A 47,264-nucleotide genomic window follows, 5' to 3' on the forward strand; every position below is an offset into this window, starting at 1 on the left:
ATGAATGTGGGAGGTGTTCGGATAAAGTCGATAATCAAGGAGTGCATTTAAAGTGAGAAAAGCCGTCAGAACACTTGCGCGGATGAGCGATGTCCCGTATCATAGACAGCCGTTGACGCCTCAGTTGCGTCACCACATGGCCGCCAGCGTAGCTCAGTTGGTAGAGCACCGCTCTCGTAAAGCGGGGGTCACCGGTTCGAGCCCGGTCGCTGGCTCCATTGCACAAGATAGCCGCCTTCGGGCGGCTTTTTTGTTTTCGATTTTGAGTGCGTGTGTGCCAATCCAAGCATCGCCACGTCAACAGCGGCCCACTCGGTGGACTTCGGGTTTAATGCTTAGGGGCGGGGATTTACCAAAGTGAAATCTTAATGAAAAGAAACCCAGCTGCAACAATTGCCATGATGAGGGCTCGAATTGGCCATATAGATCTAAAATGGTCACAATATACAAATGTCGAGAGACATTGGGGATATAGATGAAAAGAACTAAGGGTTTTCTTTTGTTGGTATTGATGCTGCTCGGACTGTTCTGCCTGAGTGGCCCTTCTTGGGCCAAGGCTGCCTGTCCTGAAGGTGAGCCTCAGCAGTCTTATACGGGCAACCTGCTGATAACTGCTAAGGAGGGCGATGCCGACTCCCAGTCTGGGGTAAATCCCCTTGCCACTTTTGAGGGGGACGGCGGAACGGTCAAGCTTGACCATATTGGTAGCGGGATTTTGAGGTGGCAAGTTCTTCCGGACAAAATTGCGAACGATCCCTTCTCTTTTGCTGGAACGATATATCTATACAAGGTTGTGAGCGGAAAACAAAAATACGTCGATTGCTATCCGACAAACGGGTCTGGAATTGCATTCACCGGCATTTCAGAGCAGATTGATACACATGTACGAAAGGGAACCTATGTGGTGCGTTGGGTTGGAGCTGCTGCAGGTCCGATATGGATTGCGGTCTTGCGCCCCGATGTCCAAATAGGTTTCTCTCTCTAGACGGGAAGTTGCTCATGGACGCCATATATGACGGGGATGACTGGGTCGATCATTATACTTGGCGCCTGGTCGGCTCGAACGACAATGGGGATGTGGTGTTTGATGGACTATGTCCAAAGCATCTCCATCCTTTTGTCTCGTCGTTAATTGAGAGTTCCGCTCGTGTTGCCCCCTACAGCTCGGCATCGCTTCATGATACGGACGTTTTGAAGACCATAAGGGAATCAATTGACGATGGCACGATGAGCGGCCCGCTGTTTTCTCGGCTTGTGGGGCTAGATGAGATTGGCTCGAAACGACTGCTTGCGGGCGAAAAAGTGGAACTCACTTATCGGTCGATGATTTCAATCCTGCGGCTAGCCGATGTTCTTCGCAAATAAATGAGGCTTCCCTATTCAAAAACAGAAAACCCCGCCAAACGTGATTTCCCTAGGGAAAACCCGTTTGGCGGGGTCCTAGCGTGATTTCCCTAGGGGAATCACGCCATCAGACGAACAACTCAGCCGAGCAGCTCGCTACTCCTCCCAGTAGGCGTCGGCAAGCAGCTTAAAGCAGATCTTCTTGATCGGTTGTGCGCCATCGCCCGGGAACTCGAGCGTGGGCATGTGAGGCTCGCCGGCAACGAACAGCGCAAACTTGTCGTCGGCAAGATCGCCGGCGATCGAAGCGTCGGAATCGACCAGATCGTAGTCGTCCTTCTCGTCAAACTCCTGAACCAGCGTCAGGCTGCCCGTGGCGACCTTAAAGGCCTCGCGACCCTCGACGTCGATCTGCAGGTCGTGATAGCGCTGATGCGTCTCATAGTGAGCCTCGGCCTCGGGACGCGTCGTGGGAGCCATGACGTTCGCATAGACCTTGTCGCCCAGAATCGGATGGCTGCCGACCTCGAGCTCTGCCGGGTCGTTCTCCTCGAGCCAGTCGATCAGCACGTCGAGGCCCTTGAGAATTCCGCGGTACTCCTCGATATCGCCCAATGCACCGTAAATCATCTAAATCCCCTCTCGGATCGCTTCTTTGGCGGCTACTCGGCAAACGCGTTACCGACGCTGTTGCCACCCACATACGCCTCGACCAGGGTAAGGTCGGGATTGAACACGACAAACTCGGCGTCGCGCCCCAGCATAATGCTACCGCACTTGTCGTCGGCATGAGCTAGCAAGCAATGCCGGGGCCGACGCCCAGGCTTTTACAGCTCGGTCACGACAACGCCGTTGTAGACCTCGTCCCAACGGTCCATGACCAGATGGCCGGTCATGGGATCCATGGCATTGAGCTTGCCGCAGGTGTTGGCGGTACGCAGCACCGTCTCGTCGTCCGCGCCAGCAGCAATGGCATGCGCGAAGCCAGCGATAGTGGAGTCACCAGAGCCCGTAGCGTTAACGGCAGGGATATCGGGCGTCTTTGCGCGGAACGCACGGCCATTGTGGAAGCCAACGGAGCCGGCAGCGCCCATGGACACGACGACCCAGGGGATATCGGAGAAGCGGGCATCAGAGGCGAGCGCGGCGCGGAGCTCGTCCACATCGTCGGTGGTAAAGCTCGTACCCAAAAGGCCGTTGATCTCGGTCAGGTTAGGCTTGACCAGCTCGGGCTTAATTTCGGACTTAAGGGCGGCCTCGAGCGAAGCGCCCGAGGTATCGAGCAACGCCTTGGCACCGGCGTTCTCGGCAATGCCCGTGATCTTGGCATAGTAGTCTGCCTCGACACCGCGGGGCAGCGAACCCGAGATGGTGACGACGTCGGCCTTGCTCGCAAGCTCGGTAAACTTGGCGGTAAAGGCATCGAGCTCCTCGGGGGCAATTGTCGGGCCGCTCTCGAGCAGCTCGGTCTGGTTGCCGGCATGAAGGATATTGAGGCAGATGCGGGTCTCGCCCTTGATGGGCACAAAGTCGTTGTTAATACCGTTGGCGTCCATGAGCTCAGCCATGTAAGCGCCCATGTGGCCGCCGAGCAGACCGGTTGCCACGACGTCGTCGCCCAGCTGACCCAGCACACGGGCCACGTTGAGGCCCTTGCCGCCGGCGGTCTTTTCGGGCGTCACACGGTTGACGTCGTCGATAACGAGCTCATCGAGCTGATAGCGCGTATCGACAGACGGGTTCATCGTAACGGTGAGGATCATTTTTAGCTCCTTATCTCGCAGGCTCCTAGTGCCTCGCGATACGAGTCGACAAAACGGAATTACAGAATTTCAATCGTGAACGAGCGAACGACGGTCTCCTTAGGCTTGGCGATAAGGCAGCCGCGCTTGTGCTCAAGCACGTCATCCTCATCGGAACAGGTCGAGAGGCCACCCCAGGGCTCAACTGCCACAAAATCGCCCTCGGGCTTACTCCACACAATGAGATACGGGAAACCCTCAAAGCTCAGGCGGACGCCCTTGTCCTCGCCCTTTTTGGAAAGCGTGACCTGACGGCTCTCGAGCACGTCAAAGATGGTCTCCGCAAAATCGAAGAGCTCGTGCGATAGGGGCAGCGTCTTTCCCACCATGGGGTTCTTTGAACGGTTAGCTACATCAATCAATCCGGTCGAGGGTACGGCGGTGCAAAGCTCCGCAGCCTCATCTTTCTCAAAGCGCAGCTCGTAGTCCGTATAGGCCTCGCCGTCGTCGAGCGGGCACCTAAAGCCGGGGTGTCCACCGATAAAGAACGGCATGTCCTCGGTGCCCTCGTTGGTCACCTCATAGGAAACGCGCACGGCAGCGCGCTCGAGCGTATAGCGGGCGACGAGCTTAAACGGGTAGGGATAATCGCTCAGCAGCGCGGCGTTATCCTCCGAAGCCAGGCACATCGCCAGCTCGTTCTCGCTCTGGCTCAGCAGCTTCCACTCCTGTTTGCGCGCAAACCCGTGGCGAGCGAGCTTTACATGATGCCCGGCAAACGTCATGGCGCTACCATCGCGCAGGCCTCCGCAAATCGGAAAGCAGACCGGCGCCTGGCCGGACCACACTGCAGGATCACCCTGCCACAAGTACTCTCGACCTCCGGCCTCAATCGAGGTAAACGAGCCGCCAGCCGTGGAAACCTTAATAGAAATCGAATCGTTGGAAAGAGCGTATTCCATTACCCATCCTTTCGGACAACTGCATTTTGCTCGCAATAACCCGTCTCGGCCCTGACCAAAGGACAAACCCGCACGTTCATCGATGCGTCCGGTATCCCAGCCATGCAACGGGGTACCATACAGACATTGATGCAATTACAGCTGAAAGGCCTTCTTATGCGAACCATCATCCTCTACGCCTCGCGCCATCACGGCAATACGAAAAAGCTCGTGGACGCCATCGTCGAGGCACACCCCGAGATCGATACCCTCGACGTCGAGGCGCTCGGCAAAAACGAGTATCCCAACCTGCACGAATATCATCTGATCGGTGTCGCCACGGGCATCTATTACTCCGAGATCGACAAGGACATGGCACGCGTGCTCACAAACGTGCTGCAGCCGCAGGACAAAGTGTTTGGCCTTATGACCTACGGTGGCAAAAACAAGTGGTACGGCAAGGATATCGATGGCATCTGCCGCATGAGGCAGGCCATCTTTATGGGTGTCTACGGCTGCCCCGGCTTTGATACGTGGGGACCGTTCAAGCTCGCCGGCGGTGTCCAAAAGGGACACCCGACCGCTGAGGAAATTAAGGGCGCCGTCGACTTCTTCGACAAGATCGAAGACGAGTATGGCGACATCATCGTCGAGGAGTACGCCAAGCGCGAGAAGCGCCTAGCCTACGAGAAGGAGCATCCTGCGGGAGGTCTTGTGGCCGGCGTTAAGCGCACGGCAAAGAAGATTGCTAACAAGCTGTAACTGTGAAGGTGCTTTTGAGCGTTTAACCCATACGGCGGGTCCGAGCAGATTCGGGCCCGCCGTCTTTTTCTATCGTTACTCGGTAAAGGCGTTGCCGACGCTCTGGCCGCCGACATACGTCTCGACGAGGGTGAGCTCATGGTCGAACACGACAAAGTCGGCGTCGCGACCCGGCATGATGCTGCCGCACTTATCCTCGATGTGTGCAGAGCGAGCCGGCACCTCGGTTGCCATGCGAATGGCGATATCGGCGCTGGCGATGCCCCAGTCGACGATGTTCTTGACGCCCTGGGCAAGCGTGAGCACCGAGCCGGCAATGCTCTTGCCGTCAGCGAGCCAGCACAGGTTGTCCTTCATGATGACGTCCATGCCACCACTGGTGTAGCTGCCCTCGGGCATGCCGCCGCAACCCAGGCAGTCGGTGATGAGCACCGTGTGCTGCCAGCCCTTTGCCTGCAGCAGTGCCTTGATGGCGGCAGGGTTTACGTGCTTGCCGTCACAGATGATCTCGGCGTAGGTCTCGGGCGTGGACATGGCTGCACCCACGACACCGGGCTCACGGTGATGCAGCCCGCGCTGGCCGTTATAGGTATGCGTAAAGCAGCTGGCACCGGCGTTGATGGCGGCGATGCACTCATCGTAGGTGGCGTCGGAGTGACCGATGCTGGTCACGACGCCCTTCGCGTTGAGGGCGGCAGCATAGGTGGCAGCGCCATCGCGCTCAGCGGCCATAGCGCTCTTGACGATACGTCCGCCAGCAGCCTCCTGCCACTGGTCGAAGACCTCCTCGGAGGGATCGATAAGATAAGCGGGGTTCTGCGCGCCCACGTGCTTCATGGTAAAGAAGGGGCCCTCCAGGTAGATGCCCTGAATGCGAGCACCGCAGAAGTCGGGGCCGCGACCCTCGTCCGCCTGAGCGATGGCGGCGCAGGCGTCCTTGATCTGCTCGACGCCATCGGTGAACGTCGTGGGTAGCCAGCTGGTGGTACCGCGACGGGCGAGCTCAGTCGAGCTGATATCGATACCCTCGGGGTCGTTATCGGTAGTTGAGTGGTTGTAGAAGCCATGGATGTGGGTATCGACCATACCCGGTGCGATCCACGATCCCGTGTAGTCCTTGATCTCGCAAGAGGGCTCGTCGGCCTGCCAGGCGCCAAAGACGCCATCCTCGACCATAAGATAGCCGCCCAGTTGCGGGCCTGCCGGCAAGAAGAACTTGTCAGCCTTAATTGCGTACGTGCTCATATGCACTCCTTGCTTCTAAAGCAGTTGACTGTGGTGATGCTTATACCCAGCCCACGTAATAACAAAAAGCGCCCGCCCGCCGTTATGAGCGGACGGGCGCCCTTACAGGGGGACGCGATTAAGCGGTGAAGGGGTGAATCGTCACGCCCTTAACCACGCGGTTGACCGTACCGGTGGGGCTCGGCGTGTCGGGCGTGTTGCCCACGCGCACGGAGTTGAGCAGGCTGATAGCCTGAGCAAACATCACGAACGGCAGAGCAAGGTAGCCCTCGGGAAGCGCCTCGTAGCCCTTAAAGGTGAAGGACTCGCCCTCGTAGACGGTAGCGCCATCCTGCTGAACGGCAACGGTGTGCTGAGCGATCTTGTCGCCACCGATCTCGTTGAGGATGTCGATGTCGTACTGACGGGTGTAGGCGTCGTTGTTGACGAACACGAACACGAGGGTCTTGTCGTCGACGAAGGACTTGGGTCCGTGACGATAGCCCATGGAGGTGTCGTAGGAAGTAGCGACCAGACCGTGAGCAAGCTCGAGGATCTTGAGCTGGCTCTCCTGGGCAAGGCCACCGAAGGAGCCGGAACCCAAGTACGTCACGCGGTTGAAGTCGCCAGCGAGGTAGTCGGCAACCTCGGACTCGCGAGCGATGACCTCCTCGCCCATCTTGGCGATGGTCTCGACCCACTCGGCCTTCTGCTCGTCGGAAGCCTCGTCAAAGATGAGGGTAGAGAGCAGGGTCATGCAGGTGTAGGAGCCGGTCATGGCGAAGCCCTTGTCGTTGGCGCGCGGAATGAGCAGCGTCAGCGCATTGGGATCATCGGCAGACTCGACGGCGAGCTTGCCCTCGGGCGCGCAGGTGATGTTGAGGAACTTGACGTTGTGGACGAGCTCCTTGGCAACGGCAACGGCGGCAAGGCTCTCGGGGCTGTTGCCAGAGCGGGCAAAGGAAACCACGAGCGTGGGATCCTCAGCGCGCAGGAAGTCGCGCGGGGCGCTCACGATGTCGGTCGTGGCGATGGGCTTAAAGTCGTAGAGATCAGTGTTGCCGGCGTGACGCAGATACGGGGCGCAGGTATCGCCAACATAGTCGGACGTACCGGCACCGGTGAAGACAACGGACAGACGGCCCTCGCCCATAGCGCGAGCCTCGGCCAGGAAGGCCTCGATGGCCTCCTTGTTCTCGCGATAGATGTTGAGCGTATCACGCCAAAGCTCGGGCTGCTGAGCAATCTCGGCCGTGGTGATCTGGGCGCCGAGCTCGGTGAGCTCCTCGACACTCTTCTCGAACATTTCTAATACCTCTCTCTAGAAGTAATCCTCTGACGTGCAATTATACACTTCGGTTGGTTATCTGGTAGTAACCAGTTAAATGCAAAGAATCACCATATGGAAACGATGCGGACACTAGTTGCTACGCTGGTGGTAAACCTTGTATTTAAACTGATCGGCACGAGCAACCGAGAGTGTATACTCCACAACCTCGTTTGACTCGTTATACGTAGTCCTGACCAAATCGAGCACAGGCGAGCCCTCGACAATTCCCAAAAGGTGGGCGTCGGTGGGACGGGCTATGCTCGCATAGAACTCCTCTTCAGCCACGCGTATCTTTTGCTGAAAGTCTTGCTCAATCACATCGTAAAGCGGCTTGCGCTCCAGCAGCGGTCGCTTTAGGGACAGAAATTGACGAACCGGTAGATAGCTGCGTTCGACCATCATGGGCATGTTGTCGGCAGAACGAAGGCGCTTGAGCTTAAAAATGCGATCACCGATACGTAATCCCATATGCTCGGCCAGATTCTTATCGGCCTCCATCTCGCAAAAATCGAGAATCGTGGTCTCGGGGTCGCGACCCATCGCGCGCATCTGCTCGGTAAAGCTGTAGGACTGCATAAGATTGGTTGCCTTTGCCGAACGGTCGGTCACAAAGGTACCGCGACCGTGCTGCCGAACCACCAGTCCTAAACGCTCCAGTTCCTGCAGAGCCAGGCGTACCGTAGTGCGCGAGAGACCATAGCGCTCCGAAAGTTCGCGCTCGGAAGGAATCATGTCACCGGCGCGATATTCACGGTCAATCTTTTCGGTCAGAATATCGACCAGCTGATCGTACAGCGGTTGCTTGCGCGCTCCGATCGCCATCCTATCCTCCCTTTTGCTCAAACTAGGCTACTACCTTGGGTGTTTAGCATTATCTGTCTGCCACACCCGACTCATCAAGAAAACAAAAGCCGCGCGCTCTTTCGAGCACGCGGCTTTTAACATACACATGGCTTAAGGGGTCGGGGTGTGAGCCGCGTAGGGACACACCCCTCAAGCTAGAGCCTTACCAGATGCTCGGCCAGAGACCAAGCGGGCCAGCGCCCAGGATGCCCAGGACGAAGAGCAGCAGAATGCCCTTGGTCGGGGTCCAGCTGTGCTTAGCGAACATGTAGTAAAGCAGCAGCGTAAGCATAAGCGGGACGAGCTTCGGGACGATGGTGTTGAGGGTGTCGGCAACAGAGAAGTTGACCGGATCCTCGGTGACGGTAGCGTAGGTCACGGACTCCATGCCGTTGCCCAGATCGGCGACGCCGCACTTGACCTCGTTGCCGTCGGCATCGACGGCGGTGAGGGCGTTGCCGTCCTCATCGGTCATGGCGATGGTACCGGCCTCAGCGGTCTCGGTATCGATGCCCTCCATACCGGTGAAGTTCTCGGCCTCCTTCTCGGAGACGATCACGGTAGTAGGGGCAAGGCCACGGGTGGTGCCGTTGGGGATCTGGAGGTTGATCTGGGTGCCACCCATGGTGACGACCAGGCAACCGACGACGAAGACGCCCATGATGGAAGCGGCACGCGTGAAGGCCTGCATGTTGGCGGTCAGAGCGTCAATAGCGCTGGTGCCAAGCTTGTAGGACCAATTCATGAGCCAGAAGCGCAGAGCGAACTGGACGACGTTGAAGATCACCAGGAAGATGATCGGCGCAGCGGCGTTGCCGTTGATGGCCATGTTGGAGGTGATGCCGGCCGTGATAGGCACGAGCGTCAGCCAGAACAGGGCGTCACCGATACCACCGAGCGGGCCCATTGCGGCGACGCGGACGGCGCGGATCGTGGGGATGTCAACCTTGTTCTGCTCGAGCGAAAGCACGATACCCATAACAAAGGTGACGAGGAACGGGTGGGTGTTGAAGAACTCCAGGTTGTGGCTCATGGAAGCCGCGAGGTCGTTCTTGTTGGTGTGGATCTTCTCCAGACCGGGGATGATGGAGTAGAGCCAGCCAGCGGCCTGCATGCGCTCGTAGTTGAACGATGCCTGCAGGAAGCAGGAGCGCCAAGCCATCTTGTTGAGGGTCTTCTGGTCGAGCTGCGGAGCAGGAGTAAGATCCTCGTAGTGCTCCGGGATCACATACTCATTAGATGCCATCTTCGAAGTCACCTCCGTCAGAAACAGCTGCACCCTTCAGCTCGGTCTGCTGCTGGAAGTCCCAGAAAGCGATGCCGAAGCCGATGAGAGCGAGGATGAGCAGAGCAGGGGTTGCCAGAGAATCGTTGGCAACGGTGATGAGCGCGAGGCCAAAGCCCATGAGGAAGAAGCCCCACATATCGCGGTTCATCATAACCTTGAGCAGGACGGCGAAGCCGACGAAGCGCATCATGCCGCCTGCAGCGGAGAGACCGGTCTGCAGCCAAGTCGGGATGGCGGAAGCGATGGTCTGACCGATGGTAGCGCCAGCGATGAAGAACAGGGTGACGACGACAGCGAAGATCAGGCCGAGCAGAGCCATGGCGAAGTAGTTCAGACGCTCGATACCCTTGGTGTCAGCGTTGTGAGCCATGTTGTCCGCGGAGGACATGAGCGGCGACATAAGCGTGAAGACCAGGGTAACGCCGAGCTGACCAAGCAGAGCGAACGGAATGGCAAGACCGACTGCCGCGTTGGGCTCAAGGCCCGTAGCGATAGCGAGAATGGCTGCCATGATGCCGCCGATAACAGCGTTAGGCGGCTGAGCACCTCCGATCGGCATGTTGCCGATCGTCATGAGCTGATAAGTACCACCCACGAGAAGACCGGTGTTGAGGTCGCCAAGGATAAGACCGATGACGGCGCCGGTGACGATGGGCTGATAGAGAGACTCGAGGAAGTTAAACTGGTCGATTGCCGCGACGAACGTGACGATGAAGACCAGAGCGACCTGGAAGATCGTGTATTCCATCTTGCTCCTCCTTTCAAAATGTATGTACGCACTTTGGATTTCACGTACAGAATGTCAGGGTTTCACTCCTGACAACGTGGATCACGAGGATTACGAGAAGAGCTTGCTCGTGTCCTCAACAGGCGTGCTCGGAACGCGCCTGATCTCCAACTCCACCCCCAATTCCTGCAGCTCTTTAAACGCAGCGACATCCTCGTCGTTAACTGCGACGGAGGTGGCGACTTGGCGCTTTCCTTCCGACATGTGCATGTTGCCGATGTTTACCTTCTTTATAGGCACACCGCCCTTGACGAGCGTAAGCACGTCTTCCGGTGTTTCGGCCACGATGAAGATCTTCTGGCGCGGGCTCGCCTTGCCGATGACGTCGATGGTCTTCTGCAGGGAGAAGAAACGCGTAGCGACGCCGGTGGGAGCGGCCATCTTCATGAGGTTCTGACGCATGGTGTTGGTCGACACGTCGTCGTTGGCGACGAGGATGAGGTTGGAGCCCAGGGTGGAGTTCCACTGGGTAGCGACCTGACCATGGACCAGTCGGTTATCGATGCGGGTAAGAAGAATGTTGGGTTCTGCCATGTTGATCAGCTTCCTTTCGTTATTTGCTGACGACAGTTACTTGATCTCCTGAATCGCGTAACGCGAAACATCTACGACGGCTCCGGATCGGACTTTGATCTGGACCTTTTCGCCTTCGATGCCTTTGACGGTTCCGTAGATACCGCCGGCGAAAAGAACCTCCTGACCCGGCTTGAGCTCGGTGTGCAGCTCCTTGAAGTACTTCTGCTTCTTCTTCATGTTGATTTGCGACCAGATGGTGTAAATCAAGCCCATGATGACAAGCAGGCCCAAAAGAGCGACCGAAGAGCTCAGGACGTTGGCTCCGAAATCGGCCATTAGATGCCGTCCTCGTCGCCGAAGATATCCTCTTCCTCGGCACCAGCGACGGAAGCGACCGTCTGGGCGGTGATGCCCGTCTGGCCAACGGTCACGGCCTGCTCGCCAAGCTCGGCGAGCGTGGCGTTGCCGCGGAGGAACAGAAGCTCAATAACCATGGGAAGGTTCGTGCCAGTCAGAATCTCGACGTTGTCGACATCCTGGGCAATCATCATCGACTGGTTGAACGGGGTGCCACCAAGCAGGTCGGTAAAGACGAGCACGCCATCGCACTCCTCGCGCATGGCGGTAATAGCGGCGCGGAGATCCTCACCGTAGGATGCAGCCTGGTCGCCCTCAAAAGGAACGACAGTAAAAGCGGGCTGGTCGCCGGCAACCATAGCGATAGCGCTTGCGAGGCCAGGTGCGAACTGTCCATGACCGGTAAGAATAAAGCCAACCATTCAAATTTCCCTTCCGAAGGTGTGTACGATACGAGTCCGATGTTTTCGGAAGCCAGCGGGCAGGTGCCCTTAAAGCTTCTTGGAAAGCGTTCTTTAAGACCAGTGGTCTCTCAACTGGTAGTAACCACGTGACGTGTTGTTGCCACTATATCACCACAGAAGAGGTCGCTTTCGCTGATTCACACAGTAAAACGTTTTTGCGCCGTTCACGGCGAAAAATCGACCGTTTACCGCTCGTTAACACTTCTACCTGCGGTTTTGTAATCGTTTTGAAATGCCTTGGCCAAAGATCGGAACTTTTTTCGTGTCTAAACAACGCAGGGTGGCTAAAAATGGCGTGAAGAAAAAATGCAGGTCATTGTGAAGATTTGTGAATTGGTCTTTTTGACTTAATACCAGTTAGAACCAGTTTCGATATTATCGGTGAACGGTAGTTTTTGACCGTTCACCGGTTATTTGCAATCGTTTACGGCCGTTTTCCCGGATGAATTGAGGATGCCCGATGAAGCACTTGCGCGGTTGCAGGATATTTCGATACTCGTCCATCCCCCGCGCGCCAAACTCCCACTCCCTGAATGTGCCATAAGCTCTCGCTATTCGTCGTACAAATATTACTTACTCTATTATGTAATTGTTTATCGTTTGTCGTTAAGTATGTTATAAGATACAAGTATCATCCAAGACATTGGTTGGAGGAGCTATGATCCGCTGGAACGTATCCAAATCGAATGAAGCCATCGACCGTGAACAGGCAATAGCCAAACTGAGGAAGCTCACTCGCTACTGCAAATGGGGCACAATCTGCACCATCGTGGCGCTCGCTCTGGCACTCCTCGCAGTCATTGCAATCGAAGATCTAGTCATATTGCCTAGCCTCTCCCAAGGGTTCTGTCTCCAATCCGTAGAGCTTGAGGCTAGCGAAGGGCCAATTCTCGCTCTCGTCGGCACCAATGAACAGACTCCTCTTATGCTTGTCGCGCACGACGGTCATACTGCCATAGGGAGCGGCATGATGGCATGCCTCGCGCTTGCCATCGCGCTAAGCGCATACAGGTTTTTCTCCGCCATTGAAAAGGCGGGCAGGCCCTTTGACCTCGAATGCATTCGCATACTACGTCAAATAGGACATTTGTTCCTTATCGGCGGCGCTGCCGTGAAACTTTTTGGTGCCATAGTCACAGGGCTGATACTCTCAGGATTTGGCGGCATCTTTACGGATGCACTTGGCGGGCAGCATCTCGACCTCTCTATGCTCTTTGCAGGCCTAATTATTAGCCTGATTGCTAGCATCTTCCAGTACGGGTGTATCCTGCAAAAACAAGATGACGAGTTGCTCTAGGGGGAATCCATGATTATTCTGCGGCTCGACCGCATGCTTGCCGAACGCAAGATTTCATCCAAAGAGCTTGCTGAACGCGTGGGTATCTCCCAGGTCAATATGTCGCGTATCAAGACGGGCAAGGTTTCTGCCGTGCGCTTTTCAACTCTTGACGCGATATGCCGGGCACTCGACTGCCAACCGGGCGATGTTCTGGAATACATACCTGACGATGAAGCCGATAACCTCTTTGGACTTAAAGATGAATAGCCATAATTAAGCCGCCAATCACGCCCTCAACGCAAAAAGCCCGCCAGAACGACGTTCTGGCGGGCTCAATCAGATATTTCGACTTCGTGCTCGAAAGCTCGGGCAACCTTTAAGCAAACAGGCCGTAGATGCTGATGTTGGCCTTGGCGTACAGGCCGTTGGCATACTCGGTCCACTTGGAGCTGGCGCTCGAGGCCTGCGAGGAGTACTGCTGATAGGCGGTGTAATAGGCGGTCATGGCCTGCTTATAGGTGGCACTATCGGCGGTAAAGGCATCGTTAGCGAAGGCCTTAGCGTAGGTGCTGTTCTCGTCCTTCCAGGTGCCCTTCGAGCTATCCCACTCGTCACCGGCAAGGTTGATGATGTAATCGGCGTAATCCTTGCTCGCGGTGTCCTCGTTGCCGTCAGAAGGCTCGGTCGGAGCGGTCGGCATGCTCGCGGAAGCATCGCCCACCTTCTTCTTGTAGAGCTTCTGCAGCGTCGCGGACTGGCGGACGATCTGCTTGGCCTGGTCCTTGGACACGCCATACTGCTTGGCCATGGTGTCGTAGTCCGAGGTGCCGATAGAATCCTCGGCGTACTTCTTCATCTCCTTAGAGGAGACGGTAATGCCCTCGTCCTCGGCAGCATCGAGCAGAATCTTGTTGCGCACGTAAGACAGGATGACGTCGGCAGAGGGGGCGGTGTAGTTGCCGTTACTATCCTTGACGGTATCGAGGCTGTACTGGCTCTCGATGGCCTCGCGCGCGGTGATGTCGCTCTTCTTGCCGCTATAACTATAGCTTGCCACGGTCGAATCGAGCTGGTCCTCGGTCAGGGTCGACGAACCGACGCCCTTGCCGCCAAAGCCGCCATTGCCCATAAAGAAGCCGACCACCGCAGCGATCACGACTGCAACCACAAAGGCGGCAATCATCGTCTTCTTGTGCTTGGATGCATGGTCGTCCGCGTCGGAGTCGTCCTCGTCTTGCTCCTCGGGCATGAGGTTCTCGTCAGCGGCATCTGCGGCGATCTGAGCCTCCAGACGGGCGTCCTCTTCCTCGGCCGTCGTGCCAGCAGCAATGTGCTCGGCAGACGTACCGGCAACCAGGTCGATCTTCTCGTCCTCGTCACCATCGGGGCCTTCGCCGCGCTCGATGATCTGGATGCCGTCGATCTCGTCCTTCTCGTCCTTCTTTTGAATCAGACCCATATCAGTTACTCCTTGTTAGGAAACATAGTCCGCAATAGAATACGCCCGACAGAGCGCCGGGCGTATTGATTCTCAGGTTATACGCAAACACTTAAGTACTATTTAGGCGTTTGCAGTCTGCATGCCTTAGGCCAGGTGCGCGATAACGGCATCGGCAAAGGCCTGCGTGCCCACAGCGCCCTCAACGGAGCCGGTCTGGGCACGACGAACGTCGCCGGTGACCTGCTCACCCTCGTCGAGCGTGGCAGAAACGGCGGCGCGAATACGATTGGCCGCGTCGTTCTCGCCCAGGTGATCGAGCATCATAGCCGCAGACAGAATCTCGGCCGTGGGGTTAGCGATATCCTGGCCAGCGATATCGGGCGCGGAGCCGTGCGTCGCCTCGAAGATGGCGCAGTCGGCACCGATGTTGGAGCCGGGGGCCATCCCTAAGCCGCCCACCAGGCCGGCGCACAGGTCGCTCACAATGTCGCCGTACAGGTTGGGTAGCACCAGGACATCGAAGTCGTTGGGGTTCTGGACCAGGCCCATGCAGGTGGCGTCGACAATCTTGTCGTTGAACTCGATATCGGGATAGTTGGCGGCCACCTCGCGCGCAACGCGCAGGAACAGGCCGTCGGTCGCCTTCATGATGTTGGCCTTGTGCACAGCCGTCACCTTTTTGCGGCCGCAGCGGCGGGCGTACTCAAAGGCGTACTCCACAATGCGGCGGCTCTTGGCGATGGAGATGGGCTTGATCGAGATGGCGGAATCAGCGGCGAAGGTCTTTTGGCCCGAGCGCTCGACGAGCTGCGAGAGTTCCTCGACCTCGGCAGCGCCCTCATCGAACTCGATACCGGCGTAGAGGTCCTCGGTGTTCTCGCGCACGATGACCAGATCGACGTCACGGAAGCGCGAGCCGTCGCCCGGCTGCGACAGGCAAGGGCGCACGCAAGCGTACAGGTCGAAGTGCTTGCGCAGGGCCACGTTGACGCTGCGGAAGCCCGTACCGACCGGTGTGGTGATGGGGCCCTTGATGGCAACCTTAGTCTCGGCAACCGCATCGAGCACGTGCTGGGGCAGCGGCGTGCCAAACTCGTCCATGACGCCGGCGCCGGCCTCCTGGACGTTCCAGTTGATCTGGACACCGGTGGCCTCGACCACGCGGCGCATGGCCTGCGTAATCTCGGGACCGATACCGTCACCGGGAATCAGGACTACATCGTGCGCCATAATCTGTTACTCCTCGTCTTCGGCGTCGTCAGATTTTTTAACGCTAGCACGCTTCTTCTTTTTGGAGAGATCCAGGCCAAAACGTTTAACAAGCATTTCGCAAATCTCGCTCGAGCGAGCCTTGAGATAGCTGCCCTTGCCGTTCTCGGCATCGAACTTAAGACGCAGCGCAAGCTTCTCTGCGACCTCGGCGTCGATCTCGCCCTGGCCAAACTCGTACAGGCAACCGAGCATGTCGCGATACTCAAGGTCGCCGTGGTAGCACTGAATGGCCTCGTCCAGGATGGGCCAAGCCTCGCGCGAACGCTCAACGCTCGTGGCGCCCCACACGCACAGCAGGCGGAAGGCGGCATAGCGCAGCGTGGAGGAAATCTCGTCGAACAGCGCGGTCTCGGCGCCCTCAAAGGCATCGCCCATCTGCTCGGGGCAGGTGGTGGCGAGCGCCGCCAGGGCATCGAGAGCCTCCCAGCGGGTCTGAGCCTCGGGGCGGTCGAGTGCCTCGATCAGCGCGGGCACGCAGGGCACGACGCGTTGCGGGTCGCGCTCGGCCAGCAGATGCAGCACGCGGGCGGCAAACTGGCGGATGCGGCGTGTGGGGCAGCCGAGCTCCTGGACCAGGCGGTCGACGGCGTTCTCGTTCTCCTCTGCCAGCTGAAGCCGTGCCAGCTCCTCGTCGGTGAGCTGTTCGTCTTTGTTTTCTGCCATAGTTACCTCTTCTTACTATTTCTTAGCGTGCTTGCCAACACCCTTGCTGTCATCGGTGACCGAGATGAGCTGTCGGTCTGCCGCACCATTGTGACGCGCGCGGCGGCGCTCCTCGGCGTCGCCCGCATCGGCGGCGGCGCGATGGGCCTTGTTGACATTAAAGACCTCGTCGTGCTTGCGCCACGGGCCAACGGACTCGCCAAAGCTCATCTTAAGACCGGCGATAAAGCCGCCGAGCCAGCCGATCGGCGCAAACTGCACCAGCGGGAACAGCGAGAACACCCAGGTCAGCAGGACGACTGCCGCCGCTCCCGCAAAGTTGGCAATCCAGTAGTCGCGCTTGGTGATGACGCGCTTTTCGCACGCCCACTGGCCGCACAGAAAGCCGATGTAGATCGCAAAGAGAAAGAGCGCCAGCGCAAGCACCACGAACGTCCAGCTCATGGGCGCTACTCCCCGTGATGGTGGCCACAGCAGCACTCGTGGCCGTCGTCATGACCGTGGCCGCCGCAGCACTCGTGGTCCTCGCCGTGATGGTGGCCGCAACCGCACTCATGCTCGTCGCCGTGCTCGCCGCAACCGCAGCCGTCCTCGTGGGCACCGTGCTCCTCGGGGCGATACTGCGACCAGTCCAGACCGGCGGCGATGGCGTCGGCCTCCTCCTTGTAGAGGACCGTGATGGCCTGGGTGCCCAGCTTGGCGCCACCGATAGCGTCGAGCATGTCGTAGAGCGTAAAGGCCACGTCGGCGCCGGGCAGCGCGAGCTCGCGGTCGTCGGCGTAAGCAAGGGCCAGGCGCAGGTCCTTAATGAAGTGCTCGACCATAAAACCGGGCTTGTAGTCGCCGTCGAGCGCCTTGGGAGCCAGGCTCTCCATGGCGCCGGACTTGCCGGTACCGCCCAAGATCATCTGGCGGGTCTTCTCCAGGTCAAGGCCGCTCAGCTCGGCAAATGCCATGGCGTCTGCCATGCCGACCATGCAGGCGCCCAGCGACACCTGGTTGGCGAGCTTGGCAGCCTGGCCCTTGCCAGCGCCGTCGAAGCAGCAGATGTTGGCCGCAAAGGTGGCAAGGATGTCGCGGACTGGGGCGATATCGTTCTCGGTGGCGCCCACGATAGCCGTGAGCGTGCCGGCGATAGCACCAGACTCGCCGCCGGTGACGGGGCAGTCAAACGCCATGCGGCCGGAAACCTGGGCGGCCTCGGCAATGTCGCGCGCCAGCTCGGGCGAGCTTGTGGTGAGGTCGATCAGGACCGCGCCGGGCTTAGTGCACGCGAGCAGGCCGTCGCCCGCCAGGTAGAGCTCCTCGACCTCGGAGGGATAACCCACCATGGTAAAGACGACGTCGGCGTTCGCCACGGCATCTGCCGGCGTATCGGCCCAAACGGCACCGCGCTCGATAAGCGCGGCGGCCTTGGACTTAGTGCGGTTGTTGACCGTGACGGGATAGCCGGCATCCAGGATGTGGCCGGCAATGGGGGCACCCATGATTCCGGTGCCGATGAATGCGACGGAGAGCTTGTTTGCCATGAAACCTTTCCTTTTGGGTTGGGTGTTATTACCAGGTTGAATACTCGGTGCCAGCGTTGGGCTGTGAGTCGAGGGCGATTACGGACGCAGCGCTTGCCTACTGGCCGCGCACGCGGCGGGCGATGCGGTCGGAAAGCGACGCCTTGTCGGCGCGGTTCTTACCCCAAAACGCGCAGGCCACCATGCCGGGGCCCACGTGCGAGCCGATGGTAGGACCGACGGAGCTGCGAATGATCGTGACGTCGGCGCAACCCTCCTCCTTGCGGATGGCGGCTTCGAGCCAGTCGCCGTCCTTCTCGGCATCGGCCGTCATAATGGCGATGGGCATGGTGCGATCGGGCACATAGTTCTCGCGGAACGACTTGAGGATGGACTTGAGCGCCTTCTTGCGACCGCGGTTGACGCCGATCAGCGACAGCGAGCCGGCCAGGTCGTAGGACAGCTCGGGTTTGACGTCGAGCTTTGCCGTGAGCTGTGCCGCCGCGGGCGGAATGCGGCCGCCGGCAGCCAGCGCGTCAAAGCTCTCGAGCGTAAAGTAACCGTGGACATAGGTCTTGGCCTCGTTTGCCCAGTCGACCAGCTGCTTGGCGGTCAGTCCCGCCGAACGCTGGCGCACGGCCTCAAGCGCCAAGAGCTCGCCGGTCGCACAGGGCAGAGCGTTGTCGACCACGTACAGCTCAAAGTTGGGATACTCGGCGCGCACGGCGTCCGCCGCCTGGCACGCGGAGTTGTAGCTCGACGACAGCGCCGAGGTAAAGCACAGGTAGACCGTAGGCGTACCCTCTTTGGCGCACTCGGTAAAGAACTCGATATAGCGACCGAGCGACACAGCCGAGGTGGACACGCGGGCACCGGCGCGCATACGGTCGTAGAACTCCTTGGGTGTGATGCTCGACCAGATGTCGTCCGTGCGCTCTTCGCCATCGATAATGAAGGGGAAACCCAGGATATCGACATCGAGGTTCGCGGCGACCTCGGGGCTAAAGTCGCAGCAGGTATCGACGACGATGCGGCAACGGTCCGAATGACCGGCGGATGCGGCCTTGTCCATCAAAGCGACTCCTTACGTAAAAAGGCGGCCACCCGCATGGGATGGCCGCCAGCCGTTAACTCATGCAAGTTAACGTATTTTACTCGTCAAGTGTTTCGATGCGGGGCTTGATGATGCCATATCCACCATTCTTACGGTGATACACCACATTGATAAGGCCGGTCGTCGCGTTCTCGAACACGTAGAAGTCGTGACCGAGCAGATCGGTCTGCACCAGCGCCTGCTCCTCAGTCATCGGAGTGACGTCGATAACCTTCTCGCGGACGAGCAGGTCGTCTTCCTCCTCGGGCAGCAGCAGGTCGGCCAGATCCTCGACGCGCTCGACCGGTGCGACATCCGCGGCGCTGGCACCACCCTGGCGGTTGTCCACGACCTTAGTCTTGAACTTGCGCAGCTGGCGGGTAACCTTATCGGCGGAGAGGTCGATGGCGGCATACATATCTGCGCCGTGCTCGGCAACGCGAATCACAGAGCCGCGGGCACGAACCGTGACCTCGACGATTGCCGGGTTGGGGTTCGAGGGGTTCTTCTCATAACGAAGCACGACGTCGACTGTCATGGGCTCGATATCGAAAACCTTGAGCGCCTCGCCGATCTTCTCATCCACATGCGCACGCAGAGCATCGGTTACCGTCGTCTTGCGTCCAGAAACCTTGATATCCATACGTGGCTCCAATCTGCCTCGGGGACTTACTGTACTGGCTATGTACCCATTGCCGTGCATTTAATCACGCGGATTCCTAAAGACCCGAATAACGATTGCTTAATACCGCATACCGAAGTCTCGCACTTTTCTGTGGCAAAGTGCGCTATGGGAGGGCGTCGGCGACTTTTTATTTGGTCCCGAAAATTGGCTTTGACCTGCTGGTTTTATAGGGATAAAAAAGCCGGGCTCCCCTATTGGGGAAACCCGGCAGTGCGTGTTGAAACCGTGAAGAGGTGTCCTTTCCAACGTATAGGAGACACCACCCCTAGCAATAACTAGCTATTAAGTTTGTTAATGTCGTCGTCAGTGATGGTGCCTTCCTGGCTGGACGATTTGTCCTCGGAGGATGCGGTCTCATTGTTGGAATCGGAGGACTCGCTGCCGGAGGACGTGGTCTCACTGGACTCAGAGTCGCCCGGCTGCACGTTAGCGCCCGAAACCGTCTTAGTGGTGAGGTCGTAGGGAATCTGGCCGTACCAGACGCAGTGAACCGCCTCGAGCGTGCCGTCGACCGTGATGTCGTCGAGGGCATCACTCACGGCACGGCACAGTTCGTCATTGGACGAGAGGCCCGCAACACCAAGCGTCGAGGGCGCCTCGAGCGCACCGACATAGGAGACCTCGCTCATCAGGCGTGCAAGATAGCCGCCGGCTGTGGAGTCGCAGATCACATAGTCGACCTCGCCAGACTCGAGCGCCTCAAAGCACTCGTTGATGTTGGAGTAGGTCTTTTGGTTGGCGGTGATGCTCTGCTTAGCAAGCGCCTCCTGCGAGGCCGAGGACATCTGGACACCCAGAGTAGACGTGTTAAGGGTATCGGTGGAAACGCTTAGCGACCCACCATCGCTGGTTTTACCGAACACGGAAGCGGCATCGTACAGGCAGGTGCCGAGCGAGCTAACGTCCCCGTCCGTGGAGTTGATCTCGCCGATAAAGATATCAGCCTTTTTGTCGCCGAGCGCGGAACCTGCCGAGGACGCATCGACAAAGGCGACCTTAAGGCCCATGCGGCTTGCGAGGGCGCGGGCAGCATCGACTGCATACCCCGTAAGCTCGCCGTCGGCGCCCTGCATTGCCTGCGGCGCATCGGAAGTATCGAGGGCGACCGTCAGGGTTCCGGGAGTGACCAGGGCATCGTCCGACACCGCCGGCGTGACGGTCTCGTACTCGATCTGGTCGATCGTGGGAGTCGTGAACGTAGACAGCGGGTTGAACGCGCATCCGCTCAGGCCCAAAACGGCAATGACCGCTGCGGTCCCAGCACCTAACCGAGCCGCGTGCATCAAGCTGCCCCTCACCATGTCCACTACCCTGCCTTCTGTGTCGTATACGATCCGTGCGTTGCGCGGAATATCGGGTTGTTCCCACCAGCTGACCTGGTATTTGACCCCACACTTGCGCACCGGGGTGTTTGCTCGGGAGGCCGCAGCCACCCTCACGACTGGCCCGCTCGCCCGCGAGGCGGTATTGCCCCAAAGAAAGTAGAACGGACGGTGCGGCTTACATCTAGGACGCGCCATGATCGCGCCGCGCGCACGCGGTCGCTTACGTGGATCCCTTTGACCGCGTCTGTCTTGGACTAGGACGGGCATTTCGTCCGTCCGCAACCACAGCCTGGTAGGAACGTAGCGCATTATAGCTAAGTTCAAGCTAAAGTTTAAGGTTAGGGGCGTCATTCGCATCGCGAGTACAGATTTCGCAGGTCAGGACGGGCTGCACGTGGCCAGATTGAGCTCGTCGCCCCCTATGGGGAGCCTCGAGACGCCCGTTTTAGGGGCCGTGTGCAAAAAACGGCAAATATGAGTACTGTTACCAATTTAGTAGCAGCGATTTTCCACCTCGTGAGCCGGTTTCGAGCTCATTTAGCCCTGCTTAGCGCCTTGATTTCCCACATTTGTTTATTATCTTCGCGATTTTTACCGTTTCTCGATCCGCAAATATCAGATTTTGCTGTTACTAATTTTGTATCAGTACTCATTTTTGCCACTTTTTGCACAGCACCTATAAACAGACCCCCTCTCAAAACCAACATCTATGCTGGCTTAAGCCCAAAACATGCTCGGAGCGTATTCAGCAGCGCGTCTTGCTTCTTCCGACGAGCCTCCACGCGGTTTTGGTACCGCTTGCCCATGCGTTGGTATATGCGCCATGCGAGTGCCTCCATCGCCTCCATGTCGCAGAGCATCTCGTTATTGACCGTTGCGACCTCGATCCCCATAGCTATAAAGCCCGTATTACGCTTTTCGTCGTGAATGCGCCCACCGCGAGACGAATGGCCCAGCTCACCGTTGTATTCCAGGTCAAACCGGGCTGCCTCTTGATACGCATCGCAAACTGCATGAGGCATCCCCGAGATTGCCTGCGCGCGGTCATCGAACTCGATCTTGTAGTCGGTCTTAAAGGGACCGCAGGCAAAACCGCCATAGGAAAACGGAAGCGAAAACAAAGCGAGCATGATGCACTCCATGGGTGAGCGCAGGTTTTCCGAAAGATAGGGACACAGACGCTGCAGTTGTTTGGCCGTGTTCCCCTTGTATACCGCGAGATAATCTGCCAGACGATCGGGCATCAGCACCGGCTCGACTTCAAAGTAGCCCACGTCTGCTGGCTGGTCCTTGTCCTTTGCAAGTTTATTCGTAACAGGCGAGGTGTAGGGAGGCAGATACTTCCCGCGATCGCTCAGTGAAATCTTGGAGCACAGCTCCTGGGCCAGGGCAAACGCCTGGATGCAGCCGACCTCGCGCGCAACGGCAACACAAAGGGCCTCGGGAGATAGGCTGTACACCCCCGGTTCCACCTCTAGAATCGAGCCTGCGGGCAACCTGGAACACACGGACCAGCCTACGCCAGGCATGCGGCGGCGCTGCGCCGCAGATCCCACCAGCAAGCACAGATCTTCTTGCACCTCGCCACTTTTGGCTCCAATTCGCACCAAGTCAGGAAGATAGATATCCTCGGTCGAGGGCGACGACGTGCGCAGCACACGGCGCTCTTCATCGAGATTAAGGTCCTTCCAGCTGATATAGCCCATCTGCCGGCGCTCGGCGCGCATCATGCGCAGCGCTGAAGCGCCTGTTAGGATTACGGAAGCCGCTAGCTGTTCGCCTGTCGGCTCGTTGCGCCGCTCAATCTTCACTGCCACAAAACCACCCCTACCAAACACGTGCGATAGCAAGGCCATCGACTGCCGCAGCGCCGGCACGCTTGAGCTCCGCCGAGGCTGCTGCCATGGTCGCGCCCGTGGTGATAACGTCATCGATAAGCAGTAAGCGGCGGCCGTGCACGTCCTCAACCGTCTCGTACATGCCTTGGGCACGCTCGCGACGCTCCTCACGACCGAGTTCGCGCTGGTCGCCATGCCCGTACTTGACGAGGGCATCGAGCAGGGGAACACCCGACAGCTCGCAAAATGGGCGCGCAATGGCCTCCATATGATCAAAGCCACGCCGCCGAAACGCTGCCGCCGTCGCAGGCACAAACACCACCGCATCCGCACCGGACAGCACACCTCCCAAGCGTTCGGGCGCTACGACCTGGGCATGCAGGGCGGTGTCGTAGAGCAGCTCCGCCAGATACGGCGCCAGGCGTCGCTCGCCCGCGTCCTTGTACGCTTTAATGATGCGCGGCAGCGGATGCGCATAGACGGAGCACGCCAGGCACCGGTCGAGTGCCTCCGCCATTGCCGAGGACGTGCCCTCGACCGAACACTCAGTGCACAGCAAATCCCCAAACGGGGCGCCACATCGGGTGCAGCTATGCCGTGGGTCGATGAGCGTGAGCGCAGCCAGGCAGTCTTGGCAAATAAGCGCACCGGCGCGCTCGCAGCCGGCACATCGTGTTGGCGACAATGCCTCGAGCGCCTCGCGTGCCGCCCGCTCGGCAAACGGTAGCAATCCGTCCGCAAACGGTAGGGCGCCGGCACCTTGCAGGCATCCCAACACATTCAAATGTCTCTTCACGACACAACCCTCCCTACGTTCGATCGCAGGGAGGGTTGTTGATTCAGCGCTATGGTACCCCGACGCGATTGGGGCAAGGCTGGTTAAATCCGCTCGCGGGCGTTATTCGCCGGCAGGCGGTTGTGGTGCAGACGAAGACGGGGCCGAGCCCTCGCCACCATCCTGGCGCGGCTTGCGGGAACGGCGACGGCGACGGCGCTTTTGACCCTGGTCGGCCGAGCCCTCGCCACCGCGATCCTCGCGCGGCTCGCGCTCGTCGCGAGCGGCGCCACGCGAAGCCTTGGCAGCCGCTCCCCCGCCATCTCCGGGACGACGGCGCGTGACCTTGACCTCGCCATCCGAGACCTGATCGGCAACGGAGGGCACTGAGGGCTTCTGCTGCGCGCCCGAGGAATGGCGACGGCGCGAACGCGGCGCGCGCTCCTCCTCGCCACGTGACTTGCCGCCCTTGTCGGCAGGCGCGTCGGAGGCCGAGGCGCCCTTGGAAGCGGCACCAGCCTCGCGAGCAGCTGCGGCGCGGAAGGCGTCCTCGCGCTCCTCGCTCGACAGATGACGGCGACGACGGCGCGTGGGGTTCATGCCACCGCCGCGGTTTTGCTGCTGGGGCTGTTGAACCTCGCGCTCGCGAGCTCCGTTCTTGCCGGCGGCTGCGGCCTCGCCGGCATCGGCAGAGCCCGCACGCTTGCGGCGGCGACGGCCACCGGCGGTATCCTCGACCTCAGGCGCCTCGGCCTTGCTGCGGCCCTTTCCGCGGCCACGGCCCTCGCCCTGCCCCTGACCGGCGCGAGCATCGGATTCAGCATCGCGACGACGGCGCTTGGGCATCGACGTACCGGCCAGACGGTCGGCGCTCGACAGGCCATCGCCCACGTCGACGCCGTTCTCGCGGTCGAGCTCCATAAGCGCCAGACGCATCTCGGGCGACTCGATGCGCTCGAGCACGTCGCGCGTCACGCAGTCGGGGCGGCAGTTGCAGCCCTGCTCGGCGGCCTTCTTTTTGCAGCCCTCCGAGCAGGTCATATCGGCCAGGTTGACCTTAAAGACCTTGCCGTTCTCCAGGCGCAGCACCAGCTGCTCACGCGGCGTGTCATATTCCTGAATACGCGCCTTGCCGAGCGGCGTATCGATGAGCGTCTTCTTTTTGGGCGCACGGCTCTTAAAGTCCTTGTACGCTTCGAACTCATAGCGCAGGCAGCACATCAGGCGGCCGCAAACGCCGCTGATCTTGGAGGAATTGAGCGGCAGGTCCTGCTCTTTTGCCATGCGGATCGAGACGGGCTCAAACTGTCCGCCAAAGCGCGTGCAACAGAGCTCCTGGCCGCACTGGGCATAGCCGCCCACCAGGCGAGTCTCGTCGCGCACGCCGATCTGGCGCATGTCGACGCGAATGTGCAGCGTCGAGGACAGATCCTTGACGAGCTGGCGAAAATCGACGCGCTCCTCGGCCGCAAAGTAGAACACGGCCTTCTCGCCGCCAAACAGGTACTCGACGCCCACCGGCTTCATCTCGAGGTCGAGTTCCTTGACCAGGCGGCGGAAGTCGACCATGGCCTCGTCGCCCTGGATGGCCAGGTCGTCGGCAAGCTGCAGGTCGATGTCGCTCGCCACGCGCAGCACGGGCTTGAGCGGCTGACCGATCTCGTCTTGCGGCACCTCGAAGGGATCGGCCGTGACCAGGCCGATCTCGGTTCCGCGCTCGGTGGAGCAAATGGCATAATCGGCCTCGAGGATATCCAAATCCTGCGGATCGAACCACAGGTCGCGCGAGGCGTAGGTAAACTTAACGGGTACGACTAACGGCATTTCATTGCCTTCCTGATATCGAACAGCATGACCTCGATGGCCAGCTGGGGAGTAACGTTTCTGGCGATGTTGCGCTCGGCGGTCGCGACTGCCTCGAGCGCCCGCGTGGCACCCGCAACATTGGTCGCGGCGGCAAGCCGCCCGATCGTGTCGCGCACGTCTTCGTTCACCACGTCGGCCGCCTCGTCCTGAAGCGTCAGCAGCACGTCGCGCATGAGCGTCCGCGCGCTCGCCAGCGCTTCCATGATACCCGAACGCTCGCGCGCGTTGAGTTCGCGCTTGTTGCGGTCCTCAAGCTGCTTCAATGCTCCACGCGACAGGTAGTCGGCGTTTTGCTCGAGCACCTTTTCCTGCGTGGACTTGACCTCGGCGAGCGGCGCCTTAACGGCGACGATGAGCGACTTGGCGCGGCTGAGCACGTCGGCCTCGTCGGCGGCGATAAGCGAATCGATGGCGCGAACCATCTGACGGCGGGCGTCATGGCGCTCGGCGCTCTTGAGGAACTCGATGCCGCGCGTTGGGCTTCCCGCTACGGCGACGGCCATGCGGCAACGCGCAGGGTCCTGACCGGTGGCGCGGCTCACGGCCTGCGCGGCGACGGCGGGCGATACCAGCCGAAACGGCACGCACTGGCAGCGGCTCACGATGGTGGGCAACATCACGTCTGCCGAGGTGCCCAGCAAGATAAACATAACGCCCTCGGGCGGCTCCTCGAGTGTTTTGAGCAGTGCGTTGGCGGTGTTGGCGCGCAGCTGCTCGGCACGGTCGATGATGTAGACCTTGGCCTTGGCACGGATGGGCGCCAGCGGCACGTCGTCGAGCAGCTCGCGGGTCTGGGCGATGAGGTAGCCCGTAGCGCTCTCGGGCGTGTAATAGTGCACGTCGGGGTGCGTATGGCGGGCGACGCGCACGCAGCTATCGCATGAGCCGCAGCCATCCTGCTCGCACAGGAAGGCTTGGGCGAGCGCCCACGCGGCGTCGAGCTTGCCCGCGCCGGGCGCGCCCAAAAACAGGTAGGCGTGCGATGCGCGACCGCTAGCGACGGCATTGGTCAAAAAGTCACGCACGCGCTCTTGGGTGTCGAGCTTGGTCAGCAGGCTTGCCTGAGCAGGGGCCATGTTACTCGGCCTCCTTGGCAAGCGCGGTGGCGACGGCTTCCTGCGGAATGTCGAGACCGTACGCGCGAACCTGCTCGACCGTCTTCTCGAAGACTTCCTCGACGGTCGTAGTGGCGTCGATGAGCTTTACGCGGTCTGGCTCCTCGGCAGCAATTGCGCAAAACCCCTCGTAGACACGCTCCTGGAATGCCATGCCCTTAGCCTCCATGCGATCTGCCGCGCCACGGGCTGCCATGCGCAGCGCCGCCTGCTCGGGCGTGATGTGGTAGACGAGTGTGAGCGCCGGGTGCGTTCCCGCGACGGCCAGGTTGTTGGCGTCGCGCACCATCTGGCGGTCGAGCCCATCGGCAAATGCCTGGTAGCAGGTCGTGGAATCGTAGAAGCGATCGCACAGGACCACCTTTCCGGCAGCGAGGGCGGGCGCGATGACCTCGTGCACCAGCTGGGCACGCGCAGCCTCGTAGAGCAACAGCTCGCAGGTATCGCCCATCGTCGTGTTGGCAGGGTCGAGCAGCAGGGCGCGAATCTTTTCGCTGATGGCAGTGCCGCCCGGCTCGCGCAGGCTCACAACCTGATAGCCAGCGAGTTCGAGCGCGCGGGCAAGCAGGCGCGCCTGCGTGGACTTGCCGGCGCCATCGACGCCCTCGAGCGTAATGAAGCTATGTTGAGCGGGCTCAAAAGCCATGGGCGCAGCCCCTTCCTACAAGGCGCGTAAATGCAGATATATCAACCAAGCCATGATACCCCAGCGTCCGGTGCACCCCAAATCCGACCTAGTCGTTTGGGGCGGCAGTTGGGGACGTTCCTAAACTGCCGGCAGAAAAGGAACGTCCCCAACTGCCGGCTTTTTTGTACGCTGGGTATAATCGTCGTATTGCATTGAAATGTGGCGAAAGGAGTGGCAATGTCTCGGTATTGCGCCTCGTGCGGCAAGCGTCTTGCAGATGATGCCAAGTTCTGCACCTCGTGCGGTGCACCCGTTGAGCAAACAGCCGCGAGCGATAGCCAGCCCGCTTTTGAGCAGACCGGCTCCCTTGATGCGCCGCAAGCCAAGGCGGACGACCCCCTCGCCTATAGCCCCGACCCCGCCGCAAGGACCGAGGCCGTCGAGACCACGCAGCGCATACCCGTCGCGAGCGGCTCGCCCCAACAGCAGCCGGCTCCCGCACACGCGCCCGCTTCGCCACAGACCCCCGCTTCCAAAAAGAGCGGCACCGGGCCGCTTATCGCCGTTATCGTTGTGCTGGTGGCGATCATCATCGCCCTGGTCATTTTCTTTGTGATCAAGCCTTTCGACAACGCCGGTACGCAGACGACCGCCGAGGTTACCAAGCTGCACCACGATGTTGACGATGATGACCTTGAGCCTCTCGGCGATCCCAATAGCCTTTACGACGATGACGATGATGACGACGAGGATGGCGGCGAAGCAACGCTCTCTGAGCAGAACCTCTACCGCCGCCTGAGCGAATACTACGACCTGCTCGAAGATCTCGACAGCCAGGTCCGTGGCTGCGCGCAGAACTTCAACGGCAACTATCTGGAAGAGGATCGAACCACCCGTCAAAATCTCGCCGACGTCGCCGAGCGCACGGAGGACACCATCGAGCAGTATTACGACATCGTCGAGGACCTGGACGTCCCGACGAGCTCCAAGAACTACAGCTCCTGGAAGGACATCATCGCCCTGTACGACGACCTGGATCACCGCATTGACGCAATCTGTGATGCCTGGGAGATCAGCCTGAAATACGCCAAGCCTGCGGACCACAAGAATGAGATCGTGGCGCCGCTGTCGCGCGACAACGTGGCGGGCACCAATGACAATAAGTACCGCCTAGACTTTGAGGAGCGCTATCCCGGCGCCAAGCCTGTCGAGGTGAACTAGCGCTTTGTCGTTCCCGAGCCGGCAGTTAGGGACGTTCCTAAACTGCCGGCAGAAAAAGAACATCCCTAACTGCCGGTCAAAAAAACGAGCGAGGATCGCGGGGTCCTCGCTCGTTTTTTTGGGCAATGTTTCGACTGCGCCGTTACTTGTCGGCGGCTGTTTTCTTGGCAGTCGACTTCTTCGCGGTCGTCTTCTTGGCGGCAGTGGCTTTCTTAGCCGTCGTCTTCTTGGCCGCCGTCGTCTTCTTTGCCGTGCTCGCCTTGGTTGTGGTCTTGCGACCGCGGGCGGGCTTCTTCTCCTTGGTCGGGCAGTCCATGTTGACGCAGATACGCCACGGACCGCGCGCCGTGTTGACCACCACGATGGGGGCGCCGCACTCGGGGCAGGTCTCGCCCGTCGCCTCGAGCTTGCCGCGCGCCGGCAGCGGATAGCTCACGCCGCAGTCATCGTAGTTGGTGCAGCGGATAAAGCGCTTGCCGCTCTTCTCGCTCTTGTGCGCGATCAGGTCGCCGTGACGTCCGGCCTCGGCACACACCTTGCACTCGCCCACCTTAAGATCGGGCTCGTAGTTGGTGGGGCACGTGGGGTTCACGCAGATCTCGAAGGCCTTCTGGCGGAATGGCTGGCACTTGATGCGCGGCGCGCCGCACTCGGGGCACACGGCGGCCTCGCCCTCGAGCGGGCTCACCTTGACGCCACTCGGCACCGGATAGGTCACGTCGCAGTCGGGCCAACCCATGCAGCCGATAAAGCTGCCGCGGGTCTTGGCGCTCGTCTTCATAACCAGGTCCTTGCCGCACTTGGGGCAGGCGCCCACGCGCGCATCGGCCGTGACGGCGTCGCTGATGGCGTCGCCCAGCTCCTGCGTATGCTTGAGCAGCTCGTCGAGCACGCCGGCCAGCAGCGCGCGCGAGTGCGTCACGACATGCTCTTCGGTGTCCTCGCCGCGCTCCACGCGGGTCATGTCGCCGTCGAGCTCGCTGGTCATATCGGGGCTCGTGATGCGCGGGGCAAACTGCGACAGCGCGTCGATGATGGCGATGCCCAGCTGGCTCGGCTCAACGGGATCATTTTTGAGATAGCGCACGGCATACAGGCGCTCGATGATGCTCGCGCGCGTGGACTTGGTGCCCAGGCCGCGCTTTTCCATCTCCTGCACGAGCTTGCCCTGGCTGTAGCGCGCGGGCGGCTCGGTCTGCTTGGCCTCGAGCTTAATGTCGAACACGTCGACCGTGTCGCCCTGCTCAAGCGGCGGCATCTGCTCGTCGCGCTTGAGGCCGTACGGATATGCCTCGCGGAAGCCCGGGGTCACGAGCACGTCGCCCGAAGCCACGAACGGCTCGCCGTTGACGTCGAGCTCAAGCTTGGTGTTCTCGATGGTCGCGGGCCCCATGAGCGTTGCCAGGAAGCGACGGGCGATGAGGTCATAGAGTTTGCGCTGGCCGCCGTCGAGCGTGGACGGATCGCCCTCGCCCGTGGGGTAGATAGGCGGGTGGTCGGTGGTCTCGACCTTGCCGCGCGTGGGCTTCATGGGGCCGGCGAGCACCTTTTTGCACACGGGCGCCAGCGCCGGGTTGATCTTTGCCAGGTCGCTCACCACGGCGCCCAGATCGAGCGTCGCAGGGTACACGGTATTGTCGACACGCGGGTAGCTGATGAGACCGGCCATGTAGAGGGACTCGGCGATGCGCATCGTACGCGCAGGCGAGATGCCCTCGGCCGCAGCGGCAGCCTGCAGCGAGGTCGTCGCAAACGGCGTGGGAGGCTGCTGCTTACGCGAGCGCTTGGTCACCGCGGCAACGATCGCCGTCTTGGCACCGTCGACGTGACCATACGCCGTCTCGGCAGCATCCTTGTCGGTAAAGCGCGCTGTCTTGTGCGCGATCTTAAAGCGGTCGTCCTCGGCGGCACCCTGCGCGGCACCCATACCGCGAATCTGCCAATAGTCCTCGGGCACAAACGCCATACGCTCGCGCTCGCGCTCGACCACCAGGGCAAGCGTCGGCGTCTGCACACGACCGGCGGAACGCACGTTGCCAAAGCCGCCAAACTTGGCGAGCGTCAGATAGCGCGTGAGCACCGCGCCCCAGATAAGGTCGATGTGCTGACGGCTCTCGCCGGCGTCGGCCAGGTTCTGGTCGAGCGAGACGAGATTATCGAAGGCGTGCGTGATCTCGGCCTTGGTAAACGAAGAATACTGGGCACGGGCGACCGGCAAGTCCGGCGCAACCTCGCGCACCTTGTTGAGGGCGTCCGAGCCAATCAGCTCGCCCTCGCGATCGAAGTCCGTGGCGATGATGACGCTGTCGGACTTTTTAGCAAGGTTCTTGAGCGAACGAATGAGTTCCTTCTCGGCCGGTAGCTTAATGACGGGCGCCCAGGTGAGGTAAGGCAGGCTCTCGAGCTTCCAGCCCTTGATGGAAATGCCGTCGGCAAGGAACGGCTTGCGCTTGGTGTCGTAGGGCGGACGAGCCAGGCCATCGGGCATGTCGGCCGGCAGCATCTCGCCGTCCTCGGTAACCGAATACCAGCCCAGCTTTTTATCGAACAGCACGCTGTCGCAAAAATCGGGCGCAAGGATGTGACCGGCAAGGCCGATCGTCACGCATTCCTCGCCCTTCCACTCAAAACGGTAGATGGCGGTGTTGTACACCTTGTCCTTTTTGGGTTTGCCCGTGGACAGCCGCTCGGCAATCTGACGTGCGGCGTCGTTTTTCTCGGCGATGATGAGCTTCAAAAGAGGCTCCTATCTCATATCTCTGCGGCTGCGCCCGCGCTTATGGCGGCCGACTTACGCCCTTGCTTGCTCAATCTGCCCGATGAGCCAATCGCACCAGGCATCCATGCCCTCGCCCTTGCGCGCGCTCACGGCAAACCGCGGCGCTTGCGGATTGAGGTCATCGAGTGTCTTAGTATACCTATCCATGTCAAAATCGAAAGCCGGAGCCACGTCGACCTTGTTGAGCAGCTGCGCGCCGGCGTGTTGGAAGATGCCCGGGTACTTGATGGGCTTGTCGTCGCCCTCGGGCACCGAGAGAATCATGATGGACAGGTTCTCGCCCAGGTCAAAGTCGACCGGGCAGACCAGGTTACCCACGTTTTCGATAAAGATGACGTCGATGTTCTCCAGACCGACGGCCTGGTCGAAGGCGTCGACGGCCTCCATGATCATGTTGCCCTCGAGGTGGCACAGGCCGCCCGTGTTGATCTGGATGGCGGGCATGCCGGCTTCCTTCATGGTGATGGCGTCGACATCCGAGGCGATATCGCCCTCGATGACGGCACAGCGCAGGCCGGCTTTGTCACGCAGGCGCTCGTTGGTGCCCAGAATCGTGGTGGTCTTACCCGAGCCGGGGCTCGACAGCACATTGATCACGTAGGTGTTCGTCTGCTCAAATCGCTGACGCAGCTGATCTGCCAGGCGCTCGTTGCGCGACAGAATCGGCGACGCAATATCAATCGTTTTCTCGGCCATACTTAGCGCTCCTTACTTTGGCCCCTTTATACCCCATCACCAGATGGCTAGCGGGCTAATCGTCGGGGGTTTCGATTTCGATACTTGCGATATCGAGCTCGCGGCCGTGCAGTAGGCGCACGTTGGCACCACCACACTGGGGACAGCGACAGTGGAAGCGATCGTGGTCGAAAACCTCGCCGCAGTCCAGACACTCGCTTTGTGGATGGACCTCCTCCACGGCAAGCTCGCAGCCGCGCGTGAGCGGGTCATCGTCGCGAAACGTCTCCCACGCAAAGTCGAGCGCCTCGCGCACAACTTCGGTCATATCCCCGATACGCAGCGTTACCAAAACGGCGCGCGAGGCCCCCGCCCCACGCGCCGCGCGAATCACTGTATCGAGTATGCCGTTGACAATGCCAACCTCGTGCATACCGATTTACTCCTCGTCGTCCTCGTCGTCCGAGAACAGGTCCAGACGGCTCACGAACAGGCCCTCCTTGCCCTCGCGCGCGGTAATGACCACGCGAGCGATGGCGAGCGAAATCTCGTAGAGCGAGAGCAGGGCGCCATACATGAGACCCAGCGTAACGGGCGAGCCGTCGGGCGTAATCACAGCCGAACCCACGAGCAGGCCTACGTACACGTAGCGCCAGGCGCTGCGGAAGGCCGCATAGGACACGATGTGGAAAACGGACAGGTAGAAGATGATGAGCGGCAGCTCAAACGCCACACCAAAGCCGATCATAAAGAGCAGCTCCATGTTGACGTAGTTCTCCAGGTCGGGCAGCGCCGTGGCGACGGCCGAAGTCTCGCCGATGAGCCACTCAAAGCCCGCCGGGATAATGATGAAGTAGCAGAAGATGGCGCCCAAGAAGAACAGCACCGTCGAGGCGAGCACCGTGGGTACGACCCATTTACGCTCGTTGGGGCGCAGTGCCGGCAGGAAAAATGCCAGAATCTGCCAGATGATCATGGGCGTGCACATGACCACGGCCATCTTGATGGCCAGCGAGAAGCGCAGGCCAAAACCGCCGAGCGTGGTGGTGATGTAGAACTTACCGTCCGGCACAAACGAGCGGATGGGATCCTCGAGGATATCGAGTACCACGGGCGTGGCAAAGTACAGCACGATGGCGGCGGCAAACACCGACACGACCACGATGGTCAGGCGGCGACGGAGCTCTCCCAGGTGATCGAAGAGCGGCATACGCGCAGGTCCGATAGGCATTACTCATCGCCTCCCTTCGGGGCATCGGCGGCAGCAGTGTCGTCCTCGGCCTCGAGCTCGCGAGCGAGCTGGTCGGCGACGGCTTTGCGCTTGCGGGGACGACGGGCGTAGAGGTCAGCCGTCGTGGGCTCTGCCGGCTCGGGCTCGGGCTCGGGCTCTGCAGCAGGCTCGGGCTCGACAGCGGCGGCGGGCTCTGCACTCTCGGCCTCCTCGGCAGCGGCCTCGCCCTCAGCGGCACCCTCGCTTGCAGCCTTCTCGGCAGCAAGGCGGGCACGGCGCTCGGCGAAGGTCTCCTTCTTTGCTGGCGCAGCCGTCTCGGCGGCTTCCTCGTCCGCATCGGAATCGTCGTCGGTCGCAGCGGCCTTCTTGGGCTTGACCGGCGCCGACGCGGCCTCGCTTACCGGATCGATAATCTCGGACTGAACAACGGCCGTCATCTTTTCCTGCGTCTCGCGGAACTGACGGATGGCACGGCCGATCGTGCGGCCCATCTGCGGGAGCTTATCCGGGCCAAACAGCAAAAAGCCGAAGACCACGATGATCGCGAGCTCACCCTCTCCAATACCAAACACACATACCTCCAAGGCTCGATGTGAGTCGAGCCCGCACCGCGCCATTCGGCCGGAACTCGTCTATTCATTCGGTCAAGTATAGCGCCCGGACGCCAAAACGTCCGAGCGCATCACAAACATATGCCAAACGGCACGCCCTTTTGGGGGCCAAGATTATGCAGCGGTGATCGAAATCTCCTGGTCGACACCCAACAGCTGAACCACGCGCATCACCGGAGGCTGCACATTGGTGCAGCTAAAGCGCTTACCGTGGTCGACCGCGTGGTGCACGGCGCCCACGAGCACGCCAATGCCCGTCGAATCGATGTAGCTCACCTGGGCAAAATCGAGCTCAACGGCCTCAGTGGGCTGCTCGAGCGCCAGGTCGATGGCATTGCGCAGGCTATCGGCGTTAGAGATATCGATCTCACCGGTCACCTTAATGGTGTAGAGCTCTGGCGTGGGGTTGGTGGAAATACCCAAATCCATGTATACGCTCCTTTACGTATCGAAAGTGCGGATAGTACTGGGCCGGACTTGCGGGGCCATACTCGCTAGGCGCGCTCGGCACGCGCAAGCTCGGCAGCGACGAGCTTGACGGCCAGCACCAGCACATCGAGCGCGGCCTCCAGGTCCTCGACCGTGGGATAGCTCGGCGCGATGCGGATGTTGGTGTCGCGCGGATCCTTGCCATAAGGCCAGGTGGCACCTGCCGGCGTGAGCTTGACGCCCAGGTCGGCGCAAAGCGCGGCGACCTTCTGGGCCGAGCCCTCGGGACCATCGAAGCTCACAAAGTAGCCGCCGCGGGGATGCGTCCAGGTGGCACAGCCCGTGTCGCCCAAGCCCTCGGTGAGCTTGCGCTCGACGGACTCAAAGCGCGGGCGCAGGAACTCGGCATGCTTTTTCATGTGCTCCTTGACCGCCTCGATGGTGGGAAGGAAGCGCACGTGACGCAGCTGGTTGAGCTTGTCGGCGCTGATGAGGCCGGCCTTCAGGCGCTTGGAGAACTCGGCGATGACCGCGGGGCTCGCACCGATAAAGCCGATGCCGGCGCCCGGGAAGGTGATCTTGGACGTCGAGGCAAAGGCCACCACGCGATCCTCGGTGCCCGCCGCGCGAGCGAGGTCAAAGATGTTTGCGAGCTCGTCGGTCTCGTCGTACAGGTCGTGCACGCAGTAGGCGTTGTCCCAGAAGATGCGGAAATCGGGCGCGGCCGTGGGCATCTCGACCAAGCGGCGCACAGTGTCCTCGCTAAAGGTGATGCCCGTGGGGTTGGAATACTTGGGCACGCACCAGATACCCTTGATGGAATCGTCGGCGGCAACCAGGCGCTCGATCTCGTCCATGTCGGGGCCGTTGTCGGTCATCGCGACGGGGACGTTCTCGATGCCCAGATCGGCGGTGATGCCAAAGTGGCGATCGTAGCCGGGAACAGGGCACAGGAACTTGACCTTCTTGCCGTCGTGCGCGGCCTCGTAGGCGTCCCAGGGCTCGCTGCCGCACGAGCCACAACGCCAGAACATGCCGGCGATGTCATGCTCGATCAAAAGGCTCGACGAACCCAGCACGAGCGTCTGCTCGGCGGGGCAGCCCAGGAACTCCCCTGCCAGCTTGCGTGCCGAGGGAATGCCCTCAAAGCAGCCGTAGTTGGAACAATCGACGTTGCCGTCGTGCAGATCGGCGTCGGCATTGAGGATATCGAGCATGGGGCGCGAGATGTCCACCTGGGAGGGCGACGGCTTGCCGCGGGCCATGTCGAGCGCCAGGCCCTTGGCCTTGACCTCGGCGACCTCGGCTTTGAGCGCCTCGATGGCGGCATCGAGTTCGGTGGTTTCCATCTTCTGGTAGATCGTCTGCATGGGTGCGACCTTTCGCGAAGCGGTACGTTGCAGTTCGTCTAAGTATAGACCGCCACCGCCGCAACGTTATGAAGCCGTGATAGATTAAGTTCATCGCAATCAATTACGAATCGCCGCGCATGCCGGCGTGGGGCGCCCAAGGAGGCACTATGGAGTACGGATCGTTTCAGGCCGAGGAATTCGGCGACTTGCAGCGCCTGGTCGACGGACTGTTTTACGACCGCCACGCCATCGACCGCCTGGATCTGATCGTACAGGCCGAAATCTTGGACCTGGCGCCCGACCTCATGGAGATCGTGAATCTTTTGCCGCCCGGCTACTACGACCGCCAGTCACTTTGCGACCAGCTCAACTCCGCCTTGGCCGCCCACGGCTGGGGCGCCGTCTACGGAACGGTGGAATAAGCCTCGAAGCCGGCGATTTGGCCCGCTTCCCGACCTTGGCGAGGCTTGTTTTAGAGCTTGTGGCCAAAAAAGGGCAAATATGAGTACTGTTACCTTTTTAGTAGCAGCGATTCTTGGTCGAAATCGGCAAAACTCGACTTGAAACTTCCTAATCACCGTCAGCTAGCGCCAAATTGGAAGTCGATGGTCACTCATTAACGTACAGTTCTTATAACTTTGTTCATTATTTTCCGCACCTAAAATGATACGCCGTTTGTGACAGTACTCACAAACGGCGTTTTTTGACCACTGGCGTGTCTGGCAGGCGGCAAGCACCGCCCGAATCCGCATTTTGAACGCGCCCGAATCGGTTCTGGAGCCGGTTTTCGCGCTCTTACTCGTCTTTGGGCGAGGGATGCTTGCAGACCACGCTCATGTAGATCATGCCGAGCACGGCTGCGGTGACCGAACCGGCGAGAATAGCGGCCTTGGCTGCAAGAACCTCAAACTGGGCCGTCGGGAAAGCAAGGCCGCTGATGAGAATCGACATGGTAAAGCCGATACCGCCCAGAATGCCCACACCGGCGATCATGTGCCAGTTGACATTATGCGGCAACTCGGAAATCTTGAGTTTAACCAGGGCAAACGTCATGCCAAAGATACCGATCGGCTTGCCCAGCAGCATGCCAAAGTACACGCCGAGCGTCACCGGGTCGGTGAGCAGCGTGCTCATGTCCACGCCCACCAGGCGAACCTGCGCGTTCACGAACGCAAAGATCGGCAGGATCACGAAGTTGACCGGCGTGGAGATCAGACGCTCCATGCGGATGAGCGGCGGGGTCACGCGGTGCATGACGCGCTCGACCTTGGTGGTCGAGACGGTAAAGTCATGCTGGCCCAGGATGTGCGCCTCGTCGTCGTAGCGATCATCGAGCAGCGGCAGGCACTCGCCCAACCAATCGGTGAGGCTATCGAGCTTGACACCGCACTTGGCCGGGATGGTAAAGGCCAAGATGACACCAGCAAGCGTAGCGTGCACGCCGCTCTTGAACATGCAGAACCACAACAGCAGACCCAGTACCGAATACGGGGCAAGGCGGTAGTGCTGCGTCTTGTTGAGCCACACGAGCGCGCAGGTCACAAGCGCGGCGGCGCCCAACCAAAACGGATTGGGGCTCTGACCGTAGAAGATGGCGATGGCGGCGATGGAGATGAGGTCGTCGGCGATGGCGAGCGTCGAGAAGAACACGCGCACGCCGTTGGGCACGCGATTGCCCAAAAGCGACAGCACGCCCAGCGCAAAGGCAATATCGGTTGCCATGGGAATGGCCCAACCGCTGCGGGCGCCAGCATGGTTGAAGATCAAGTAGATGCAGGCGGGAACGACGACGCCGCCCACGGCCGCCAGCATGGGAAGCATAGCCTGGCGCGGGTTTTTGAGCTCGCCGACCGTCATCTCATACTTGAGCTCAATGCCCACCAGCAAAAAGAAAATCGCCATGAGGAAGTCGTTGACGAATAGCTCGACGGTGAGACCGGCCGTAAGGTTGCCCAGACCCACATACAGCGGGGTCTCCAAAAAGTGATGGATGGCCTCGTAGGCATCGGTATTGGCGCAAATGACGGCGGCGATGGCGGCGAAGACCATAACGGCGGCGGAAATCGTGCCGTTCTCGGCGATGCGCTCCCAAATGTCGTGGCGCTCAAAACGCTTGCGCTCACGAACGTTGAACAGCTGCTCAGTTGCTGCCATGGGCGGCTCCTTTCACGGGAAAGCTCCCGTCTTAAAAAAGCACGGCCCGCCCAAGTGGCGGCGCCGCGCTCTAACGTATTACGCTTGCATCTAGCCTACCCTGCACGACAAGCACGCAGGCATGGCCGAAAAGCGGAACCACAGGTTGAACATTATTTGTTCAACGGCACGGGCACGCCTGTCCAAAAGACGACGCGGCACCGTGCACAAAAAACGACCGGAGCGCGGGGCGTCCGCGATCCGGTCGTAGCGTTTGGTCAACTAAACCTAGCAGGCGGCCATGATGGGGGCAGCGACCTGCTTCTTACGGGAGAGGACACCCGGCATCCAGACGCCGTCGTGCTCGTCGGCAATGCCCAGGCCCTTCTGAGCGGCCTCAGTCTCGCCCTCGAGCAGGACCTGCGAGCCCTCCTCCATGATGTCAGTGATGCACAGGACGATGCCGTCAGCACCCTTCTCGGCGGCGTAGGCACGCATGGCCTCGCGAATCTCGTCGATCATGCCGAGTGCGCGGCTCTTGTCGACGGTCTCGTACTGGCCAATGAGCAGCTTCTTGCCAGCGGGCTCGAACATCTTGATGTCGTTGCCGACCATCTCGGCTGCAGTGAAGGAGCCGGACGGACGGGTGAGGAAGACCTCCATGCCAAACTTGACCGGGTCGACGCCCACCTGCTCGCCGAGCTTGGCGGCGACGGCGCGGTCGACATCGGTGGTGGTGGGGCTCTTGAGCATGAGCGTGTCGGTCATCATGGCCGAGAGCAGCAGCTTGGCCTGTACGTCGGAAAGCTCAACGCCGAGCACGCCGGCGAGCTTGGTGACGATGGTGCAGCTGGAGCCCCAGGGCAGGCAGATGTAATGCAGCGGGCCGGCGGTCTCGAAGTCGCCGATGCGGTGATGGTCGACGACGCCAAAGACCGTGGCGTCCTTAAGGCCCGCGACGGACTGGGCGGACTCGTTGTGGTCGGTGAGGACGACAAGCTGACCGGCCTCGACGGACTCAATCACGCGGGGCTCGGCAATGCCGGCGTCGGCGAGCAGCTTGGCGGACTCTGCCGGAAGCTGACCAAGGGCGCAGGCCTCGTAGGTGTTGCCGGCATACTCAACCTGGTTGAGCAGCTGGGACAGGACGACGGCGCTCATGATGGCGTCGTTATCGGGGTTCTGGTGACCAAAGACAAGAACGTTTGCCATGGATATCCTCCACTTGATATGTGTACTTGGACGTAGCTATGGTAGCACGCCGATGCCGAGCCTTCGCAGACGGAAGGGCCACGGCATATTTTGGGGCGCAGGCACGGGGGCCAAGGCTGTCCCTTTTGCACCATGTTGGTGCAAAGTAACCTGTCCCCCTTGCACCAGCTATTTGCCGGCGGCGCGCAGGGCTACGTAGGCGGCACCGATGATGCCGGCGTCGTTTCCGAGCGAAGCGACCTTAATGGGCGTCTCGCGCGAGGCGGAAAGCGCGTACTGCTTAAAGTGCTCGCGAACCTTGTCGAGGTAGACATCGGCCGAGGCGGAGGCGCCGCCGCCGATGAGGAACATCTCGGGATCAACCACGTTGGCAATAAGCGCCAGTGCGCGGCCGAGATAGTCGGCCATGGTATCGGCCGCGGCCAGCGCGAGCTTGTCGGCCTCGCGGCAGGCCTGGAACACGTCCTTGGAATCGGAGGGGCCGGTCAGCTCGATGGGCTCGACGCCCGCCTTCTTGCACTCGGCAAGGTAGTTACTCACCACGCCGGTGGCGCTGGAATACTGCTCCAGATGGCCATGGCCGCCACAGCCGCAGGTGCGCTCCTCTTCGGGGTTCAGGCACATGTGGCCAATCTCGCCGCCGGCACCCACAACGCCCGATACCACGTCGCCGTTAACGATAACGCCACCGCCCACGCCGGTACCGATGGTGACCATCACCACGTTCTGTACGCCCTTGGCAGAGCCGAGCCAGGCCTCGCCCATGGCAGCGGCGTTGGCATCGTTTTCGTACTTAACGACCGCGTCGGGGCAGTGCTCCTGAATGGCGACTCTTAGCTCGGGCAGGTTAATGGCAATGTTGGCCTTGACCTTGGCATCGCCCGATGCCGGGATGGGGCACGGAACGGCCAGACCAATGCCCGCCACAAAGGCACGCGGAATCTGGGCCTTGGCGACCACCTGGTCGATAGCTTCGGTCACCGCGGCAAAGCCCGCGGCGTCAACGATGGGAGGCGTGGGCACGCTGGCCTTGGCCAGCAGGTTGCCGTCCTCGTCGAACAGGCCCTCCTTAACCGAAGTGCCGCCGACGTCAATGCCGATGTAGTACTGCTTAGGTTCCATGGGAGCCCGCCTTTCTCGTTTAAACATTGCCTGTATGGTACCGCTCCCCAGGCAAAAACCTGCCAAAAAGGGACAGGTTTGTTTTGGCGGGTTTTATCTGGGGAAACTCAAAGCATGAGATTCGGTTCGCTGGGCGGCAAAACAGCCCAGCCCCGTCCTCGAGCCAATCAATTTGCTCAATACCACATTATTCGAGTGCATATTCATTTAGAGCGCTCTAGTTTTTAAAGAGAAGCGTTTTTTAATTAAACCTTTCTCGAACTTTTCAAAAACGCAATAGGGATGCTTAGGTGTTGACTATACTTTCTTCTGTACTCAATCAAGCCGGAAAGGAGGTTCCATGATTCCCAAATACGAGGCGATAGCTGCAGATATCCGTCGAAGCATCGAGGACGGCTCCCTTAAGCCGGGCGACAAGTTACCCACCGTCGTTGAGTTCTGCGAGCTCTATAGCGTTTCCAAAATCACCGTCAAACGAGCTATCGAGCAGATCACCGAGGAGGGCCTTGTCACCAGCCGGCGCGGGTCGGGCACCTACGTTAAGGACACGGCGGGTCTCCCCGACCAGGCATTTTTCCAGGGCAAAAATGACCGCGCCCAGGGTTTTTCGTATGAGCACCGCGGGGAGAAGGTGACCTCGGTGGTCTACGATTTCTCGATTGTCAATCCACCAGCGGACGTCGCAACTCAGCTGGGAATTGCCGAGGACGACTTTGCCTATCACATCGTGCGCGTGCGCCAGGTCGACGAGAAGCCCATCGTTATCGAGTACACCTACATGCCCCTCGAGCTGATTCCGGGCCTTAAAAAGAAAGACCTGTATGGATCGGTCTACAGCTTCATCCGCAAGCAATGCGGGCTGAAGATTTCGAGCTTCCACCGCACCATTCGCGCCGTAGCGGCAACCGAGGAAGAGGCTGAGCGCCTGGACACCAAACCCGGCTCTCCCCTGCTCGAGCTCAACCAGATTGGCTTTTTGGATAGCGGCACCGCCTTTGAGCATTCGATCTCGCGCAACGTTGGTGACCGCTTTGAGCTGCACAACGTAACGTTGGCATAGGTTTTTGTAGTCATGCGGGCGCACGTTATGGCTCGTTTAGAGTGGGCGACCGCACAACACCATGGGGGTATGAACATGTCCGATTTGATTAAACTGACGCCGATCTTTCACGAGAAGATCTGGGGCGGCCGCCAGCTCGAAACCGTATTTGGTTATGACATTCCCGAGGGTCCCATCGGTGAGTGCTGGGCCATCTCGGCACACCCCAACGGCGACTGCCAGATCGCTGAGGGCCCGTACGCCGGTCACACGCTGTCATGGCTGTGGGCCGAGCACCGCGAGCTCTTTGGCAACTGCGAGGGCAAGGAGTTCCCGCTGCTCATTAAGATTCTGGACGCCAAGGACGACCTTTCGATCCAAATCCATCCCAACGACGAGTACGCCGCCGAGCACGAGAACGGTAGCTTGGGCAAAACCGAGTGCTGGTATGTGCTGGACTGCGAGCCCGGCTCCACGATCATCGTCGGGCAGCGCGCCAAGGATCGTGCCGAGGCCGCACAGATGATCGAAGACGGCCGCTGGGACGACATGCTCAACGTGCTGCCGATTCACAAGGGTGACTTTTTCCAGATTGATTCCGGTACCGTGCACGCCATCAAGACCGGCACGCTCATTTTAGAGACGCAGCAATCGAGCGACGTGACGTATCGCCTGTACGACTACGACCGCCCCGGCACCGACGGCAAGCTGCGCCCGCTGCACATTGAGCAGAGCCTCGATTGCATCGACTTTAACGCGCAGGCTCCGACCGACGGCACGGTGACCGCGCCCGAGGTCGATGGCGTGACCGAGCTCGAGTCCAACCCCTGCTACACCGTCGATCGCGTGCGCGTCGACGGCAGCAAGACCCTCGACCAGCGCTGGCCCTTCATGTGTCTGTCGGTCATCGACGGCGAAGGCACCGTCTGCGGCGACCCCGTCCACAAGGGAAGCCACCTGCTAGCTCCGAGCACCGTCAGCTCCATTGACCTCGAAGGCAAGATGGAACTGATCATCAGCCACCTCTAGGTCGCAACAACAACCAAAACGAAACAAGGGGCTCCCCCGTTCATCAACGGAGGAGCCCCTACTCGTATCTATTTATCTATTTATCAGCCCACCCTGCTCTCCAGACCAAAAAGCGAACGAGCAAAGCGACGTTCGTCCAGCAACGTTACCCAAGGACCTGGGCGGGCGTATAGGGCAACATCGATCGCGAGTTCCGCACGCAAAGGAGGCCACTTAATGTGCTCTCCGTCTTGCGCAGGACTGCCCGAGCAGGCGACCAAAGCCCCCCGGCGCGCCCGCCTAGCCGGATGTACGGGTTTTCCAGGTGCGGCAGATCGGCCTGAAAGAGGAGGGCATAGACCTTGAGGTCATGCCCGACGATTGAAGGCCGAGGTGCCGTGCCTGGGAAAGCCGCCTAGGTCAGTTTCACTATAGGCGCAAAGCCCTTCATGAGCTTTTTGGTCTGGCCGGTCTTTTCGAATTGAACCTCGATCATGTCTCCGGCGACCGAGATCACGGTACCGGTGCCAAAGGTCTTGTGGCTCACGGTATCGCCCGCGGCAAAGTCCTGCGACGCGCTGGCGCGATCGACCTTGCGCTCCACCGTCGGCGACACCTTGGACGACGGCTTTTTAGCTCGCGGCGCGCCCGAACCAAAGGTCGAGGCAACACGGCCGGCGTCGGGCGAAACCCCGCGATGGCGCTCGGTGCCATAGGTGCTGCCACCAAAGAAATCGTCGAAGCTCGATCCGCCGCGCGAACCGGAACCGCCGGTCGAGCGCGTATGCGAACCGAACACCTTGCCGCCATACATATCCGAGCCCATGCCCGAGCCAAAGGTGCCGTGACGGTCGCCGCGCTTCTCCCAGCCCGTGCCCTCAAAACCGGCAGAACCGATACCGCTAAACTCGATATCCTCAAACGGAATCTCGTTGAGGAAGCGAGAGCGCGGGTTGGCAGAGGTCGAGCCGTAGGTGCGACGCGTGGCCGCATAGGTCAGGAACAGGCGCTTACGGGCACGCGTGATGGCAACGTAGGCCAGGCGACGCTCCTCCTCGAGCTTGCCCGGGTCATCGCTGCCGCCAAAGTCGTGCACGTGCGGGAAGATACCCTCCTCCATGCCGGCCACGAACACCGCCGGGAACTCCAGGCCCTTGGCGGAGTGGATGGTCATCATGGTAATGGCATGCGTCTCGCCGGCCAGGGAATCCAGGTCGGAGCGCAGGGCCAGCCACTCCATGAGTGCCGGCAGTGCCTTACAGGTGAGCGGACCGTAGGTGCGCTCGATCTCGTCGGCATGCACGGCGCCCGCCGGTAGCTCTGTTGGCACGGCATACGCGTTGCCCGCGATGGCGGCGGCCAGGGCATCCTGCGGCGAGAGCGCCGGGGCGGCTAGGCTATCGAGCGGATTGGAGCCCGCGGCGTCACGAGCGCCGACAAGTGCCTCAAACGAGGATGCCGGAGCGGACGGCCCCGGCTCGGACGCGGGCGCACTCACCACGACGGACTCGGACTCGGCGACGGACGGCACGTCGGCAACACCGGCCGCGCGCAGCTCTTCTAGACTCTCGAGCGTACCCTCGATATCCTCGTGCGTCTCCTCAAATTCGGCGGCGACGCCCAGGAATTCCTGGATGTTCTCGGCGCGGCTCTCGGACTCCATGGTGCCCTCGGCGCGAAACGCCTGCAGCAGGCCCGTCTTATCGACAATCATCTCGACGACGTCCTTGAGCTCGCCGTCCATGCGGCGGCCCTCGCGCACCAGCGCCACAAAACTCGACAGGCCGTTGCGCACCTTGGCACTAAACATGCCCGTCTCGGCTGTTGCGATCTCGCAGGCCTGGAAGAACGAGCAGCGGTTGTCGCGCGCCAGCTGCTCGATCTTTTGGATCGAGGTGGAGCCGATGCCGCGGCGCGGCGTGTTGATGACGCGCTTGACGCTCATCTCGTCGGCCGGGTTCACGATCATCTTGAGATAGGCCATGACGTCGCGAATCTCGGCGCGGTCGAAGAATCGCGTGCCGCCGACGATCTTGTAGGGCACGCCCGCGCGCAGGAACATATCTTCGAGGATACGCGACTGGGCGTTGGTGCGGTAGAACACGGCGATATCGTCGTAGCTCGTACCCTTGGCATGCAGCTTTTCGATCTCGCCGGCAATCCAGCGACCTTCGTCGCGCTCGTCGCTTGCCTGGAAAGCCTGAATCTTCTCGCCATCGCCCTCGGCCGTAAACAGGCGCTTGTCCTTGCGCTGCGAGTTGTGGCGAACAACGGCATTGGCGGCGCTCAGGATGTGACCCGTGGAGCGATAGTTCTGCTCCAACTTGACGGTCTTGCAGTTTTTAAAGTCCTGCTCAAAGTCCAGGATGTTGGTGATGTCGGCGCCACGCCAGCTATAAATGGACTGGTCGTCGTCGCCCACGACCATGAGGTTTTGGTACTTGGCGGCCAGCAGGTTGGCGATTTCGTACTGGACGTGGTTGGTGTCCTGATATTCGTCGACGCTAATGTAGCGGAAGCGCTCTTGGTACTTGTCGAGCACCTCGGGGCGGGTGCGCAGTAGCTCGAGCGTGCGCACGAGCAGGTCGTCGAAGTCCATCGCGTTGGCGGCGCGCAGGCGGCGCTCCAGCTCCAGGTAGACTTGCGCGGCCTTTTTGTCGTTGGGGCTATCGGCGCTCTTGAGCATGTCCTCGGGCCCGATCATGGCGTTTTTAGCAGAGCTGATCTTGCTGCGGATCATGTTGATGGGGAACTGCTTTTGCTCGATGCCGAGCGCCTGCATAATGTCGCGCACCATGCGCTTTGAGTCGTCGTCATCGTAGATGGTGAACTGGCCGGTATAGCCCAGCAGGTCGGCGTCCTCGCGCAGCATGCGCACGCACATGGCATGGAAGGTGCACACCCACATGCCACGGGTGCCGCTTGGGATGAGTGCCGCCAGACGCTCGCGCATCTCGGCCGCAGCCTTGTTGGTAAACGTGATGGCAAGAACCTGCCAAGGCTTAACACCCAGGTCGCCGAGCATATGTGCGATGCGGAAGGTCAAGACGCGGGTCTTGCCCGAGCCGGCGCCGGCGAGCACCAGCAACGGGCCCTCGGTGGACAGGACCGCCTCGCGCTGGGCGGGATTAAGGCTGTCGATGTCGACGAGCGGCTTGGCGGGCTTGGGCGCCGGCGCGGGAGCGTCGTAGATGTCGAGCGGAACGAGCTCCGGCGCAGCGGGGGCGGTGCATGCATCGAGTGGCACGGGTTCCGGCGCGGGCGGCACGGGCGCGGCAGTGTTCTTTTCCCAGGGCAGGGGCTGGGTCATGGGCGACTCCTCATCTGACGGACGGCGCGCCTGCGGGCAGCGCCATAGTTTGAGCCGTACCAGTATACCGAGCCGCGCGGACACCGACGCAAATCACACCACGACTCCGTGCGCCACCATCGGACCCACCCCATCGCCCAAAAAAGAGGGCAGCATAGACCTTTTGGTCATGCCACCCTCTTTGAATGACAAGCTGTCGCTCTGGCCGCCGCGCAGCGTCGACTAAGTTAGAGGCCGAGCATGGGCTCCAGAACGAAGAAGTATGCGAGCACTACGATGCCCAGGATGATGCGGTAAACACCGAAGCACTTAAAGTCGTGACGGCGGACGAAGCCCATGAGCCACTTGATGGCGATGAGCGAAACCACAAAGGCAACAACGCAGCCCACGCCCAAGATGGCGATCTCGTTGGTGCCGAACGTGCCGCCCTTGATGAAGTACTTGACCAGCTTGAGCGCACTCGCGCCAAACATGACAGGGATGGCCAGGAAGAACGTGAACTTAGACGCCACCGAGCGCGTGCAGCCCAAAAGCAGGCCGCCGATGATGGTAGAACCGGAGCGAGACGTACCAGGCACCAGCGAAAGCACCTGGAAGCAGCCGATACCCAGCGCAGTCTTCCAGCTGAGGTCCTCGAGCGTGGCGATGGAACCAAAGTCCAGATTCTCGTCATCGTCCTCATCCTCAGCGGTAACCGTGGGGGGCGCCGCAAAGTGCGCACCGGCGGGACGTCCACCCGACACCACAGCACGCGAACCAAACGAACCGGCAACGGCCATTTCCTCGCGCTTGCTCGCGCGCCAGTTCTCGATCACGATAAACAGCACGCCGTACACAATGAGCGCCAGCGCCACGACGGGAGCGTTGTAGAAATGCTCCTCCATCCAGTCGTTGAGCGGCAGGCCGATCGCCGCCGCAGGAATGCAACCGAGCACAATCTTGCCCCACAGCACCCAGGTGTCGCGACGGCCCTCCTTGCCCTTGCTGGGCGAGAACGGGTTGAGCTCGTGGAAAAACAGCACGCAGACGGCCAGAATGGCGCCGAGCTGAATCACGACCAGGAACATATTCCAGAACGTCTCGCTCACGTTCATCTTGACGAACTCGTCCACCAAGATCATGTGGCCCGTCGACGAAACGGGCAGCCATTCGGTGATGCCCTCGACCAGGCCCATGAAGGCAGATTTTAGAAGCTCGATAATATCCAAAGGGACCCCCTCGTTAGACACCCGCCGGTAGATGTTCTGCGGACGATGCGGGCGATGTCCCATTATCAACCGTTGGCGGTGCGACCGCGCCTACCCTTACCAAAAAACTCGCCCGTTCACAGAATTGCGAGCAGTTAAACCGAAATCCTTGGGTATAACTGCAACAAGATAAAGTGTCCGGCGGTCAACGCACCCGCGCCCGCCCGACGCACGAGCCCCGCGCCCGTGCGATAGACCAAGGAGGAAACCATGAACGAGGGTTACACCAAGGTATTTGTTTCACTCGACGGTACTGAGCAGCAGGATTTTGTGCTCGCACGCGCCATCAAGGTCGCCGCGAACAACGGCGCCAAGCTGATTATCGGCCACGTTATCGATTCCACGGCGCTCGAGAGCGCCGGCTCCTATCCGGTCGATTTGGTCAACGGTCTGGAGGAGGCCTTTAAGAACTCCATCGAAAAGCAGCTCGAAGAGGCCAAGGCCAATCCCGATATTCCCGAGGTCGAGGTTATGATACGTGCCGGTCGTATTCGCGAGACGCTCAAAGACGAGATGCTCGACGTGGTCAAGCCCGACCTGGTGCTCTGCGGCGCTCGCGGCCTGTCCTCGATCAAGTATGCGCTTCTGGGTTCGATTTCGACGTTCCTGCTGCGCAATACCGACTGCGACATTTTGGTCGTAAAGTAGCGTTGCTCCCACCGGCCGCGGGGCCTGCGGGGTTTCCACGGGCACGTCCTCGCCGCGTTGCGGCTGCGGGATGTGCCCTTAGGAAACCCCTCCCGGCCTCGCGGCCTTCGCAGCCTTACTTCAGCGAGTTGGCTGATAAAAGATGGCGTGCCGCCCCGTTT

Annotated in this window: 46 protein-coding genes and 1 tRNA gene; 11 read left to right on the forward strand and 36 right to left on the reverse strand. The window is 60.4% G+C overall.

Translation table 11 applies throughout. The features are described 5' to 3' along the window. The first annotated feature begins 142 nt into the window (after window positions 1-142). The 3 genes from DXD56_RS04785 to DXD56_RS04795 all read left to right on the forward strand — a co-directional run bounded on the left by DXD56_RS04785 (window position 143) and on the right by DXD56_RS04795 (window position 1,365). A tRNA-Thr gene (locus DXD56_RS04785) sits at window positions 143-218 on the forward strand. 257 nt (window positions 219-475) lie between these two features. Beyond that, window positions 476-985 (forward strand): hypothetical protein, encoded by a 510-nt coding sequence (locus tag DXD56_RS04790; RefSeq protein WP_117640364.1) that lies wholly within the window; start codon window positions 476-478, stop codon window positions 983-985. Between the two features lie 14 nt (window positions 986-999). Continuing rightward, window positions 1,000-1,365, forward strand: coding sequence for a hypothetical protein (locus tag DXD56_RS04795; RefSeq protein ID WP_117564756.1), 366 nt, complete (start codon window positions 1,000-1,002; stop codon window positions 1,363-1,365). A gap of 135 nt (window positions 1,366-1,500) precedes the next feature. Here the strand turns inward: DXD56_RS04795 and DXD56_RS04800 are convergent, their stop codons facing one another. From DXD56_RS04800 to DXD56_RS04815, 3 genes are all read right to left on the reverse strand, one after another. Continuing rightward, window positions 1,501-1,974 carry a YhcH/YjgK/YiaL family protein gene (locus tag DXD56_RS04800; RefSeq protein WP_117637052.1) on the reverse strand — a complete coding sequence of 158 codons (474 nt, stop codon included), beginning with the start codon at window positions 1,972-1,974 and terminating at the stop codon, window positions 1,501-1,503. 197 nt (window positions 1,975-2,171) lie between these two features. After that, complete coding sequence (locus DXD56_RS04810; RefSeq protein ID WP_117640365.1) at window positions 2,172-3,107, reverse strand: hexose kinase; 936 nt, start codon at window positions 3,105-3,107, stop codon at window positions 2,172-2,174. A 59-nt stretch (window positions 3,108-3,166) separates the two neighbouring features. Further along, entirely contained in the window at window positions 3,167-4,048 is an 882-nt protein-coding gene (locus DXD56_RS04815; RefSeq protein ID WP_117640366.1) for an aldose 1-epimerase family protein, read from the reverse strand. 156 nt (window positions 4,049-4,204) lie between these two features. On the opposite strand from DXD56_RS04815, the gene DXD56_RS04820 reads away from it, so the two are divergent. Then, complete coding sequence (locus DXD56_RS04820) at window positions 4,205-4,789, forward strand: flavodoxin domain-containing protein (RefSeq protein WP_233524935.1); 585 nt, start codon at window positions 4,205-4,207, stop codon at window positions 4,787-4,789. A 75-nt stretch (window positions 4,790-4,864) separates the two neighbouring features. Here the strand turns inward: DXD56_RS04820 and nagA are convergent, their stop codons facing one another. The 8 genes from nagA to DXD56_RS04860 form a co-directional block, all read right to left on the reverse strand. Then, window positions 4,865-6,034: an N-acetylglucosamine-6-phosphate deacetylase gene (gene nagA, locus DXD56_RS04825; RefSeq protein ID WP_117635803.1), complete on the reverse strand. Its 1,170-nt coding sequence runs from the start codon at window positions 6,032-6,034 to the stop codon at window positions 4,865-4,867. A gap of 118 nt (window positions 6,035-6,152) precedes the next feature. Then, window positions 6,153-7,319 (reverse strand): SIS domain-containing protein, encoded by a 1,167-nt coding sequence (locus tag DXD56_RS04830; protein WP_117640368.1) that lies wholly within the window; start codon window positions 7,317-7,319, stop codon window positions 6,153-6,155. 114 nt (window positions 7,320-7,433) lie between these two features. Beyond that, the gene (locus DXD56_RS04835; RefSeq protein WP_117640369.1) at window positions 7,434-8,165 is read right to left on the reverse strand and encodes a GntR family transcriptional regulator; all 732 of its coding nucleotides are present in this window, start codon (window positions 8,163-8,165) and stop codon (window positions 7,434-7,436) included. Between the two features lie 184 nt (window positions 8,166-8,349). After that, window positions 8,350-9,432, reverse strand: coding sequence for a PTS system mannose/fructose/sorbose family transporter subunit IID (locus DXD56_RS04840; RefSeq protein WP_089572402.1), 1,083 nt, complete (start codon window positions 9,430-9,432; stop codon window positions 8,350-8,352). Then, entirely contained in the window at window positions 9,422-10,222 is an 801-nt protein-coding gene (locus tag DXD56_RS04845) for a PTS sugar transporter subunit IIC (protein WP_035137676.1), read from the reverse strand. Before DXD56_RS04845 ends, DXD56_RS04840 begins: the two co-directional genes overlap by 11 nt. Before the next feature lie 90 nt (window positions 10,223-10,312). Further along, complete coding sequence (agaV, locus tag DXD56_RS04850; RefSeq protein WP_117640370.1) at window positions 10,313-10,795, reverse strand: PTS N-acetylgalactosamine transporter subunit IIB; 483 nt, start codon at window positions 10,793-10,795, stop codon at window positions 10,313-10,315. A 36-nt stretch (window positions 10,796-10,831) separates the two neighbouring features. Continuing rightward, window positions 10,832-11,113 (reverse strand): preprotein translocase subunit YajC, encoded by a 282-nt coding sequence (yajC, locus tag DXD56_RS04855; RefSeq protein WP_022094612.1) that lies wholly within the window; start codon window positions 11,111-11,113, stop codon window positions 10,832-10,834. Next, window positions 11,113-11,556: a PTS fructose transporter subunit IIA gene (locus DXD56_RS04860; protein ID WP_055285490.1), complete on the reverse strand. Its 444-nt coding sequence runs from the start codon at window positions 11,554-11,556 to the stop codon at window positions 11,113-11,115. The genes yajC and DXD56_RS04860 overlap by 1 nt, the downstream gene beginning before the upstream one ends. A gap of 700 nt (window positions 11,557-12,256) precedes the next feature. Here DXD56_RS04860 and DXD56_RS04865 point away from each other — a divergent pair. Together DXD56_RS04865 and DXD56_RS04870 are read left to right on the forward strand one after the other, a co-directional pair. After that, a complete protein-coding gene (locus DXD56_RS04865) occupies window positions 12,257-12,895 on the forward strand; it encodes a DUF2975 domain-containing protein (RefSeq protein WP_117640371.1) in 639 nt (212 codons plus the stop codon). 9 nt (window positions 12,896-12,904) lie between these two features. Beyond that, complete coding sequence (locus tag DXD56_RS04870) at window positions 12,905-13,144, forward strand: helix-turn-helix transcriptional regulator (protein ID WP_117640372.1); 240 nt, start codon at window positions 12,905-12,907, stop codon at window positions 13,142-13,144. A gap of 109 nt (window positions 13,145-13,253) precedes the next feature. On the opposite strand, the gene DXD56_RS04875 is transcribed toward DXD56_RS04870, so the two are convergent. The 13 genes from DXD56_RS04875 to tmk form a co-directional block, all read right to left on the reverse strand. Continuing rightward, entirely contained in the window at window positions 13,254-14,336 is a 1,083-nt protein-coding gene (locus DXD56_RS04875; protein ID WP_117637058.1) for a hypothetical protein, read from the reverse strand. A 126-nt stretch (window positions 14,337-14,462) separates the two neighbouring features. Then, window positions 14,463-15,548, reverse strand: coding sequence for an isocitrate/isopropylmalate dehydrogenase family protein (locus DXD56_RS04880; protein WP_022094615.1), 1,086 nt, complete (start codon window positions 15,546-15,548; stop codon window positions 14,463-14,465). Between the two features lie 6 nt (window positions 15,549-15,554). Beyond that, window positions 15,555-16,253 (reverse strand): hypothetical protein, encoded by a 699-nt coding sequence (locus DXD56_RS04885; protein ID WP_117640373.1) that lies wholly within the window; start codon window positions 16,251-16,253, stop codon window positions 15,555-15,557. A 15-nt stretch (window positions 16,254-16,268) separates the two neighbouring features. Continuing rightward, window positions 16,269-16,697, reverse strand: coding sequence for a hypothetical protein (locus tag DXD56_RS04890; RefSeq protein ID WP_117640374.1), 429 nt, complete (start codon window positions 16,695-16,697; stop codon window positions 16,269-16,271). Between the two features lie 5 nt (window positions 16,698-16,702). Continuing rightward, entirely contained in the window at window positions 16,703-17,782 is a 1,080-nt protein-coding gene (locus tag DXD56_RS04895) for an NAD(P)-dependent oxidoreductase (protein ID WP_117629897.1), read from the reverse strand. A gap of 97 nt (window positions 17,783-17,879) precedes the next feature. Further along, the gene (locus tag DXD56_RS04900; RefSeq protein WP_089572413.1) at window positions 17,880-18,833 is read right to left on the reverse strand and encodes a DegV family protein; all 954 of its coding nucleotides are present in this window, start codon (window positions 18,831-18,833) and stop codon (window positions 17,880-17,882) included. A 79-nt stretch (window positions 18,834-18,912) separates the two neighbouring features. Continuing rightward, entirely contained in the window at window positions 18,913-19,497 is a 585-nt protein-coding gene (hpf, locus tag DXD56_RS04905) for a ribosome hibernation-promoting factor, HPF/YfiA family (protein ID WP_035137685.1), read from the reverse strand. A gap of 317 nt (window positions 19,498-19,814) precedes the next feature. Beyond that, window positions 19,815-20,840, reverse strand: coding sequence for an ABC transporter substrate-binding protein (locus tag DXD56_RS04910; RefSeq protein ID WP_233503126.1), 1,026 nt, complete (start codon window positions 20,838-20,840; stop codon window positions 19,815-19,817). Window positions 20,841-21,571: 731 nt separating this feature from the next. Then, a complete protein-coding gene (locus DXD56_RS04915) occupies window positions 21,572-22,681 on the reverse strand; it encodes a hypothetical protein (protein WP_147325178.1) in 1,110 nt (369 codons plus the stop codon). A 10-nt stretch (window positions 22,682-22,691) separates the two neighbouring features. Next, entirely contained in the window at window positions 22,692-23,498 is an 807-nt protein-coding gene (locus tag DXD56_RS04920; RefSeq protein ID WP_233503119.1) for a ComF family protein, read from the reverse strand. Between the two features lie 102 nt (window positions 23,499-23,600). Next, window positions 23,601-25,301, reverse strand: a complete 1,701-nt coding sequence (locus DXD56_RS04925; protein ID WP_117629902.1) for a regulatory iron-sulfur-containing complex subunit RicT — start codon at window positions 25,299-25,301, stop codon at window positions 23,601-23,603. Beyond that, a complete protein-coding gene (locus DXD56_RS04930; RefSeq protein ID WP_117640376.1) occupies window positions 25,292-26,419 on the reverse strand; it encodes an ATP-binding protein in 1,128 nt (375 codons plus the stop codon). Before DXD56_RS04930 ends, DXD56_RS04925 begins: the two co-directional genes overlap by 10 nt. A 1-nt stretch (window position 26,420) precedes the next feature. Then, entirely contained in the window at window positions 26,421-27,104 is a 684-nt protein-coding gene (tmk, locus tag DXD56_RS04935) for a dTMP kinase (protein ID WP_117640377.1), read from the reverse strand. A 219-nt stretch (window positions 27,105-27,323) separates the two neighbouring features. On the opposite strand from tmk, the gene DXD56_RS04940 reads away from it, so the two are divergent. Beyond that, window positions 27,324-28,307 carry a zinc-ribbon domain-containing protein gene (locus tag DXD56_RS04940; protein ID WP_117640378.1) on the forward strand — a complete coding sequence of 328 codons (984 nt, stop codon included), beginning with the start codon at window positions 27,324-27,326 and terminating at the stop codon, window positions 28,305-28,307. 142 nt (window positions 28,308-28,449) lie between these two features. Here the strand turns inward: DXD56_RS04940 and DXD56_RS04945 are convergent, their stop codons facing one another. The 7 genes from DXD56_RS04945 to DXD56_RS04975 all read right to left on the reverse strand — a co-directional run bounded on the left by DXD56_RS04945 (window position 28,450) and on the right by DXD56_RS04975 (window position 35,402). After that, a complete protein-coding gene (locus DXD56_RS04945) occupies window positions 28,450-31,044 on the reverse strand; it encodes a DNA topoisomerase I (protein ID WP_117640379.1) in 2,595 nt (864 codons plus the stop codon). A 54-nt stretch (window positions 31,045-31,098) separates the two neighbouring features. Beyond that, window positions 31,099-31,782, reverse strand: coding sequence for a hydrogenase nickel incorporation protein HypB (hypB, locus tag DXD56_RS04950; protein ID WP_117640380.1), 684 nt, complete (start codon window positions 31,780-31,782; stop codon window positions 31,099-31,101). Window positions 31,783-31,837: 55 nt separating this feature from the next. Next, entirely contained in the window at window positions 31,838-32,194 is a 357-nt protein-coding gene (hypA, locus tag DXD56_RS04955; RefSeq protein WP_117640381.1) for a hydrogenase maturation nickel metallochaperone HypA, read from the reverse strand. Window positions 32,195-32,200: 6 nt separating this feature from the next. Then, entirely contained in the window at window positions 32,201-32,992 is a 792-nt protein-coding gene (gene tatC, locus DXD56_RS04960; RefSeq protein WP_055285525.1) for a twin-arginine translocase subunit TatC, read from the reverse strand. Next, window positions 32,992-33,564: a twin-arginine translocase TatA/TatE family subunit gene (locus DXD56_RS04965; protein ID WP_158549333.1), complete on the reverse strand. Its 573-nt coding sequence runs from the start codon at window positions 33,562-33,564 to the stop codon at window positions 32,992-32,994. Before DXD56_RS04965 ends, tatC begins: the two co-directional genes overlap by 1 nt. 153 nt (window positions 33,565-33,717) lie before the next feature. After that, entirely contained in the window at window positions 33,718-34,032 is a 315-nt protein-coding gene (locus DXD56_RS04970; protein ID WP_117640383.1) for an STAS domain-containing protein, read from the reverse strand. Between the two features lie 65 nt (window positions 34,033-34,097). Beyond that, entirely contained in the window at window positions 34,098-35,402 is a 1,305-nt protein-coding gene (locus tag DXD56_RS04975; protein ID WP_117637072.1) for an aminotransferase class I/II-fold pyridoxal phosphate-dependent enzyme, read from the reverse strand. Between the two features lie 149 nt (window positions 35,403-35,551). Here DXD56_RS04975 and DXD56_RS04980 point away from each other — a divergent pair, with 149 nt between their 5' ends. Beyond that, a complete protein-coding gene (locus DXD56_RS04980; protein WP_022093864.1) occupies window positions 35,552-35,806 on the forward strand; it encodes a hypothetical protein in 255 nt (84 codons plus the stop codon). A 373-nt stretch (window positions 35,807-36,179) separates the two neighbouring features. Here DXD56_RS04980 and nhaA read toward each other — a convergent pair whose 3' ends face one another. The 3 genes from nhaA to DXD56_RS04995 form a co-directional block, all read right to left on the reverse strand. Continuing rightward, the gene (gene nhaA, locus DXD56_RS04985; protein WP_117640384.1) at window positions 36,180-37,538 is read right to left on the reverse strand and encodes a Na+/H+ antiporter NhaA; all 1,359 of its coding nucleotides are present in this window, start codon (window positions 37,536-37,538) and stop codon (window positions 36,180-36,182) included. 267 nt (window positions 37,539-37,805) lie between these two features. Further along, window positions 37,806-38,729 carry a manganese-dependent inorganic pyrophosphatase gene (locus DXD56_RS04990; protein WP_006235927.1) on the reverse strand — a complete coding sequence of 308 codons (924 nt, stop codon included), beginning with the start codon at window positions 38,727-38,729 and terminating at the stop codon, window positions 37,806-37,808. A 168-nt stretch (window positions 38,730-38,897) separates the two neighbouring features. Further along, a complete protein-coding gene (locus DXD56_RS04995) occupies window positions 38,898-39,851 on the reverse strand; it encodes an ROK family protein (RefSeq protein ID WP_233524936.1) in 954 nt (317 codons plus the stop codon). A 340-nt stretch (window positions 39,852-40,191) separates the two neighbouring features. On the opposite strand from DXD56_RS04995, the gene DXD56_RS05000 reads away from it, so the two are divergent. Further along, window positions 40,192-40,911 (forward strand): GntR family transcriptional regulator, encoded by a 720-nt coding sequence (locus tag DXD56_RS05000; protein WP_117640386.1) that lies wholly within the window; start codon window positions 40,192-40,194, stop codon window positions 40,909-40,911. A 75-nt stretch (window positions 40,912-40,986) separates the two neighbouring features. Next, window positions 40,987-41,919, forward strand: a complete 933-nt coding sequence (manA, locus tag DXD56_RS05005) for a mannose-6-phosphate isomerase, class I (protein ID WP_370446006.1) — start codon at window positions 40,987-40,989, stop codon at window positions 41,917-41,919. 394 nt (window positions 41,920-42,313) lie between these two features. On the opposite strand, the gene DXD56_RS05010 is transcribed toward manA, so the two are convergent. Then, complete coding sequence (locus DXD56_RS05010; RefSeq protein ID WP_117640388.1) at window positions 42,314-45,208, reverse strand: ATP-dependent helicase; 2,895 nt, start codon at window positions 45,206-45,208, stop codon at window positions 42,314-42,316. A 227-nt stretch (window positions 45,209-45,435) separates the two neighbouring features. Next, a complete protein-coding gene (locus tag DXD56_RS05015) occupies window positions 45,436-46,416 on the reverse strand; it encodes an undecaprenyl-diphosphate phosphatase (protein WP_117640389.1) in 981 nt (326 codons plus the stop codon). A gap of 249 nt (window positions 46,417-46,665) precedes the next feature. Between DXD56_RS05015 and DXD56_RS05020 the strand changes: the two genes are divergently transcribed. Next, window positions 46,666-47,103, forward strand: coding sequence for a universal stress protein (locus DXD56_RS05020; protein WP_117583590.1), 438 nt, complete (start codon window positions 46,666-46,668; stop codon window positions 47,101-47,103). Window positions 47,104-47,264 lie beyond the last annotated feature (161 nt).

Origin of the sequence: Collinsella sp. TM06-3, from assembly GCF_003436395.1 — a bacterium.
Lineage (GTDB): Bacteria > Actinomycetota > Coriobacteriia > Coriobacteriales > Coriobacteriaceae > Collinsella.

Excerpts from the sequence above, each read along its gene's own strand:
- DXD56_RS04840 (WP_089572402.1), bottom strand. The coding sequence starts at position 9,432 with ATGGCATCTAATGAGTATGTGATCCCGGAGCACTACGAGGATCTTACT.
- DXD56_RS04880 (WP_022094615.1), bottom strand. The coding sequence starts at position 15,548 with ATGGCGCACGATGTAGTCCTGATTCCCGGTGACGGTATCGGTCCCGAG.
- DXD56_RS04820 (WP_233524935.1), top strand. The coding sequence starts at position 4,205 with ATGCGAACCATCATCCTCTACGCCTCGCGCCATCACGGCAATACGAAA.
- DXD56_RS04795 (WP_117564756.1), top strand. The coding sequence starts at position 1,000 with ATGGACGCCATATATGACGGGGATGACTGGGTCGATCATTATACTTGG.
- DXD56_RS05020 (WP_117583590.1), top strand. The coding sequence starts at position 46,666 with ATGAACGAGGGTTACACCAAGGTATTTGTTTCACTCGACGGTACTGAG.
- DXD56_RS04830 (WP_117640368.1), bottom strand. The coding sequence starts at position 7,319 with ATGTTCGAGAAGAGTGTCGAGGAGCTCACCGAGCTCGGCGCCCAGATC.
- DXD56_RS04910 (WP_233503126.1), bottom strand. The coding sequence starts at position 20,840 with ATGGTGAGGGGCAGCTTGATGCACGCGGCTCGGTTAGGTGCTGGGACC.
- tmk (WP_117640377.1), bottom strand. The coding sequence starts at position 27,104 with ATGGCTTTTGAGCCCGCTCAACATAGCTTCATTACGCTCGAGGGCGTC.
- DXD56_RS04890 (WP_117640374.1), bottom strand. The coding sequence starts at position 16,697 with ATGAGCTGGACGTTCGTGGTGCTTGCGCTGGCGCTCTTTCTCTTTGCG.
- DXD56_RS04975 (WP_117637072.1), bottom strand. The coding sequence starts at position 35,402 with ATGCAGACGATCTACCAGAAGATGGAAACCACCGAACTCGATGCCGCC.
- DXD56_RS04835 (WP_117640369.1), bottom strand. The coding sequence starts at position 8,165 with ATGGCGATCGGAGCGCGCAAGCAACCGCTGTACGATCAGCTGGTCGAT.
- DXD56_RS05010 (WP_117640388.1), bottom strand. The coding sequence starts at position 45,208 with ATGACCCAGCCCCTGCCCTGGGAAAAGAACACTGCCGCGCCCGTGCCG.
- DXD56_RS04790 (WP_117640364.1), top strand. The coding sequence starts at position 476 with ATGAAAAGAACTAAGGGTTTTCTTTTGTTGGTATTGATGCTGCTCGGA.
- hpf (WP_035137685.1), bottom strand. The coding sequence starts at position 19,497 with ATGGATATCAAGGTTTCTGGACGCAAGACGACGGTAACCGATGCTCTG.
- DXD56_RS04925 (WP_117629902.1), bottom strand. The coding sequence starts at position 25,301 with ATGCCGTTAGTCGTACCCGTTAAGTTTACCTACGCCTCGCGCGACCTG.
- DXD56_RS04930 (WP_117640376.1), bottom strand. The coding sequence starts at position 26,419 with ATGGCCCCTGCTCAGGCAAGCCTGCTGACCAAGCTCGACACCCAAGAG.
- agaV (WP_117640370.1), bottom strand. The coding sequence starts at position 10,795 with ATGGCAGAACCCAACATTCTTCTTACCCGCATCGATAACCGACTGGTC.
- hypA (WP_117640381.1), bottom strand. The coding sequence starts at position 32,194 with ATGCACGAGGTTGGCATTGTCAACGGCATACTCGATACAGTGATTCGC.
- DXD56_RS05000 (WP_117640386.1), top strand. The coding sequence starts at position 40,192 with ATGATTCCCAAATACGAGGCGATAGCTGCAGATATCCGTCGAAGCATC.
- manA (WP_370446006.1), top strand. The coding sequence starts at position 40,987 with ATGTCCGATTTGATTAAACTGACGCCGATCTTTCACGAGAAGATCTGG.
- nhaA (WP_117640384.1), bottom strand. The coding sequence starts at position 37,538 with ATGGCAGCAACTGAGCAGCTGTTCAACGTTCGTGAGCGCAAGCGTTTT.
- hypB (WP_117640380.1), bottom strand. The coding sequence starts at position 31,782 with ATGGCCGAGAAAACGATTGATATTGCGTCGCCGATTCTGTCGCGCAAC.
- DXD56_RS04885 (WP_117640373.1), bottom strand. The coding sequence starts at position 16,253 with ATGGCAGAAAACAAAGACGAACAGCTCACCGACGAGGAGCTGGCACGG.
- DXD56_RS04970 (WP_117640383.1), bottom strand. The coding sequence starts at position 34,032 with ATGGATTTGGGTATTTCCACCAACCCCACGCCAGAGCTCTACACCATT.
- yajC (WP_022094612.1), bottom strand. The coding sequence starts at position 11,113 with ATGGCCGATTTCGGAGCCAACGTCCTGAGCTCTTCGGTCGCTCTTTTG.
- DXD56_RS04810 (WP_117640365.1), bottom strand. The coding sequence starts at position 3,107 with ATGATCCTCACCGTTACGATGAACCCGTCTGTCGATACGCGCTATCAG.
- DXD56_RS04860 (WP_055285490.1), bottom strand. The coding sequence starts at position 11,556 with ATGGTTGGCTTTATTCTTACCGGTCATGGACAGTTCGCACCTGGCCTC.
- DXD56_RS04990 (WP_006235927.1), bottom strand. The coding sequence starts at position 38,729 with ATGGCAAACGTTCTTGTCTTTGGTCACCAGAACCCCGATAACGACGCC.
- DXD56_RS04900 (WP_089572413.1), bottom strand. The coding sequence starts at position 18,833 with ATGGACAAGGCCGCATCCGCCGGTCATTCGGACCGTTGCCGCATCGTC.
- DXD56_RS04980 (WP_022093864.1), top strand. The coding sequence starts at position 35,552 with ATGGAGTACGGATCGTTTCAGGCCGAGGAATTCGGCGACTTGCAGCGC.
- tatC (WP_055285525.1), bottom strand. The coding sequence starts at position 32,992 with ATGCCTATCGGACCTGCGCGTATGCCGCTCTTCGATCACCTGGGAGAG.
- DXD56_RS04995 (WP_233524936.1), bottom strand. The coding sequence starts at position 39,851 with ATGGAACCTAAGCAGTACTACATCGGCATTGACGTCGGCGGCACTTCG.
- DXD56_RS04870 (WP_117640372.1), top strand. The coding sequence starts at position 12,905 with ATGATTATTCTGCGGCTCGACCGCATGCTTGCCGAACGCAAGATTTCA.
- DXD56_RS04845 (WP_035137676.1), bottom strand. The coding sequence starts at position 10,222 with ATGGAATACACGATCTTCCAGGTCGCTCTGGTCTTCATCGTCACGTTC.
- DXD56_RS04940 (WP_117640378.1), top strand. The coding sequence starts at position 27,324 with ATGTCTCGGTATTGCGCCTCGTGCGGCAAGCGTCTTGCAGATGATGCC.
- DXD56_RS04875 (WP_117637058.1), bottom strand. The coding sequence starts at position 14,336 with ATGGGTCTGATTCAAAAGAAGGACGAGAAGGACGAGATCGACGGCATC.
- DXD56_RS04895 (WP_117629897.1), bottom strand. The coding sequence starts at position 17,782 with ATGGCAAACAAGCTCTCCGTCGCATTCATCGGCACCGGAATCATGGGT.
- nagA (WP_117635803.1), bottom strand. The coding sequence starts at position 6,034 with ATGAGCACGTACGCAATTAAGGCTGACAAGTTCTTCTTGCCGGCAGGC.
- DXD56_RS04815 (WP_117640366.1), bottom strand. The coding sequence starts at position 4,048 with ATGGAATACGCTCTTTCCAACGATTCGATTTCTATTAAGGTTTCCACG.
- DXD56_RS04800 (WP_117637052.1), bottom strand. The coding sequence starts at position 1,974 with ATGATTTACGGTGCATTGGGCGATATCGAGGAGTACCGCGGAATTCTC.
- DXD56_RS04865 (WP_117640371.1), top strand. The coding sequence starts at position 12,257 with ATGATCCGCTGGAACGTATCCAAATCGAATGAAGCCATCGACCGTGAA.